We start from the raw sequence: 56,156 nt of genomic DNA, 5'->3' as shown, positions 1-56,156 counted from the left end.
GAACAACGCTTCTGCCAGCGCCTTGGACAGCTCGGTTTTGCCCACGCCCGTAGGTCCTAGGAAGAGGAACGAGCCGATCGGCCGGTTGGGGTCCCCGAGGCCAACGCGGTTTCTGCGCACCGCCCGCGCCACCGAAGCGACCGCCTCATCCTGGCCGATCACACGCTGGTGCAGACGGTCCTCCAGATGGAGCAAACGCTGGGACTGCTCCTCCGTGACCCGCTTGACATCGATCCCTGTCTGAGACGCGACCACTTCAGCCACGTCCGATGCGAGCACACGTTCATCACCGGGCATGCCGCTCTCATTCTGCGGGGGGAGCTTTTCCTGGAGCTGCCGTTCGCTGTCCCGCAGCTTGGCCGCCAATTCAAAGTCCTGCGCGAGGATGGCCTCCTCCTTTTGGCGGGTCAGTTCGCTGAGCCGGTCTTGGAGATCGGCGGTGCGCTCGGGCTGGGTGAATATCTTCAGCTTCACGAGGGATAAAGATTCGTCCAACAGGTCGATCGCCTTGTCAGGCAGAAATTTTTCCGTGAGGTAGCGCACCGAAAAATCCACCGACGCGCGGATCGCTTCCTCGGTGATCCGAATGTGGTGGTGCTCCTCATACTTCGATTTGAGTCCCTCCAGGATCATCACGGTGTCGTCCGCTGTGGGCTCCGCCACCAACACACTCTGAAAACGCCGGGTGAGCGCGCTGTCTTTTTCGATGTGACGCCGGTATTCGTCGATGGTGGTCGCGCCGATCATCTGAAGCTGGCCGCGGGCGAGCTGAGGCTTGAGGATGTTTGCCGCATCAATCGCGCCCTCCGCTGAGCCCGCTCCCACCAGCGTATGCATCTCATCCACAAACAGGATGACGTTCCCTGCATCTCGCACCTCGTTTAGGCAATTGCGCAGCCGTTCCTCAAATTCACCGCGGAACTTTGTCCCCGCTATCATGTTGGAGAGATCGATTGAAACGACCCGCTTCCCAGATAAGTTTTCCGGCACCTCGCCCCGCACGATGCGCTGTGCCAGCCCCTCCACAATCGCGGTTTTGCCCACGCCCGCCTCGCCGATCAGGCAGGGGTTATTTTTGGTGCGGCGGGACAGAATCTGGATAACCCGGAGTACCTCCTTATCACGGCCAATGAGCGGGTCGAGGGAGCCTTCACAGGCCGCGACCGTCAGGTCTTTGCTGAATTTATCGAGGTTCGGCGTCTTGACTGCGGCCGGTTTTCCCGCCTTGGAAGCCGGCTTGCGGGTGGCCTTCCAGTAGATCGTCTCAGCGATTTCGCTGCCGATCCCCTCGATTACCTCGCGGTAAAGGGTGTCGCAGTCGAACCCCAGGCTGGTGAGGAACCGCACCGCATAACATTCGGGTTCCTTGAGCATCGCCATCAAAATATGTTCCGTACCCACCGAGGTCCGCATTAGCCCCTTGGCTTCCTGCGCGGCCGCTTCCAAAATCCGTTTGCAGCGCGGAGTGAAGTCGCTGGGGGTCAGATTGGATTTGATCCCCTTCCCCACCGCCTGGATCAGTTTTGTCTTGACCATATCCTCGGTGATACCGCGCTGTTTGAGCACGGTATATGCGACGCCGTTCCCCTCTTTGAGCAATCCCAACAGCAGATGCTCACTGCCGATGTAGGTGTGTCCCAGCGCCGCCGCCTGCATCATCGCCAGATTAACCGCATTGTTCGCCTTTTGCGTAAAGTTGTTGAATTTAAACCCCATGTTCTTCCCCCTGTATCGCCGCCGTGTTGCATGCGCACATCGGATGGCCGATCGATCGGGAAATCGCTCCCGGATGGCTGCACCTTCCGGGAATCCCCTCCGTCCATTTTATGCCGCGCATTCCTCTTTTAATATTTACCTATTTACCTGGTTTATCCGTTTGGCAAATCAACATTTTCATCCTGGCTGTAACACCTTTTTCGGGCATGGCATAGTATGTGATGAAATCAAATTTAGGAGGTTTCTCTTATGTCAAACTGTTTTTTCGGTTCCGGTAATAGCTGCTGGTGGATCATCATCCTGGTACTTATCCTTTGCTGCTGCTGTGGCAACGATGGCGGCTGTGGCAACAACTGCGGCTGTGGTTGTGGCAATAACGGTTGCGGCTGCGGCAATAACGGCTGTGGCTGCGGTCCTCAGCCCTGCTGCTGCGACTAATCGTCAGAGGATAGCGCCAACAAAAAAACGGAGGGCAAACGCCCTCCGTTTTTACCCTTCGTTTTATCGGACAAACTCTGCCCGCCCCAGTTCTTCTTTACAAACATCGAAATATTCCCGGTATAGCTGATCCCCCAACCTGACCACATCCGGGTCGTCCTCCATATCGCAGCTATCCGCAAACGCGTCCCCGATGCAGGAACGCGACATCCGCTCGTCCCGGCTGCACAACAGATACAGGGAAAATGCGCCGCTCTCTACAATGGTGTCGTAGGTTCTTGGCGAGCGCTCGCGCACCTGCTCATGGAAATAGTTGAGCGCCGTCTGCGCGATAATCGAATCAGGGCAACCGTGCTCCAGGATAGTATCCACGATAAAGGCAAACAACACCTGAGCATTGCTTTCAATCACTGGGTTGCCCAATAACCGTGGGCTTGCGTACTTCACCAGGATCTCATCGATCACAAAAAATCGATCGGAGAGCCGCTGCCCCAAACGATAGGCCCGCTCGATATTGCCGTTTTGTTTTTGATGCTGAAACTCCATGGCGGCTACTTCGCCGTCGTCGGGCTGCTGACGGGGCGCGGAGCCCGCAATCTTCATATCGCTATCTTCCACAAACGCTCTTTTCTCTTCCGACACCGCAAACACCTGCCTACTCCCTTTTATTTTTATTCCGCTTTGTCCTGAATCTCCTTCAATGCGAGCGCCAGTTGATCGGGGCATGAGGTCCGCTTCAATCCGCAACGGATTCCCCGCAAAGTCTCAATCACCTCGTTGACCGGCCGGTCTTTGACCAATGCGGAAATTCCCTTTGCATTTCCGGCGCATCCGCCCAAAAACTCCACCGAACGGATGACGCCGCCCTCCACATCCAACTTGATCAATTTGCTGCAAACATCCTTGGGATAATATGTAACCAACATGAATTATAATCCTTTCTGGGGTTGAGAAACTCTGGCGATTCCCTCGCGCACAGCCTGCTGCGCGACAGCTTCCGCGACGCCCTGTGCAACCTTGGGATCGAGCGGGTTGGGCAGGATCATCTCCGCATTCAACTGCTCAGACGGCACCATGGCCGCGATGGCGTAAGCAGCCGCCACCTTCATCCCCTCGGTGATGTCCCTGGCGCGCACCTGTAGAGCCCCTTTGAAAATGCCAGGGAAGGCGAGCACATTGTTGATCTGGTTGGGAAAATCGGACCGGCCTGTCCCCACCACGGCCGCGCCGCCGCGCTTGGCCTCGTCCGGCATGATCTCCGGCGTGGGGTTGGCCATCGCAAAGACGATCCCACAGTTCATGCTTGCCACCATCTCCGCCGTGAGCAGTCCCGGACGGGATACTCCCACAAAGACATCCGCACCGCGGATGACCTCCTGCAAAGCGCCCTGTCTCCTTTCGGGATTGGTCACCAACGCCATTTCAGCCTGCGCGGGGTTGAGCCAAGGCGCTCCCTCGTAGATTGCGCCTTCCTTGTCGCATAGGATCAACTCGCCGAGCTGCAACTGAAGCAGCAGCTTAGAAATGGCGATGCCGGCCGCGCCCGCGCCGTTGACCACCACCTTGATCTCGCTCGCCTTTTTGCCCGTCACCTTGAGGGCGTTGATCAGCGCGGCGGCCACCACAATTGCAGTGCCGTGCTGGTCGTCGTGGAACACTGGGATGTCGCAGCGCTGCTTTAGCTTGGCCTCGATCTCGAAGCAGCGCGGCGCGGCAATATCTTCCAGATTGATGCCGCCAAAGCTCTTGGAAATATTTGCGATCGTCTCCACGATCGTGTCAGTATCCTTGCTGTCCACACAGATGGGAAACGCGTCCACATCCGCAAACGCCTTGAACAGCGCGCATTTGCCCTCCATCACCGGCATAGCCGCCGAAGGCCCGATATCGCCGAGCCCCAACACCGCCGTGCCGTCGGTGATCACCGCCACCAGGTTGTTTTTGCGGGTGAGCTCATACGCCTTGTTTTCGTCCTGCGCGATCACCAGGCAGGGTTCCGCGACGCCTGGGGTATACGCCAGTGAGAGATCCTCGCGCGTCCTGAGCGGCGCACGGGAGATGACTTCAATTTTCCCATTCCAGTCATAATGCTTTTTGAGTGCCTTTTCTTTTATGTCCATTGCCTTTTTCGCTCCATTATTTTATTTGTCGATGGCGAATCACACGCCCCTTTTCTGCCGAAAGATCTGGTTGAGGGTTTCATGTGGGGTGATGCAGGTCGCAAGCGGACTGTACGACTTGGTGTAAAAACCGTGAAAATCAGTGCCGCCGAACTTGAGCACCCGGTGCTCCCGGGCCAGTTGCTCCAGCCTCTGCACATCCTCCGCAGTGTTGCGTGGGTGATAAACTTCGATGCCGTCGAGAACCTCCCGCTCCAGCATCTCATCGAGCAGGTCGAAGGAATCGTATTCGCGAGGGTGCGCCAGTACCGCAAGGCCGCCCGCCTGATGGATCAGGTCGATGACCTCAAACGGATCGGGATAATCAATTCCTACATAGGCCAGTCCACGTTTGCTGTCGAACAACTGCTGAAAGATCGGCCCAAAGATGCGGTCTGTGTAACCGAGATCCATCAGCGCATTCATGATGTGCTGCTTATAGATCGACTTGCTCCCCGCATAGTAACGCGACACAAAATCCGCGGTGATCGGATAAAACCGCGCAGTGCGCCGTATCATCTCCTGTCCCGCCTTTGTGCGCGCATCGAGAATCTTATTGCACAAGCCCTCCAGCCGATCGGGCTTCTGAGGCAAGTAACAGAGCATATGAACCTTTCGTCCGCGCTTGGCATCGCAACAGGAAAACTCCACGCCCGGTATGACGTTGATGCCGTAGCGCTTGCCCAAAATAACCGCACGCGTCACCCCAGCCATGGTATCATGGTCGGTGATCGATACAAAATCCAATCCTGCGCGCTTGGCAAAATAAATGACGTCCTCCAGCCCCATGGAGCCGTCAGACAGCTTCGTGTGACAGTGCAAATCGCCTATCATCTCGCGTTACCCCCTATTCCCTTTGACTTCTTGTAAAGGGTGTATCCCGACCTTTCTGATGAACCGTCAAGAATTTCCCCTTTATTATACAACGTCCCCCTATCTATATGCAACTAGAAATGTCCGGAGAACCCGTTCAAAGAAACAGGCGCAGAGAAAAAACAGGGGCATGACACACAGGCCATACCCCCGCTTTACCCAATCATCCTCCAAATTGGGGCCAGCAGCACCCGGATGACGCTGCCAAATACTCCGCGCGTGGTTTCTCAGAACGTTTTTTGCATCCATTGCCTTTTGCACCGCTTTTTGATAGGATAAAGGCAGAAGGAGGCGAATCAGTTGGGATTCGACAAGGAAAATATCTACACCGCACAGAAGCTGCAATCCGGGCTGGTCTGCCTGGTGCAGGGCTTCGGCCAATCGATGACCCCGATTTTAAAATCGGGCCAGGTCTGCGAGGTTACGCCGGTCAACGACGCCACCGTACTCAAAAAGAACGATATCGTTTTTGTCAAGGTGAGCGGCCACTTTTATCTGCACAAGATCTCAGCCATCAAGAATAATCAATATCAAATCAGCAACAACCACGGGCACGTCAACGGATGGACCAACCGAAGAAATATCTTCGGCAAGGTGACAAAAATTTTATAATGGAGAAGGTACGCGGGAATCAAACCTACCCATGCCGCTCTGTACGGCCTGCACCGGTTTGGAAAGCCGTGAGGTACACCCATCGTTCTCACTCAATCCTTCAGCAGTTTGTGCAGGGCTTCCACCGCAAAGTCGATCTCCGCCTCGGTGTTGCTGTATCCCACCGAAAATCGCACTGTCCCTTGGGGATAGGTGCCCAAAGTTTTGTGCGCATTGGGTGCGCAGTGGAGCCCGCAGCGCGTCATGATGCCGTATTCGCTATCTAATAGAAAAGAGAGCTCTGCATTGTCTCGTCCCCCAAAATCGAGCGACACGATACCCGCCTTTTGATGTGCGTCATGCGAACCGACCACCCTTACGCCCGGCAATCGCTCCATTCCCGCCGTAAAACGGGCAGCCAACTCCTGCTCCCTGGTGCGAATCGAATCGATTCCGATCCGCTCCAAATATTCCAACGCCGCGTTCAGTCCGTAGATGCCCGGCAGGTTCAGCGTGCCCGCCTCAAAGCGGTCAGGCAGCAGCTCAGGCACCGTCTCCAGATGGGAAAAACTGCCGGTCCCGCCAGAGATCAGCGGGGTTATTTCCCGCGCGAACTCCTCGCGGATAAGCAGCCCGCCGATCCCCTGTGGACCAAGCAACCCTTTGTGGCCGGTGAAGCACAGTGCGTCGATGTACATGCCCTCCATATCAATGGGAAAAACACCTGCAGTCTGTGCGCTGTCCACCACAAACCGCAGGGAATGTTTGTGACAGATTCGCCCCACCTGCTCGACAGGATAGAGGGTGCCGCTGACATTGGAGGCATGCAACATCACAACGGCACGGGTGTTGGGGTGGATCAGGGACTCGATGCACTCCAATTGCAGCTCGCCAGATTCGTCGCAAGGAATGCGGTCGAATGTGACGCCCGCTTCCAACATCTGAGTGAGCGGGCGCATCACCGCATTGTGTTCCATTGCGCTGACCAGCAAGTGATCCCCCGCATGGAATCCACCTTTGATGACCAGGTTCAGCGCGGTCGTGACATTTGAGGTAAAGATCACATTGTGAGGCTCTGGAAAGTTAAAGAGCCGCGCCAAGCGCTCGCGCGCGTTAAACACCACCTCAGCTGCGTCGTAGGCGGTTTCATATTCCCCTCGGCTGACATTACAGCCTACCTGCTCCAAATATTCGCACATCCGCGGGGCTACTCCGGGCGCCTTGGGATAGGAAGTGCTCGCATGATCGAGATAAATTTTATTGGTTGTACCCATCCTCTCACCTCTTCCTGCTTATTATTCTACTATATTTCCACGATTTTTTCCAGAATCTCTTATTTTACTGCTTTTTTACGATATCATTATTTTAAATCTGAAAGAAAAAATCAAAAAAATTGAAATTAGCTCTTGCAATTCGTGTACTAATATGGTATATTAATAACAAGAACAGTTCCTATTATTATTGGTAAAGTAAATTCAATTTGTGGAGGAATTTAATTATGAAAACTTATGTATGCACCATCTGTGGATATGTCCATGTCGGCAACGAACCCCCGGAGTCTTGCCCTCAATGCCACGCTCCTGCTTCTAAGTTTGAAGAGAAAAGCGGCACCGGTATGAGTTGGGCGGATGAGCACCGCATCGGCGTGGCAGCCGGCGTTGATCCCGAGATCGTCGAAGGTCTGAGAATGAACTTCACCGGTGAGTGCACCGAAGTCGGTATGTATCTCGCCATGGCGCGCCAGGCCCATCGTGAAGGGTATCCTGAAGTGGGTCTGTACTACGAAAAGGCCGCTTACGAAGAGGCCGAACATGCCGCGAAATTCGCTGAACTGCTGGGTGAAGTGGTCTTTGCGGACACCAAGAAAAACCTGGAGCTCCGCGTTGCGGCTGAAAACGGCGCCTGCGAGGGTAAAAAACAGCTGGCTACTCGCGCAAAGGAGCTCGGCTTGGATGCCATCCACGACACGGTACATGAGATGTGCAAGGACGAAGCCCGCCACGGCTGCGGCTTTCAGGGTCTGCTCACCCGCTATTTTAGCAAATAAAATTGCTCCGTTATAGAAGGATGGAACAAAGCGGATAACTCTGCTTTGTTCCATCCTTTTTTCTTTCATTGCCCAACCAGTAAAAATTTATTGCCGCCTATTAAAATGTAAAATTTCAAAATATTTGTAGTTCAAATTTCCATGCTGCCTCGCATAAAGCACTGACACTCAACAGATACTATTTGTGAAGCGAGGTGATAAAAATGGCTAAAAATTTTGATAATAAGAAAAACCAGAACAGCAACTACTCGAACAGTCAGAATTCTCAGAACAATAACCAGAACTCCTCTAATAACAATACTAACAACAACACCAACAATTCCTCCAACAAGACTTCCAACCGTAACTCCAACAAAGCTGAAAACTCCAACTACTAAAAGCCCTTTCGCCTTTCATTTGGATTCATTTTTGCCTGCAGTGTCGATGCTGCCGGTAAAAAAGGCCGCCGCAGAAATTCTGCAGCGGCCTTTTTCTACTGTTATTTGGTATTGTCGTGGATCGGTTTGAACCCCTCGCCCATGATCTCGCCCGCCTCCGCCACAATGACAAATGCCTTGGGGTCGGCCTCATGGACCAGCTGTTTCAACCGGTAAAACTGATTCTTTCGTACCGCAGAGAGCACCACAAATCTGTCCTGTCCCGAATATGCCCCGCGTCCTGCCAGCAGCGTCGCCCCGCGATCCAGGTCGCTGATGATAAGTTTGGAAATCTCCTCGCTCTTTTCCGAGATCACCAGCACCATCTTGCCCACATCCAGTCCGTAAAGCAGCGAATCCAGCACACGCGAACAAGCAAAAATCGCAATCAGTCCGTAAAGTGCGGACTCCAACTGGCGGTACACCAACGAGGATGCCGCCAGCACCACGACATCTACAAACAGCATCGCGCGGCCGATCGGCAGGTACGGAAATTTGAGTTGGAGCAGCCGGGCTACGATGTCGGTACCGCCGGTGGTCGCACCGCGCATAAAAATGAGCGCCAGTCCGGCCCCGATGCCGACGCCGCCGAACAGCGCGGCCAACAGTGGATTTTCTGTGTACGGCGGCAAAAAGAACACCATAATATCCAGCACCACCGACATAACCAGGACACTTTTGAGGGTTTTTACTGTGGTGGACCGGCCTAAAAAATAGTAAGACAGGCCAACCAGCGGGATATTGATGAGAAGGGATACTGTGCCGATCGGCGCGCCGCTCAGATAATTGACCAGCGTGGCGATACCGGTGACCCCGCCCGGAGCAATGTGGTTAGGCGCGGTGAACATGTGCACCCCTACCGCATAGACGGCCGACCCCATGAGATCGAACAGCAGGTCGATCAGCAGGACTCTGAACTGGCTGCTCATCCGTTTCTGCACAGCTTCTCCCCCTCTTCCTCTTCTCTATTCCGCTGGAGATAATTCCTTTAAAATCAGTCCCAAAAGCGTGTGAATCCGCTCCAGATCCCCTGCCAGATACAGATATCCGATCAACGCTTCCAATCCGGTCGCCTTGCGGTAATCCTGCACATCGGCATTTTTTGGCGGATGCACGCCGCTGCTGTTGCGCCCGCGCCGCAGGATATCCGCTTCCTCCTCGGAAAGGGTTCCGGCGATGACATCACAGGCCCGTGCCTGAAAGGAAGCGTTGACCAGTTCCACCGTTTTGCGGTGCAGCTTATTTGGCGGCATGCTGCCCGAGGCGACAATGCGCTCTCGCATCAGCAACTCATAGACCGCGTCGCCCAAAAAGGCGAGCGTCAACGGGCTCATCTGTTTGGGGGGACAGGAGGGTTTTGCACATTCCAGCATGTCATCACCTTACATAATCAAATTCAAAGTCGAGGATGCTCACCGTGTCGCCGTCCTGTATCCCCATTTCATCCAGCTTATCGATGATACCGCTGTTGCGCAGCACCCGCTGAAAATATTGCAGGCTCTCGTAGTCATCCATGTTGACCGAACCGAGCACAGGCGCAAGCCAATCGGCATCCACCAGATAGACGCCATCCTGCACCGTCACTGTGAAGGCACGCTTGTCCTTGGGCTCCAACGCGGAGAGCGGAAGCTCCTCTTTCTCATATACCTTGATCGGAGGCAGGGTGTCCAGCAACTGCGCAACCGCATAGATCAGCGCATCTACCCCCTGCCGCGTCGCGGCGGAGATCGGGAAGAAGCGCAGTCCCTTGCCCTCCACATAATCCCGGAAGCGCACGATCTGCTCCTCAGTGGCGAGGTCGCACTTGTTGCCGGCGACAATCTGAGGGCGGCCCGCCAACTCCTCGTTGAAGCTGCTCAGCTCCAGGTTGATCTTTTCAAAGTCCTCAACCGGGTCGCGTCCCTCAATGCCTGAAACGTCCACCACATGCACATTCAGCCGGCAGCGCTCGACATGGCGCAAAAACTCGTGTCCCAACCCGACTCCCTCAGATGCACCTTCGATGAGGCCTGGGATATCGGCCATCACAAAGGATTTGGTCTCATCCACCCGCACCACGCCCAGCACCGGGGTTAACGTGGTAAAATGGTAGTTCGCGATGGCCGGTTTCGCCTCGCTGCACACCGAGATCAGGCTGGACTTGCCCACATTCGGGAAGCCCACCAGCCCCACATCGGCCAACAGCTTGAGTTCCAGCGTGACCTCAAACTCCTCGCCGGGCAGGCCCGGTTTTGCAAAGCGTGGCACCTGTCGGGTCGGAGTGGCGAAGTGGGTGTTTCCCCATCCGCCCTTGCCGCCGCGCGCCACAACTTGGGGCTCGTGGGAAGAAAGATCCGCAAGGATACGGCCGGTCTCCGCCTCCTTGACCAACGTGCCCATCGGCACCTTGATGACGAGATCGGGCGCAGATTTACCCGAACAGCGTTTGCCCGCACCGGGCGCCCCGTTTTGTGCGAAATAACGCTTTTTATAACGAAACTCCACCAATGTGGAGAGATTGGTGTCCACCTGAAACACCACATTGCCGCCGCGTCCTCCGTCGCCTCCGTCCGGGCCGCCCGCCGCAACATATTTTTCCCGATGAAACGACACAGCTCCAGCTCCGCCGTCGCCCGCTTTGATCCTGATTTTTGCGGTATCTACAAATGCTGCCATGACCATTCACCTTCCTGGGAATATCTCCCCCATGCTCTGCCGGACACGCCATGCGCGAGTGAATACTTCTTTAGCATTTCCCGAAAGCTGCGGCTTCATCCACGCAGCTCTCTACCCGGCCCATCAAGTAAAAAATCCCGAGTTTACACTCGGGATTTTTTATTCTGATTCAATTACTGTTCCGCGTAGACGCTGACCTTTTTGCGGTCTTTGCCCCAGCGCTCGAACTTCACCTTGCCGTCCACCGTGGCAAACAGGGTGTCGTCGGAACCGCGGCGGACATTCACACCCGGATGAATGTGGGTACCGCGCTGACGAACGAGAATGTTGCCAGCCAGAACGAACTGACCGTCGGCACGCTTCACACCAAGCCGCTTGGACTCGGAGTCACGGCCGTTCTTGGTGGAACCAACGCCCTTTTTATGAGCGAAAAACTGCATACTGATTCTTAACATATCGTTACACCTCCGAAGTAATCAATTGAATATGATTCGGGTAATCCTCCGCGAGCAATTGCATCTGAAGATAAAAAGCGGACAACATCGGGTCGGCCGCCGGATGCCGCTGCCCGGAAAGGCTGAGAGAAATTTCGTTTTCCGCTACCCAGATATCCGCGGGGAGCTTCAACACCTCGGTGATCCCGTTGACAGTGAGCTGAAGGGCCGATGACACGCTTGCACACACGATATCCTGTCCAAAGTCAGCAAACATCGCGTGACCCGAAACCGCAAATGCGCTACAACGCCCCTTTTCAAAACGAAACTTCGCCGTTATCATGTCGGGTTTGTCCCCTTACAGCGAGATTGCTTCGATCTCAACCTTGGTATAAGGTTGTCTGTGACCGATCTTTCTCTTGGAGTCCTTCTTAGGTTTGTAGGTGAGAACAGTGATCTTCTTGCCTTTGCCGTTCTTTACAACCTTCGCGGCGACTGTGGCGCCCGCGACATAAGGGGAACCGACAACCAGGCCGTCTTCCTTGCCGACGGCGATTACTTTTTCAAAGTTAATCTTTTCTTCGGCTTCGACATTCAGTTTTTCGATGAAAACAACATCGCCCTCTTGGACGCGATACTGCTTGCCACCGGTTTCAATGATTGCGTACATAATGAAACAAGCCTCTTTCTTTCAGTCTCGCTGATAACAGGCGACGCCATCCCCCATCTCTGAAAAAGGGCATACTTCTAGCCTGTGACATGCGGCCTATTTATAATACCACAGAGTTTTTTCCCAGTCAAGTTTATTTTACCAAATTTCCGCGAAAATATCGGCATTAAAACCTCTTTCACTTTCAAACTCCCGTTTTCGTCTCAAGATTTGCGTCTTTCCTCCCCTATCACGTTCCGGTAGATCAGCCAGGAGTCCACAGTCGGCACGAGCGCGATCATCAGGACAGAAGCAATCAACCCGGCGTGGGCAACAACCATCCGCCCTGTAAAATAAGCGGTCAGACAGAGCGCAATCACCGTCACACCGGCTGCGAGCCCCCAATACGCCGCCCGGCGGTGGGTGCGCCGCCACACCTCTTCGTTGGATAACGTCCATTTGGTGCGGACACCCAAAAAGCGGTTCTGCTTGATGACCCCCATAAAGTTACTGATCACAATCATCAAAACGCCCAACGGCAGGCCCACCAGCAGTTCGACTGACAGCCGGTCGTCCGCACCCATCCGCGCCATAACCATCGGGAACCACGAAATCACGAGGAAAAACAGGATGAGGACAGAAAATACGATCTGTTCCACCCTGCGGTTGCGCGCAATCCTGGGATTGTCACGCGTCAGGTGACGGTAAAGCATCGTTCCTCCCAGCAGAAGCACCGGAAGAAAGCCCAGAAGCGGCGTTGTCCAGCGCGGCCCCCAGCCGTCGATCACGCCGGCAGCATTGCCATGAACCGGCACCTGCTCGGGCAGAGTGAACATCACCGCAAATAGGGCCAAAAGGTTGCAGAGCACAACCGGCCAAAAAATCCGGTTAAATTTCATCAAAAACGCCTCCCTCGCCCGGCAAGCGGGCAGCAAAAATAAGAAGTTACGCTCCGGTCGAATCTCCCCCCGGACGGGTTAAGCCGGCCAAAAACCCCATCAAATCTTGAAGGATGGTGGTGTTGATCGAGTAGACGATCCGCTGGCCCTGCTTTTCGGCGTCGACCAGGCCGGCCTGCTTGAGCACATTCAAATGGTGGCTGATCGAAGGCTTTGTCATATCGAAGTGGTCCGCGATCTGCCCCGCCGTGAGGTTCTCACGCCGCAGCAGGGTTAAAATTTGGCGGCGCGTCGGATCGGACAGCGCCCTCCAGATGTCATTCAATGGGACCCCTCCTTCGTATTAGATATTTAGAAAATTTTCTAAATATAGTTTAACATTAAGCTCCTCCGCTGTCAAGCAGGAGAAAGTTCCCTTTTTTCCAAAATTCGCATTTTTTCGCGGGATATGATATAATGACAGGAGAAATTCAGACCGGTGCGACCGGTTACAACAAAATAATGAGGTGTCAACATGGAAGAAATCAGCTACAAGGACAAATTTCTCGCCTACTATAAAGAAAATATCCACCGCGAGGGCAGCGACCGCCTTCTGGAGTGGCTGTTGAAGACAGACTTCTTCACCGCACCCGCCAGCACCAAGTTCCACTGCGCCTGCGAGGGCGGCCTGGTGCAGCACAGCGTCAACGTCTACGAGGTGATGATGGAAAAGCATTTTGACCCGGAGGAGGACAGCGCCGAAAGCTTTGCGCTCTGTGCCCTGCTGCACGATCTGTGCAAGGCGCAGTTTTACAAGGTGTCCAGCCGAAACGTCAAAAATGAAAAGACCGGCCAATGGGAAAAACAGCCCTATTACAGCATCGAGGATGTGTTTCCCTACGGCCACGGCGAAAAGAGCGTCTTTTTGATCGAGCGCTTCGTGCGCCTCTCGACCAGCGAAGCGATGGCTGTCCGCTGGCATATGGGCGGGTTTGACGACACCGCCAAGGCGGGCGGATTTGCGATCAGCCAGGCTTACGACAAATACCCGCTGGCGGTCAAACTCCATCTCTCGGATTTGGAAGCGACCTACCTGCGCGAGCATGGGACCTCCAGTGTGCGCAACCGCTGAAAAGAGCCGCCCCACGGAACAATTCCGTGGGGCGGCTCTTTTGCTCCGCACTCATCCGCGCGGCTTGTGGTATCGCTTTTTGCTCGGCAGCTTGCGGTAATCCTTTTCCGCGGTGCGCGGACTGCGGATATCGCGGCGCTGCTGCGGGGCGCGGTCGCCGCGCCCCCTGTTTTCGTAAGCTGCGGCGGTGATCGGCCGTCCGCAGATCTTGCTGTTATGCATCGCGCTTATCGTCGATTCGAGCGCATCCGTGGGGATGCCCACGATGCTGCGGTCGTCGTAAATTTCGATTTTGCCGATGTCACGCCCCGCAAGTTCGGTGCGCTCGGTGAGGGCGCCCACGATATGGTTGGGGGCGACCCGGCTGGAGCGGCCGATCCCCAGCACAATTTTGGAATAACCCGAAGGGGCACCATCGGTGCGGATGCGCGCCTTGTTCGCCTTGATCTCCCTGAGCTCGAGGTCAGGCCGGCCGAAGTGCAGCTCCATCAGCGCGGCGGCAACCAGTTCAGGCGCAAAGCCCTTCTCGTTGAGCCGTTCCACCAGGTCGCTGTAGGCCAGTTCGCCCTTTTCGTGCAGCAGGTTTTCGATCTGCTGCATCTGCTGTTCGGCCATCTTCTGCCGGATCTGCCCGGCATTGGGGATCTCGCAGCGCACGATCTTCGACTTGGTGACGCGGGCGGTGAACATCAGTTGTTCCACCTGCCGCCGTCCGCTGCACAGGGTGATGGCGGCGCCCGACTTGCCCGCGCGGCCGGTGCGCCCGATGCGGTGAACATAATATTCCGCATTCTGCGGGATGTCGTAGTTGATGACGTAATCGATATCGTTCACATCGATGCCGCGCGCGGCCACATCAGTGGCAACCAAAATGCTGGTCTTTCCATATTTGAAGGATTCCATCACCTTGGTGCGTTGGCTCTGCTTCATGTCGCCGTGCAGCCCTTCCACGTTGAAGCCCTGCTTCGTCAAAAATGCGGCGATCTCATCCACCATCGATTTGGTGTTGCAGAAGATCATAGCGAGGCTGGGGTTGTAATAGCGCAAAATCAGGTTGAGCGCGTCCATCTTGCGCCCCATCGGAACATCGTAAAAATACTGCTCGATGTTTTCAACCGTCACCTGCTTCTTGTCGATCTCCACAAGTTGCGGGTTCTTCTGGTACTCCTTGGTGAGCGCCAGAATCGCGGGCGGCATGGTGGCCGAAAACAGGATGGTCTGCCGGTCGTCCGGCGTGTCCTGCAAAATGGTCTCGATATCCTCGCGAAAGCCCATCGAGAGCATCTCGTCCGCCTCGTCAAGCACGATCATCTTGAGGTGGTCGAGCTTGAGCGTCCGCCGTCTCATGTGATCCATCACACGGCCGGGTGTGCCGACCACAACGTTGGCTCGTTTGAGTTTGAGAATTTGGCGGTCCATCGGCGCGCCGCCGTAGACGTCGGCGGTGCGGATGCCCGGTAAGAACTGTGCGAGTTTTTTGATCTCCTCACATGCTTGCATGGCGAGCTCACGGGTGGGGCACAGGATGAGCACCTGCACCTGGGGCTTCCCTTCCCCGGTCTCGACCTTCTCGATTGCCGGGATGCCGAACGCCAGAGTTTTTCCGGTGCCTGTCTGGGAACGGCCGATCACATCGTAACCGTTTTGAATGAGTGGGATGCTCTGCGCCTGGATGTCGGTCGCGTTCTCAAAGCCCATGGCTTCGATGGCACGCATGATTTCAGGACGAATATGGAGCTGTATAAATGGGGTTGGATTCATTGGGTTCCTCTTTTCACTGATAGATTTGTTTCGTCACCGGCATGCGCATCATCGGCTTTTCTCCGCCGCGCGGCGCTGAGGGCCGCCGGAATACCGATTTGAGACGCGCGCCCCTGCCATCCGGGCGCGACAATCAAGCGCACACTTGAAACAAACCAGTATCTACTGAAAAAACGAGGGACTCACCTCGGCTGAAACATATGATACAGTCTACCACATTCTGTACAATCATTCAATGAACAGTTTGTAAAAAACCTACAATGAGCGGTTTCATTTCACCCGATATTGCCGGTAATTGCTCGTCACGAAGGAAAATTTTTTAAAAATTTATTGACAAACTGGATTCGGAGGTCTATACTCTCTATAAAATAAAACCGCCCAGGAAAGGAGGCACTCGATATGAAGAACTACTTTACGCAGTTGCTGCGCAACAATTTCCGTTGCGGCCGAATGTTCTACTCCCGGACACATCTTTTGTGCGGGACTATTTGTCGTGCCTCCATGCCTTTTCGGCCTGTAGATGCATAACAATTATTATTCTGTCACAATGGTGTCCGGGAGTTGCTGTCGATGCGGCCCCCGGATTTTTTGTTGCCTTTTTTCATACAACTTCGACAAAATGTTCGGGGGCTCCTCCTCTCCCCTGTACCTGAATATAAAAATATGGTATGATAGAAAACGTTCTATGGAACCATTAAGCGAGAAAGCAGGGATGTTATGAGCGTGACTACTCCCCTGATCCAATTGAAGGGGTTGGGGAAAACTTTTCAGAGCAAGGACAGCGCCGTCACAGCTCTGGATCATATCGATCTGGAGATCAACAGCGGCGAAATCTTTGGAATCATCGGTATGAGCGGGGCGGGCAAAAGCACCTTGGTGCGCTGCATCAACCTGTTGGAGCGGCCCACAAGCGGCAAGGTGCTTTTTGCGGGCGTGGATCTCTCCACTCTCAGCGGTGCGGCTCTAAACAAAACCCGCCAACAGATGGGGATGATCTTTCAGCAGTTCAATCTGCTGATGCAGCGCACCGCCGTCGGCAATATCTGTTTCCCCATGGAGCTGTGCGGCGTTCCCAAGGCGCAGGCGCGGCAGCGCGCGCTGGAGCTTTTGGAGCTGGTTGGGCTATCCGACAAGGCCAACGCTTACCCGGCGCAGCTCTCAGGTGGACAAAAACAGCGCGTCGCCATTGCGCGCGCCCTCGCCACCAACCCCAAGGTGCTGCTGTGCGACGAGGCCACCAGTGCGCTTGATCCCACCACCACGCGCTCCATTCTCGCTCTGCTCAAGGATATCAACCAACGGCTGGGCATCACCATTGTGGTGATCACCCACGAGATGGCGGTGATCGAGGAGATCTGCCAGCGGGTGGCAATCATCGCGGACAGCCACGTCGCCGAGGTGGGCAATGTGGAGGATATCTTCACCAATCCCCAGTCGCAGGCGGCGAAAAAGCTGGTCTATCCCGAGGAGGGCAAGCCGATCGACGACTTTGTGGACCATAAGCACTGCTGCCGCATCGTGTTCGACGGCAACTCCTCCTTTGAGCCTGTGGTCGCGAGCATGATTCTGGAGTGTCGGGAGCCGGTCAACATCCTGTTTGCCGATACTAAAAATATCGATGGGCGCGCATTCGGTCAGATCGTCATCCAGCTCCCCGACGACCCTCTTGCCGCCAAACGGATTCTGTCCTATCTGCGCTCACGCGAAAGCATCACTGTAGAGGAGGTGGACAATTATGTTGTTTGAGGCCAGCACCTGGCAGATGATCGGCGTCGGTTTGTTGGAGTCGCTGTATATGATCCTGTGCTCCACCCTGCTCGCCTACATACTCGGCTTGCCCATGGGGGTTGCGCTGGTGGTCACCGATAAGGACGGAATCCATCCCATCCCCGTGTTCAACAGCATCCTCGGTTTTGTCATCAATGTATTTCGTTCGGTTCCCTTTTTGATCCTTTTGGTTTTCGTCATGCCGTTTACACGCGCTGTGGTGGGCACCACAATCGGTTCCACCGCCACCATTGTGCCGCTGGTTATCGGGGCCGCCCCTTTCATCGCGCGCCTGGTCGAGTCCTCCATCAAGGAGGTGGATCGCGGAGTAATCGAGGCCGCGCAGTCGATGGGCGCTTCAACGATGGACATCATCTGGAAGGTGATGCTCCCCGAAGCGAAGCCCACCCTGATTATCAACGGCGCAATCGCCATCACCACCATCCTCAGTTACTCAGCGATGGCCGGCTTTACAGGCGGCGGCGGACTGGGCAGCATTGCGGTCAACTACGGCTACTACCGCTATGAGGACGATATCATGCTTGTTACAGTTGTACTCTTGGTCATCATTGTGCAGCTGTTCCAGGAGGTGGGCATGAAAATTGCCCGCACTACCGATAAACGACTTTAAACTGGGAGCCGGTGGGCAGATCCACTGGTTCCACAAAAAACTGGAGGTTAGAAGACTATGAAAAAGCTCTTATCCATTCTTTTGGTTGCCACACTGTCCCTCTCGCTGCTGGCCGGCTGCGGAAAATCCAAAAATACAATTGTGGTCGGCGCTTCTCCGACACCCCATGCGGAGATTCTCAAGGTCGCCCAGGGCGTTTTGGAAAAGCAAGGCTATAAAATGGAGATCAAAGAATTCTCCGACTACATTCAGCCCAACGTCGCGCTGGCAGACGGAACTTTGGACGCCAACTACTTCCAGCATTTTCCCTATCTGGAGGACTACAACGCGGAGAACGGCACCGATCTGATCTCAATGGCCGCGATCCACTATGAGCCGTTCGGCATCTACCCCGGCAAAACCACCTCGCTCGCCAAGCTGCGCGACGGCGCGACCATCTCGGTGCCCAACGATACCACCAATGAAGCGCGTGCGCTGGCGCTGCTGGAGGACCAAGGCCTCATTACCATCGACCCCGACGCCGGTTTGAAGGCCACGGTTCAGGATATCATCGACAATCCCCACGGCCTGAAGATCCAGGAGATTGAAGCGGCGCAATTGGCCCGCTCCCTTCAGGATGTGGATCTCGCTGTCATCAATGGCAACTATGCGATCCAGGCCGGCCTGAATGCCGCCAGCGACGCGATTGCTATCGAAGGTAAGGACTCGCTCGGCGCGACCTTCGCCAACGTCCTCGCCGTGCGCAACGGGGACGAGAACCGCGAAGATCTCAAAGCGCTGGTTGCAGCGCTGCAGAGCGACGAAGTGCGGGCTTACATAGAGGAGACCTTCCAGGGTGCTGTCGTACCGATGTTCTAAACTTATCTTTGCAAAGAGGCGCTCGCTGCGACGGTGCAGCGGGCGCGTTCTGTTTGCACGACAAATTCCACCTTGCCCAAAGGGGAAGAGCGGTGTATACTAACTTTATTGCTTTGGATGTGAGGTGATCAGGATGAAAAAAGGATTCTCAGTTGCTGGCTTGATCCTTGGAATTGTCGCTGTACTGGCGGGAGCTGCTGCGATCGTATTCAGCGGAATCAGCCTTGGACAACCGAAGAAAATCGAATTCTGATGGAAACAATCTTTCACACCCTACCGCCGGTTTACAACCGGCATTCCCGCGTCCTGATTCTTGGCTCCATGCCTTCTCCGCAGTCCCGACAGGTGGGCTTTTACTACGGACACCCACAAAACCGGTTTTGGCGGGTGCTGGCCGCTGTATTCGGCTCGCCGCTTCCCACCACGACCGAGGAAAAGCGCGCCTTTCTGCTCGAACGGAAAATCGCACTCTGGGATGTGCTCGCACGCTGTGACATCGTGGGTGCGAGCGACAGCAGCATCCGCAATCCGCTGCCCAACGACTTCTCCCCCATCTTTGAAGTCGCAAGGATCGAGCAAGTTTATACCACCGGCGCTGCCGCAACCAAACTTTACACCAAGCTCTCCGCTTTTTCTTCTTCACACCCGCCCATCTACCTGCCCTCTCCAAGTCCAGCCAACTGCCGGATGCCCTTTGAGGAACTGGCGCAGGCCTATCAGGTTATCCTACAACACCTCTAAAAACAACAAGGCGCTGCCGCATACTGCCGCGGACAGCGCCCTTTTCTTTTCTTTTCTGACTCAGCTACACATCGCATGTAAAAAGCATCGGTTGAACGCTTCGAGCTCATCGTACATAATGCCGTGTCCGCTGTTTTCGAGCGTATAAAGTTGAGAATCCGCGATTTCCTCGTGCTGAATCCGCACGAGATCATTGGAAACCACCTCGTCCTTCGCCCCGTGAATGATCGCTGTGGGCACATGGACCGCGCACAAATCCGCTCTGCCGTCCTCGTCACGCAAAGAAATTGCAGCTTGAATCGTCCCGATCCCGGAGGCAGAGAGCGCAATCTGCCGAAACCAGTCGATCGCAGCCTCAGTCTGTGGGCTGGCAAAGAGCTGGCGGCTAAAATTTTCGCATAGCTGCGGCCGGTCGGTGGAGGCCAATTCGATCAATTGATCCACAGATTCCCTGGTCAGCCCGTATGGATACCCCGGCCTTTGTGTCCAACTGGGCGCCGCAGCCGCCAATAGGATCAGCTTTTTCACGCCATAGCCGCGGAAGATCCGCATGTAGCGGAGAGCAATCGCACCGCCCATGGAAAATCCGACCAAAGTGAAGTTCTGTAGCCGCAGCGCGCAGACCACCTGATAAATATCCTCCGCCATCTGGTCATATCCATAGCCAAAAGCGGGGGCATCCGATCGGCCGAAGCCGCGTAAATCGATTGCCACCATGTGATATCCAAAATTCACCAGCAGCTCCACCTGGTACTCGTAAATTTTATGCGATAGCGGCCAGCCGTGCACCAAAAATACCGTTTCTTTCCCCCAGGGATTCCATTCATAGACCGCAATCTTTGTCCCGTCTGTGGATCGAAGATAATTCATATCCAGAAATCCTCCTAATCAGTGATTTATTCCAGTATATGGGATCTTCATCGGTGTGTTTACGACCCGCAACATTGGAATGGTCATGATTGAAGCTAGCTATTTTTTCGTTTTATTGACTCGACATTTTTCTGTATTATTTTCTAATTTTCGCCAAAATACAGATAAATTATATGACAAATACGGCAAAAATGTTTGGTAATATCTTACAACATGAACTATACTTCGTTTTTTCGCCTCTTGTCTTGGTTTAAACGCTATTGAAGAGGTGATATGAATATGTCTATTCCTGGTAAGTTTTCAGATATCATCTATCAAAAACGAATCAGTATTCAAATGACGCAAAAGACAGTCGCTGAGCTGTCAGATATCAGCACCAGGCATTATCAAGATGTAGAAATGGGGCGCGTCAATCCGTCCTTGTCAGTTGCTATTAGAATTGCTGCCGTCTTGGATGTTGGCTTGGATTCTCTAAAAAGCGAGGTATAAGTGCATGTACTACCATTACCTTGCCCGTAAAGAGCAGCTTGTTTCCCCGGAACTTGGAGAATACGAAAGTTTCGGGATTCAGGCGTGGTCAGGCAATCTCGTACCGGAACGACTGCTCTTCTTTGTCTCCGACATCTCCACCGAAGAGGCCACAGTCGTAGATTTGGTGCAGCGCTGCCACAGGCTTCAGCTCTCTCCGGATCACATCTCTGATATCCTGGCGGACTTCCTTGTCGATCTCGAATAATCCTTCTGTGAATTTTTCCAACTGAAAACGGCCGGTGCAGTTTTTGTTGCACCGGCCGTTTTCAGTTTTACGGCTGCGCGGATACAGCCGCGCCGGCCGTTTGTTCCTTTTCCTGTTCCAACTCGCGGATACGTCTTTCCATCTGTTCCATCTGGAAGCGCATTTTGCAGAGCTCCTGCGCCACTGGATCGGGGATATGCACCTGATCCAGGTCGGCGGTGACCTTCTTGTTGCCCCGCCGCACCACACGCGCCGGCACGCCCACAGCGGTGGCGTCCTCAGGGATGGGCTCAAGCACCACCGCGCCCGCAGCGATCTTGGCGTTGTCCCCCACTGTAAACGGCCCCAAAATTTTGGCGCCGCTGCCGACCATCACATTTTTCCCCAACGTCGGGTGTCGCTTTCCCTTGTCCTTGCCTGTACCGCCCAGGGTAACCCCCTGATAAATGGTGCATCCCTCGCCCACCTCGGCAGTCTCTCCGATCACCACGCCCGCGCCGTGATCGATGAGCACACCGCGCGCAATCTTTGCTCCGGGATGGATCTCGATACCAGTGAGAAAACGTGCGAATTGCGAGATCAAGCGCGCAAGAAAAAACAACTTATGGGTATAACACCAATGCGATACGCGGTAGAACATCAAGGCGTGCAGCCCCGAATAGAGAAGAAGCACCTCTATGCTGCTGCGAGCCGCCGGGTCGCGTTCCCGAATCGCTCGGATATCTTTACGTAACCCTCGAAACATGTCAAAATCTCCTCTCTAAAACAATACGCCCCTGCATCCGCGCGACCGGCACGGACACAGAGGCGACAATTTCTGCCACGGTTCCACTCTGATTGGGACTCATTTTTGCCGTTAACGCCGGCCTACGTCCGCGCCTACCGGGCCTTTGCCGTTCGGCGCGGCTGCTCCCAGGTGCACTTCCCCCGCCGCCGCGCCAGGGACACTTTCAGCGGATCATGTCCCCTCTCTGCTGCACCGCATACGGGCTACTCTTCCTGCTCGCCGCAATTTAGCAATCTAACATTTACTTTACCATATAAAACTAAAAAGATCAAGCGTTGTCGGCCTTTGATGTGAACAGCCCGGTGGAGAGATACCGCTCACCGGTGTCCGGCAGCAAGGCCACAATCAATTTCCCGGCGTTCTCCGGACGCTTCGCCAATACAGCGGCCGCATGGAGCGCCGCTCCGGACGAAATCCCCGCCAACAAGCCCTCCTGTTTGGCAACCGCACGCGCAGCAGCAAACGCCTCGTCGCCGGTCACCTGTAAAATCTCATCCACGACGCCGCCGTCATAGATATCCGGCACAAAGCCTGCGCCGATGCCTTGAATCTTGTGCGGACCGGCCTTTCCACCGGACAGTACCGGGGAATCGGACGGCTCAACCGCCACAACATGAACCGCAGGATTGTGCGCTTTGAGCCCCTGGCCGACGCCGCTGACCGTGCCTCCGGTGCCCACGCCCGCCACGAAGATATCCACTTTGCCGTCAGTATCCTGCCAGATTTCCTCCGCTGTGGTTTTGCAGTGGACAGCCGGGTTAGCCGGATTGACAAACTGGCCGGGAATAAAGGAACCCGGAAGCCGGTCTGACAGCTCCTTGGCCTTGGCAATCGCGCCGCTCATCCCCTTGGCGCCCTCGGTGAGCACCAATTCAGCCCCCAGCGCCTGCATCAGCATCCGGCGTTCCACGCTCATGGTGTCGGGCATAACGATGATGACGCGGTACCCCTTTGCCGCACCCACATAGGCCAGCCCGATGCCGGTGTTGCCGCTGGTTGGCTCGATGATCGCGCTGCCCTCCTTGAGGAGGCCGCGCTGCTCCGCATCCTCGATCATCGCGAGGGCGATGCGATCCTTCGCGGAGGAAAGCGGATTGAACGATTCCAGCTTTGCTACAATTTTTGCCCCTGCGTCGCAGGTCTTTTCATAAGCGCTCAACTCCAGCAGCGGGGTATTTCCAATCAGATCATATAGATGTTGTGCAATCTTCATCATTCAATTCTCCTCCAGCTTATTCTATGCCACCGGAATCTGGGGTGATACCGCCGGCGGCGTTTTATTTCCTATTTTAATTGTAGGATTAATTCCATAATACTCAGGAGAACGCATTCTGTCAAATATTCTGAAAAAATTCAGAAAGCAGCGCCATTGATAAGAATTTTGTATCGCGCCCTTCGTTACTGCTTATTGAGTTCCCCCAGGCTGGAGGCTTTGAGGTAGGCGTTGATGAAGCCGTCGAGATCCCCGTCCATGACCGCCTGGATGTTGCCCGTCTCAAAACTGGTGCGGTGATCCTTCACCATGGTGTAGGGCATGAACACATAGGAACGAATCTGGCTGCCCCATGCGATCGCGCTGTGATCCCCGCGGATATCCGAAATTTTCTCGAGGTGTTCGCGCTCCTTGATCTCGACCAGCTTGGCGCGCAGCATTTTCATACACATATCGCGGTTCTGGAATTGGCTGCGTTCGTTCTGGCAGGACACCACGATCCCAGTGGGGATGTGGATCAAGCGCACCGCTGACGAAGTCTTGTTGACCTTCTGGCCGCCCGCGCCGGAGGAACGGTAGACCTCCATGCGGATATCCTCTTCATTAATCTCAACCTCAACGTCGTCCGAAAGCTCAGGCATGACGTCGAGCGAGGAAAAAGAGGTGTGGCGGCGGCCGGCCGCATCGAACGGGGAAACGCGCACCAAGCGATGCACCCCCGCTTCAGATTTCAAAAATCCGTAAGCATTCAAGCCCTCCACCATGATGGAGGCGCTTTTGAGCCCCGCCTCATCCCCTTCCAGGTAATCGAGGATGCGGTATTTGAAGCCATGCCGGTCGCTCCAGCGGGTGTACATGCGGTAAAGCATCTGCGCCCAATCCTGGCTCTCGGTGCCGCCCGCACCCGCGTGGAACGTGAGAATCGCGTTGTTCGCGTCGTACTCGCCGGTGAGCAGCGTGGAGAGCTTTTCATTTTCCAAGTCGGTCTCGATCTTTTCCACCGAAGCCTTGACCTCGTCCAACACCGAGAGGTCCCCCTCTTCGTTTGCGATCTCCACCATAGTCAGCGCATCCTCGCACTGATCTTTGAGCGCAGTATAGGCGCCGATCTTGTTTTCAATCTGGCGGGTCCGCTGTAACACCTTGGAAGAGTTCTCCATATCGTTCCAAAAATTGGGCGCGCTCGCCCGCTGCTGCAGCTCATCCAGCTCCTGCTGCAGGCCCTCCAGGCCAATCGCAGCCGCGAGCTCCTCGATCTGCGGCTGCAAGCCCTCCAGTTTCAAGCGGAGTTCATCATATTCCAGCATGAATGTTCTATCCTCCAGTGGTTTCAAAATTTCAGATGCGGTGCAAAATACCGCATATTTCCACACACAAAGATGTGCGGGCACTTACCTATTTATTCTATCTTATCCGGGAAGATTTGTAAACTGATTTATTTTTGTTATTGGTTTTTTCATGGGAATATACTATAATAGGGATATTGGTATACATGGGAGGTAATCTATTTTGATGGATCAATACAGGGGTGCGCCCTGCCCGGTCTGTGGCAAGCCTCTAACTTCGGACGACGACATTGTCGTCTGCCCCGACTGCGGCGCACCGCACCACCGGGAGTGTTATCTTGCACACGGGAGCTGCGCCTTTGCGGAACAGCACGCCTCAGGCATGGTCTGGCAGCGGCCGGCTGGATCGGATGCGTCGACGGATGTGCGGCCGCAAGTAGCTCCCCCAGTGCAAATGCCGGACACTGGAACCGCCCCGCCCGATTACCGCAAAAACTTTGAGCGCCCCTCCGGCGGTTATCAGCCGGTTGTGGATGCAGAGCACCGCGAGCAGGCGAAGGAATTCGGTATCGCCCCCGACGATGAGCTCGGCGGGGTGACCGTTAAGGAAATCTCCCAGTTTGTCGGGGAGAACTCGATGTATTATCTGCCGCGCTTCAAACTGATCGACATGCAGCAGCCGTTCCTCAACATCAACCTTTCGGCGGTGATCTTCAATTTCCTCTATTTTTTCCACCGCAAAATGTATAAGGTGGGGGCCATCCTGCTTGTGTTCTTCCTGTTGAATATGCTGCCCCGCCTTTTGCTGCTCTATTACATCTTTCCCGATTGGATGCAAAGCTTTTTGTACGGCAGTGTGCCGGTCATCAATTCCGGTTACGACAACCTGTTGATGCTTTCGCAAATTTTCCACTACGTCTATATGGCCCTGTGCCTCGTCGCCGGCGTATTTGCCAACAAATTTTATTTTCGTTTTGTGGTGGATCGCGTCCATGAGATCAAAAAACGTTGTCAGGATCTCCCCGAAAGCGATTACGTGAAGGCCCTCGCCGCGGGCGGACGCACCAACCGCATCGCAGTCATCGCCTTGATCGCCGTCCTGTTCCTGGTGTTTTCTTTTTATGTTCTGTTCCTTATAAACCGTTACGGTTATACCATCTGACGCGTACCCGTTATCGATTCGGCATCAATTAAAGCTGACAGGAGGAACGCAACCGATGAAAATTAAAAAAGCTGTCATCCCGGCAGCCGGTCTGGGCACCCGTGTGCTGCCCGCATCCAAGGCGATGCCCAAAGAGATGCTGCCCATTGTGGACAAGCCTGCGATCCAATACATTGTGGAGGAAGCGGTCAAGTCGGGCATTGAGGACATCCTGATTATCACCAGCCGCGGCAAGACCACGGTGGAGGACCACTTCGACCGCGCCCCGGAGCTGGAACAAAAACTGCTCTCCTCCGGAAAGGAAAAGGTTTACCGGGAGATGGTGGAAATCTCCAATTTGGCCAACATCCAGTATATCCGCCAAAAGGAAACCAAGGGCCTGGGGCACGCGATCTACTGTGCCAAGGCGTTTGTCGGCAGCGATCCCTTCGCGGTGCTCTACGGCGACGACGTCATCATCGGCGAGCGCCCGGCCTGTGGCCAGCTCTGCGAGGCCTACGAAAAATATGGGCTCGGCATCGTGGGGATCAAAGAAGTGCCTACCGACCAAATTTTGAAGTATTGTTCCCTCAAGACCCAACACCTGGACGGGAACTGTTATAGCGTCACCGATATGGTGGAGAAGCCCCGGATCGACCAACTCTTTTCCAACTACGCCATATTGGGCCGCTGCGTGCTTCCGGCAAAAATCTTCCCAATCCTGGAGCAGTTGCGCCCCGGCGCGGGCGGTGAAATCCAACTCACCGACGCCATGCGCGAGCTTGCGGTCATCGAGGGCATGGTCGGTGTGGAATATGAAGGCGTGCGCTACGACATGGGCAACAAGCTGGGCATCTTGCAGGCAATCGTCGAGGTCGGGTTGCAGCATCCCGAGGTCGGAGAGGATTTCCGGCGATATTTGGCGGAAGTTTGCACAAAATATGGCATCTGTAATTGACTTATCCAATAAAATGTGCTATCATTAATCTGTTATTGTCCTGTTCTGCGCTTCGGAACGGGATAACGACGATCCTTGCTCCGTCTTAACGGGGCCTAATGTCCATAAGGAGGTGTATTGAAATGGCAGAGATCAAAAGAAGCTATGAGACCGTTGCAATCTTCAACACGAAGGATGGTGAGGAGGCTGTTGCCGCTCTCATCGAAAAGTTCAAAGCGCTGATCAGCGAAAACGGTACGATCGACAACGAGGCGGATTGGGGCAAGCGCAAACTGGCCTACCCCATCGAGGATGAGACCGAGGGTTATTACTACGTCATCAACTTCACATCCGTCCCTGAGTTCCCCGCTGAGCTCGATCGTGTGTACAAAATCACAGACGGCGTGCTCCGTTCCCTGATTGTAGAGAACGAGCAGTAAGGGAAGGACGGTGTATAACTGGTGAATAAGGTCATTTTGCTGGGTAGATTGACCGCTGATCCCGAACTCCGTCAGACCCCAAACAATATCTCCGTGACCTCCTTTACCGTCGCGGTAAACCGCCCCTTCACCAAGGGTGCGGAACGGCAGGCCGATTTTATCGACTGTGTCGCATGGAGGAACTCCGCTGAGTTTGTTTCGCGCTATTTCACCAAGGGTAAACCCATCCTGGTGGAAGGGCGTTTGCAGGTGCGCAGCTACGAGGACAAGCAAGGCAACAAACGCAGAGCTTATGAAGTGGTCTGCGACAATGTCAGTTTTGTGGAGGGCACGCGTCCCGACGGTCCGTCCGGCACCTATGCCGCTCCCGCTGCGCCTGCCGCACCGGCCCCCGCTGCGGATACCGGCGTGGCCTATTCCAACGGCGATGTCGGAGACTTCCAAGAGGTCGACGGATACGACGATCTCCCCTTTTAATCTGTGATTTTGGCAACTAACCTATTTTAAAGGAGGTTTGTACCGTGGAAAGAAATGAAAGACCGGAAAGACCGAACCGCGTCAGAAAAGGCCGCAAAAAGGTCTGCGCGTTCTGTCAGAGAAAGGCTGAGACCATCAGCTATAAAGATGTCGCCGAGCTGAGAAAATATCTCTCTGAGCGTGCGAAGATCATCCCCCGCCGTGTGACTGGCACCTGCGCCCGCCACCAGCGGATGCTCACCGTGGCCATCAAACGCGCCCGTCATCTGGCGATGCTGCCCTATGTGAGCGACTGATTCTGATCCAGTCCTATCAAAGCGCCCCTCATATGAGGGGCGCTTTTTTTGCTGAATTTTTTAAAGGCAGAAACGCCGCACAGCCGTTTTACACGACTGTGCGGCGTCATCTACCGGTGTCTTTTGGCTAGTTTTCTTCGTCCTCTTCTGAGGAATGCTCCGGCTTCTGTGCAATGTACAGATAGACGACATCCTGTTCCTTGAGCACTTCGGAGCCGGGCTCCAAGCTGGTGCGGTTAATCAACGGCGGATCAACTGCATTCTCGTCCTCCTCAATCACCACATCATAGTAGATATTCATGGAATCCAAAGTACGAGCCGCCAATTCCAGCGTGCTTCCGATCAAATAAGGCATTTTGGTCTTCTGCGAGCCCTTGCTGACATACAAAATAATGGAGCCCTTGTTGAGCATGGGCGTCCCCTTCTTGGGGGACTGATCGTAGACTACGCCGCTCGGCGTCTCGTCGTTGTACTCCTCCTTGAGAATAAATTCATACTTTTGGGTATATTCACCATTGTTGATCACCCGATCTGCAAACTGCCCAGTAAAATCAGGCACGCCGACGTCCTGTGGCGTCGAATCCTGTTCGGACGACGGCTCGCTCGCCGACGAGCTCTCGGACAGGCTGGCGGGTTCGGACGATGAGGACGGATTGAGCGTCGGTTCCACAACCAGAAAGTAGAGAAGCAGCATCACCGCAAGCAGCGGGATCATCGTCAAAATCATCACGCGGAACGGGAACGGCAGCTTAGAAAAAGGGTTGCGGCTGCCCGAACTGCCAGATTCGGTATGCGTTCCCGCTTTTTTGGAATCGAATATGGTGGTGTTGGAAGCGGCAGTTTCCAACAGGCGCGCAATCAACTGATCGACGCTTTGAATCCGTTTCTCAACCGAAACCGTCATAGCGGTATCTAACGCCTCGGAGATGGCCGGCGGAACCGAACTGTTGAGCAGATTGGCCGGGTACAGGGTATCCTTTTCCCGGCGCAGGTCGCCGGATACCGGCATCGTACCGGTGAGAATCCGATAGATCACCGCTGCAATACCATAGACGTCTGTCCAAGTTCCCTGCCATCCGCTGGCTGCATACTGTTCGGGCGCCGCATATCCTTCGAATAATTCGCAATTGAGCTCACTCTCAGCCGTGCGTAAAGCAGGTACCGAGAAGCCCCGCAGCCACAGCTGCCCTTTGGCATCCACCAAAATAGTGTCCGGCGAGATTCCCCCGTGGACTGCGCCGGCCTTATGTACCGCCGACAGCGACTTAAGCAGGGGCATCAGCATCGGTTTAGCCTGCGACCAGCTGAGTTCCCCGCCATTTTCCAGCAGATAAGTCGAAAGGGGGACCGCCTGTATGTACCGATACACCACATAAACCGTGCCGCCCGCTTCTAAGAGGTCTAAAACCGGCACCAAACCGCTGCTGCCGCTCTCGGTAAGTTTCTGTAATAGCTGCGCAATCTCGAGATAATCGTACATCAGCGCCTTGTATTGCGCCTCGCGCCCATATCTGGGCAACACCCGGCCGTCCGACTCGTTGCGGCTGCACAAAGTGCGCGGAAAATACTCCCCAATGAGCAGCTTGCGCTCCTCTTCCAGGTCATATCCGATATAGAGAGCGCCCTCGCCGTTTTGCATGACTAGATTTCCCACCAGATACCGTTCCGCCAGCTCGGTGCGCGGCGGCAGGTACTCCCTGCTGAACGTCTGGCTTCCACGCATATATCCGCAGTGCGGACATTTTTCCGCTTCCCCGTCCAATAACGACATACACCCCATACAAAGTCTTCGCTTTTCGTTGTTGGTCAAACCAGTTCACGCTCCCACTTTTGGAGTTGTATCCGAAACGTTTTCTGACACAATTGGAACGGTAGGCATACCTACCGATTCTATTAGTATACCATTCCTGCGCCACCTTTGCCAATCGCGAATAAACTTAATCGCGGCCGCTTTTGAGGGCAATTACCGTATAATATGCACAAATCTGCGCGAATACAACCGAAGGGCTTCCGCAGTTTTCCAGAAAAATTCCAGAAAATGCGAAAGCCCTTCTCGATTGTGGTAAGGGAACGATCAGCGCGATATTTTATCCACCAGGTCGAGGATTTCATCAATCTTATCTCCGTCATCCCCAGCGCTCACAGCGTCGCGTACACAGCTCTGCATATGCGCCCGCAACACCTCACGGCTGACCTTGTGGAGAATCGATTCGGTCGCCAAGATCTGGTTTGCAATATCGATGCAGTAGCGGTCGTCATCCACCATCTTTAGAATTCCGTCGAGCTGACCGCGCGCCGTCTTTAACAGCCGGGTCACCTTTTCTCTGTCCGCTTTCATCGCCGCCACCTCAGCGCACGCCGGTCACGGTATAGCCCGCGTCGGTCACCGTCTTGGTGAGCTCAGCATCCGAGACCTCCGCATCCATGGTCACCAGCGCATTTTTAGCCTCCAAGCTAACTACCACATCCTCCACGCCGGGCAGGACGCTGAGCGCCTGCTTGACATGGGCGGAGCAGTGGGAACAGGACATACCTTCGATCGAAATGGTCTTTGTCATCTTTGTGTTTCCTCCTTGATTATCATGATCTTTTGAATTGGTTTCTGCTTCTACCAGCTGCATATCGCCGCGCCGCGCGTGATAGCGGGGGCGGAACAGCTTCAGACGCAATGCATTGGACACCACGCAAACCGAAGAGAGGCTCATAGCGGCCGCGCCAAACATGGGATTGAGCTTCCACCCCAGCACGCTGTAAAAGACGCCTGCGGCAAGCGGGATGCCGATGCTGTTGTAGCACAGCGCCCAAAACAGGTTTTGCTTGATGTTGCGGATGGTTGCCTTGGAAAGCTGAATTGCGGACACCGCATCCAACAGGTCGCTCCGCATCAGAACGATATCGGCCGATTCGATCGCCACATCGGTTCCCGCGCCGATCGCCACACCGACATCCGCGCGCGCCAAGGCCGGGGCGTCGTTGACGCCGTCGCCGATCATCGCCACCTTTTTGCCCGCCTCCTGCAAGCGCCGCACCTCGCGCTCCTTATCCTGGGGGAGCACCTCAGCGACCACCCGGCCGATCCCGACCTGCCGTTGGATCGCCTGGGCCGTGCGCGCATTGTCGCCGGTCAACATCACCACATCGATGCCCATGGCTCCGAACTCGGCCACCGCGTCCCGGCTGGTCGGCTTGATGACATCCGCAACCGCGATGATACCCAGCAACCGGTCGCCGCGTGAGAAGTAGAGTGGGGTCTTGCCGTCCTCTGCGAGACGGTCTGATTCGGAGGCAAAGCGGCCAAGCGCCACCTTCTGTTCCTCCATCAGCTTGCGGTTGCCCGCGTAGCAGCACGCACCATCCATCTCGACCTCAAGCCCGCGCCCCTCCAGCGTGGTGAAACTTTCCACTTTGAACAGAGTAAGGTTGCGATGGGCGGCCTCTTCCACAATCGCTTCGGCCAAGGGGTGCTCAGAGGGCTTTTCCAATGACGCGGCCACCTGGATCAGTTCCTCCTCTGTGACCCCGTCCGCGGGGAGCAGATCGGTGACACGGGGCTTGCCCTCGGTAATGGTGCCGGTCTTATCCAGAACCACTGTATCGATGCTGTGCGCTGTCTCCAGGGCCTCTGCGGATTTGATGAGGATGCCGTTTTCCGCCCCCTTGCCGGTTCCCACCATGATGGCGGTTGGGGTAGCAAGGCCGAGTGCACAGGGGCAGGAAATGACCAGCACAGCGATGCCGATGGACATCGCGAATTCAAAGCTCTCCCCCACCAGCAGCCAGACAGCGACTGACAGCAGCGCGATGCCGATCACAATGGGGACAAACACGCCGCTCACCCGGTCTGCGAGCTTGGCGATCGGCGCTTTGGAAGCGCCCGCCTCCTCCACCAGACGGATGATCTGCGCCAATGCGGTGTCGTCGCCCACCTTGGTCGCGCGGAATTTCAGCCATCCCGACTTGTTGACGGAAGCTCCGGTGACTGGGTCGCCCGCCCGTTTCTCCACCGGAATGCTCTCGCCCGTCAGCGCGGATTCGTCCACTGCGCTTGCCCCTTCCAGCACCACGCCGTCCACCGGGATGCTCTGTCCCGGCTTTACGACGACCACGTCCCCGATCACGACCTCTTCCACCGGGATTTCAAGCTCCTGTCCGTCGCGCTCGACCAAGGCTGTCTTGGGCGCGAGGTTAACCAGCTTGGTGATCGCCTCGGAGGTCTTACCCTTGGAACGGGTCTCCAGATATTTGCCCAGCGTGATCAGGGCCAAAATCATGCCGGAGGTTTCAAAGTAGAGATCCATCGAGTACTCATGCACCAGGTGCATATCGCCGTGTCCCAACCCCCACCCGATTTTATAGATGGCATAGATTCCGTAGACGATCGCCGCGGCTGAGCCGATCGCAATGAGTGAATCCATGTTGGGAGAGCGGCGCCAAAGGGTCAAAAACCCGTTTCGGAAATACTTTTGGTTGACATAGACGATCGGCAGAAGGAGCAGGAACTGGGTAAACGCAAAGGTCAGCGCATTTTCCATCCCCAGAAAAACGCTTGGGAGCGGCCAACCCATCATATGCCCCATCGATAGATAAAACAGCGGAATCAAAAATACAAACGAAACGACCAGCCGCCGCTTCATTGCAGCGAGTTCCTTCGCCATCAAATCCGCCGGGCTCTCCGTCTGCTTCGTTTCCCGTTTGAAGCTGTGTACCCGCGCGCCATAGCCCGCCTGTTCCACTGCCTGCTCGATCTCTGCCGTGCCTGTGACTGTGTCGTCGTAATCCACCGACATGTTGTTGGCCAGCAGATTCACCTGAACTGACCGCACGCCCTGCACCTTGGACACAGCTTTCTCCACATGCGCCGAGCAGGCCGAACAGGTCATACCGGTCACATCAAACTTTTGGTTCATGTAATCACCTCGCACACACCCCCCAGGGGGTGTAGTATCTATGTCCATAGCATACTCATTTCGTGCAGTTTTGTCAAGTCTTTTCCATTAAAATTCTCCTCTTAGTTTTCGGCGGCAGGGCCCAAATATACAAAAAGGAGCCTACCTCGCTTCCGAGGCAAGCTCCGTCCTGTCACTCATTTCTATTTTCTTGGCGTGCGGCTGCCGGTTTTTCCGGCTCGCCTTTAAAATACATATAAAGCTGGCACTTGATCATGCCGTTGTACAGCTTGCGCCGGCGATCCGCGCCTGAACCGAACAAGTCTTCAAACTGTTCATCCGGGCTGATGATGTAGTAGCTCAAATACTTGCGCCGCTCAAACACCCGGCCCATCGTGCGGTAAATCTTTTGCGCCTCCTTGACCTCAAGCATCCGTTCCCCGTAGGGCGGGTTGGTTAATATCAGTGCGCGAAGCTCGTCGGTGTGAAAATCCGCGATGTCCCGCTGCGCGATCTGAAACCGGTTGGCGACCCCCGCCTTGCGCGCATTTTCCTGGGTGAGCTCCACCGCGGCGGGATCGATATCATAGCCATAGCCGCGGAAGCTGGCCTTGCGGTCGATCTGTTCCAAGGCCTCCCTGCGCACCCGTTTGAAGGTGTCGTCTGAAAAGATACTCCACCGCTCAGCGGAAAAGCGCCGGTTGATGCCGGGCGCGATGTTCAGCGCATAGAGAGCCGCTTCGATCAGTAGCGTCCCCGAGCCGCAAAACGGGTCGTACACCAAGCTGTCGTTGCGAATCCGTGCCAAATCCACAATGCCAGCCGCGAGGGTCTCCTTGATTGGGGCGATGTTAGCGTTCTGGCGGTAACCGCGCTTGTGCAGCCCAGCGCCGCTGGTATCCAGCATCACCGTCACGATGTTTTTGAGGATGGAAAATTGCACCTGTACCCTGCATCCGGTCTCTTCAAACCAGTTCTGGCCGTATTTCTCCGACAGCCGCTTGACGATCGCCCTTTTGACGATCGACTGGCAATCTGGCACGCTGTGCAGCTTGGAGTTGAGCGACCAGCCCTTTACTGGGAAGGCGTCCTCCTTGCGAATAAAATTTTCAAATTCCAGCGCCTTTACCCCTTGGAACAGCTCCTCAAAAGTCTCCGCGCGGAAGGAGCCCAAAACAATCAGCACGCGTTCGGCGGTACGCAGCCAGATGTTTGCCTTCGCGACATCCTCTAAATCTCCCATAAAGGTGACGCGCCCGTCCGTGACCTCAATGTTTTGAACCCCAAGCTTCTTCACCTCCGCGGAAAGCACACTTTCCAGGCCAAAAATGCAGGGGCATGCAACTTTAATTTTACTCATCTTCTTCTCCATTCAATTCCAGCCGGCCTCCATCCCCACCGGCACTGTTTCTGCTGTTTCATTTGCAACCTACTAGAAAGAGAACGGTTTCCGCCGCATAAGCGACGGAAACCGCATCACCACACTGTTGATTGGGCTTGCGGAATAGATTAATCGTCAATCGGTTCGATCAAACCGTAGTCTCCGTTTTTCCGCTTATATACCACATTGATCGCACTGTTTTCCGCATTGCGGAACATATAAAAGCTATGGCCCAGCATATTCATTTGCAGGATCGCTTCTTCCACCGCCATGGGCTTGATGGGGAATTTCTTGGTCTTGACCACCTGATACTCGGTGGAATCCTGCTCCAACAGCTCCATTTCAGAGGGCAGGAACGCCTCGTCCCGCACGCGCTTGCCCAGCTTTTGCTTATTCTTGACAATCTGGCGGAACAGGTTGTCCACAACCGCATCAAGAGAATCGAGACGGTCAGCGGTAGTCTTTTCAGAGCGATAGAACATACCTTGCGATTGGATCGTTACCTCCACGGTTTCGCGCTCACGCTCGTTGGTCACAACAACGGTGACCTTGGCGTCGTCCGTAAAGAACTTATCCAGCTTGCGAAGCTTTTTTTCGCAGCGTTCCCGGAACGAATCTTTTACGGTGGTCTTTCGGGCAGTGATGGTAATGTTCATAAATTCAACCCCTTCTTGTAAAATAAGACATCACACAAGCGAAATATGGAACTTGCATAAATATCTTGTATTCATTATACCACAATTCACTAAAATGTACAAGTAAAAACTAAAATCTATTTGCACTCACCGTTGACAATCACCAGCTTCGGTTTGGCATATACCGAGAGAGGATCGCCGAAGAAGAAGACGAGATCCGCGTCCTTACCTGGTTCGATGCTGCCCACGCGGTCTGCAATGCCGCACAACTCAGCCGGATAAATGGTGATCGCTTTGAGCGCTTCGTCGTAATCCATGCCGCCGCGCACCGCGATGCCAGCCGAGAGCGCCAAATATTGAATCGGCACCTCGGGGTGATCGGTACAGATAGCGGTTTTGACCCCAGCTTTGGACAGGAGGCCGGGATTCTCCAGCGCCTGGCCGGCGAGCTCCGGCTTGGTACGCGACCCGATCAGCGGACCGGTGACCGCACCCGCACCACGCGCCGCCAGCCGCTCAGTCAGCTTGTAGCCGTCGGTGCAGTGGATCAGCAGGTAATCCAAATCGAACTCCTCGCAGATGCGGACGGCGGTGCAGATGTCGTCCGCCCGATGGGCATGGATATGGGCCTTGACCTCCCGTTTCAGCAGCGGGATCAGCGCCTCACATTTAAAATCCAGCTCCGGCTCGTCGAGCTCCTCATCCTCCGCAGCCGCCTCCTTGTCCTCCAAATAGCGGCGGGTCTTAGCGAGCTGCTCGCGAATCAGGGCCGCAGTGGCCATGCGGGTGGTGGGCGCCTGCCCCTTGGCGTGGTAGGTAATCTTGGGGTTCTCGCCCAGCGCCAGCTTGACGGCGATGTTCTCACGCAGAAGCATGTCGTCCACGCAGCATCCCCTGGTCTTCATCGCGCACACCTGCCCAGCGATGGGATTGGCGCTGCCAGGGGCGACCACCACCGTGGTGACGCCGCCCGCGAGCGCCTCGGAGAAGCAGCGCTCGGTCGGGTTTATCGCATCGAGTGCCCGCAGATGTGGGGTACAGGGGTCGGTATCCTCGTTGCCGTCATCCCCCTCAAAGCCCATAGAATCCTCCCACATGCCGATGTGGCAGTGTGCATCGACAAAACCGGGGTAGACCCCAGCTCCTGCCGCTTCGATTACCTCTTCGCCCTGCGCCGGCTGGTATTCCTCCATCGGGCCGACCTCAGCGATTTTGGTTCCCTGTGTGCGGATATAGCCCTTTTCTATCGTCGGGCCCGCCATCGTGACGATTTTACCGTTGATAATGACCATAGATTTACTCCTTAATAAAAGAAAGCGCCCCTCTGCGGGAGCGCTTCCGTATTTTTCCTTATCCCCGACCGCCGCGGCTGCGGCCGTTGCCGGTGCCGCGCTTGACATCACTGTAACGGCGCAGGTCGGACATCTTGTCGTCGCTGGTCTGCTTGAACTTACTCATCATATCCTCGAACGACATGCCGTCGGTCTTGCGGGAGGAGGACCAATCGAAGCTATCCTGGCGGGGACCTTCGCGTTTGGGCGGAGGCGGCAAGGCGCGTTTGATGGAGAGGCTCACCTTTCCTTCCGGTGTGATCGAAAGGATTTTCACCTTGACCATCTGGCCTTCTTTTACAAAATCGGAGATCTCATTGACATAGGTGGTCGCAACCTCTGAGATATGAACCATACCGGTCTTTCCGCCCGGCAGTTCCACAAAGGCGCCGAATTTTGTAATCCCGGTTACTTTGCCTTCCACGATTTTTCCCACTTCAAGCTGCATAAGAAACTACAGTCCTCCTTAAAATTTCGATGTCCTCTGCGGAGTCAGTTACCGGATGTATCGATGTAAACAGTCTCGTCTGGGTAAGCATAACCGTATTCGTCCTTCGCGAGGCGTTCCACATACTGTTCGTTGTCGCTCTCCAACAGGCGCTCGATCTCCTTGTTTTCCAGGCGTTTATCCTCCACCTGTTGCTGCACGGCGATCAATTCCTGCTCGCGGCTTTTGATGTCAAATTGTTGTTGAACCAGCATGTACACGACGTACACCACAAATACACAGACAGCAAATTTAAGCAACCTGGCCTTGTCGTTTCTTTTTTCTTTTTTTGCCCCGCGCATTGGGTGTACCACCTCTTTTTTCGTTGACGTTTTTGGTGTTTCGGTGATGCCCCTTAACACATAAATTATACACTAAAACGCCGCGTTGTTTCAAGCTATATTTCGCTTTTGCCTGAACTTTTTTTGCCCTGACCGCTATTTTGCCGCTCAACCGCTCAAATTTGTGCGCCAACCAGCAAAAGAGCACCACAAACGGACGTATAAAGATGCGGTAGAGCAACCGGAACAGCGCCTTGACAAACCGGATGATCGCTTTGGACACGCGCATCACCAACGCGCCGAGCGAGAAATAATAGACGGTCGCCCCCAGCAGCTCCCCAATCACCAAGAAGACGCGCACATGTCCATTGATGGCGGAAAGGGAGAATAGGAATGTCACAATGGCGCACACCACAAAATAGGTGATGTCCTCCAGAAAGATGATAGCACTGCTGTGACGGATAGCAAGTCGAAAGATGCGGAACACATCATAAAACAGCCCCAGCGCAAAGCCAAGCGCCAGGGACTGTAAAAAGACGGTGGTTTGGGTGTTTACCTCGATCATTTCCCTGCCCTCCCACGGATGATTCGCTTCGATCAGCGGAACAGGCGCGCAAACAGGCCGCCGCCCCGCCGGGCGTCATCGTTGGTATAAACCAGGGAATGGATCTGCCCCTCCACATTCAGCTCCCCCGTATCCACATTCAGCTTATTGATGTGCAGGCTTTCCCCTTTGATGGTCAGTTCTCCCATATCGGTAAACAACACCACAGTCTCTTCATCGAAGCTGTCGATGTCCTCTACGCCCGAAACCGTGAGGGTATGACGGTCCTCCAGAATCAGGTTGTGCGGCATCTTCACCAGCTTTTTTTCTTCTGCCATATTTTCTGCCTCCCCTCGCAATTCTGCCTCATTGTTAGAGGATATGCGAACCGGCAAAAAGATATGCAGAACCAGCCTCAGTCCTCCAGCACCAGGTAGCCCTGGGACGCAGTCTCCTTGGTGGCGTACTCATCCACCTTAACCACCCGCACCTTGAGCGGGTGTGTGCCGAGATTGATCTCGATGATATCATTCTCCTTGACATCGTAGGAAGCGCGCTGTGGCCGCCCGTTGACCGAAACCCTGCCGGCGTCGCACGCCTCGTTGGCGATGGTACGGCGCTTGATCAGCCGCGTAATTTTAAGATATTTATCCAGCCTCATGCTTTTTTCTCCTTTACATCAAACCAATGCAAAAAGGATGCGCCGGGGAACCGCTCGCCTTTGCCCTGTGCGGCCGCAGCCGCTCCCCCAGCAAAACCAAACGCCTGACGCCGGGCCATCCGGCCGCCAGAATCCCAAACGCATCCCGTTTTTTCGATGCAAAAATTTATTTCGCAACCGCGTCTTTGAGCGCCTTGCCCGCTTTGAACGCAGGCAGTTTGGACGCCGCGATCGGCATTTTCTCCTTGGTTCTGGGGTTGATGCCCATTCTTTCACCGCGCTCTTTGACCTCGAAGGTGCCAAAACCAACCAGCTGTACCTTATCGCCGCTCACCAGTGCCTCTGTAATTGCGTCAATCACCGCAGAAACAGCTTTCTCGCTGTCTTTTTTTGTCAAATCAGCTTTCTGTGCCACCATGCTAATCAGATCGGTCTTTGTCATTTTCCATAGCCTCCATTGTTTTTCTCAATATTTAGAAACAGATCAGTGCTATCTGTTGCTTACCTTCTTAGCCTGCCGCCAAAGCTCGTCCAACTTCTCGATCGGGGCATTCTTCATATCCACGCCCTGCTCTGCCGCGAGCTGCTCCACCTTGGAAAAGCGCGCGATAAACTTCTCACAGGCGCGGCCGAGCGCTTCCTCCGCATCGACATGCACAAAGCGCGATACGTTCACCGCAGCAAACAACAGGTCGCCCAGCTCCTCATCGACGTGTGCGCCGTCGCCCTGCTTCATCGCCTCGTCGAGTTCGTCCACCTCGCTGCGCAAATCGCTCATCGCCCACTTCTCGTCGGGATAATCGAACCCGGCGCGCGCCGCGCGCTGCTGAACCTTTGCGGACCGCATCAAACCAGGCAGCGCCTTGGAGACGCTCTGCAAGGTTTGAGTATCGCTCTGCTGCCCCTTCTCGCGCTTTTTGATGGCATCCCAATTGCGGAGCACCTCACTGGAATTATTCACACAAACATCCGCGAAAATGTGCGGATGCCGGACTACCAGCTTTTTACAAATCTCGGTGCAGACATCCTCAAAATTGAAGGTCCCGCGCTCCTCCTCCATCTGGGTATGAAACACCACTTGAAGGAGTACGTCGCCCAGCTCTTCCCGCAGAAGTGCGGTGTCCTCAGTGTCGATCGCCTCGCACACCTCGTAGGTCTCCTCGATAAAATTTTTCCGGATAGAATGGTGATCCTGCTCCCGATCCCAGGGGCAGCCCTCTTCCGAACGCAGAATCCGCATGATCTGCCGAAGATCCTCGATGGTATAGCGATCTTTTATCGTAAAATCAACCGGCACAGCCTTCACCTGAACTTCCTGCTTTTTTTGGAGAACTCTACTTATATTACCTTATCATCCCTCTTTTTTCAAGAGCTTTTGCAATTTTTTCGCCCCCTGGCAGCATAAAAATATCATCTTTTGTGATGGCTCGTAACAAAAACAGGAAAAGCATGTAAATGATACCTGCAATGGCAATTGCGGCGAATGTCGCGAGGGTTGCTGGCAGCCTGCGGGCCAGCAGGCCCTGCGCCGCCCAGGCGCCCAAACCACAGCCGACAGCGGCCAACAGCGGCTTGCCAAACGTCTGCACCACAGGGATCGAGATGCGCGCGCAGCGGCAAAGGATGGGAACCGAGAATAGAATGATGAAAGCGTAGCAGATCAGGGTGCCATAGGGCGCCACTTGAATATTGATCTGCGGATCCGCGATAAACAGGTAGTTGGTGGCGAGCTTCAACAGCCCTCCTCCCAACATCAGCTTTACAGGAACGTCCACGCGGCCGATGGCCTGCAACATGCTGTTCACCGGTGTGGCCAGCGAGACGAACAGCACCGCGATCCCCAAGGTGCGCAGCATCGGCGCGGCGATCTGCACCGCCGCTGTGTCGCCCGGATAAAGCAACTGTAAAATCGGACCGGACAGCGCACAGAGCCCCAGCCCCGCTGGGAAAGCGACGATCGAGGTGATGCGCAGCACCGAACCGATGCCGCGGGTGAGCTCCCCGCGGTTTTTGGTTCCCCAGGCCGCCGCGATCATCGGTAAAGCACTTACGCCAAAGGTGGTGGTGATGGCGGGCACCAGGTTAAACACCGTGACCGCCATGGTGTAAGCTCCGTATAAAAAGTTGGGGATGTCCTCCAACTCCATCGCGGGCGGCACAGCGTTCTGGTACATGCCGAGAATGGCGGCGGAGTCGCGCGCAATCGCGGTGGACAGGCGGTTGGTGATCGAGCTGATGTCGATGAGGGTGGTGATGTTGAGCACCAGCGATCCCAGGCAGACCGGGATTGCCAACCGCACCAGACGGCGCATCAGCACGCGACGGCCCGCCGGCTGGGGGGCCGCCTGGAGGTCCTCCCGGGTGATCCCATCCCCAGCCAGGCGGTGGCGCAACCACAGATAGAGGGTACCGAGCAGAGTGCTTACGACAATACCCGCAATCGCGCCTGCCGCCGCATAGGGCAGTACATCCAACTGTGCCCGCTCCAAGCTGGGGCTTGGCCGGCCAAATACGGTGCCCAGCCGTTTGTATTCCTCCAGTCCCCTCTCCATCATATCGGTGGCAAACCACATGCCGAAAACCAACTTGGCCAGCGCTTCCACCACCTGGGAAACAGCGGTGGGGTACATGTTGCGCAGACCCTCATAGTAACCGCGGAAGGAGGACGTGAGGCAGACGAATAAAATGGCCGGAGCCATCACGGCGACGGCGTAATAGGCCTCCTCGTTGCGGTTGAACTGCACGTAGGGGCGCGCACCGAAATACATCAGCAGGCTGCCCGCTGTTCCAGTGACCAAAAATGCAAATGTGGATAGCCTGCGGATGCGCCGTACATCCCGATAACGGCAGAGCGCGGCATTTTCCGCCACCATCTTGGATACCGCCACCGGCAGCCCTGCTACAGACAGCGCATACAGGGTGTTAAACAAGCCGTAGGCGATGTTGAAATAACCCATGCCGGCCGCGCCGATAATGTTGGTGAGCGGCATCTTGAAAAAAACGCCGATCACCTTGACGATCAGGGTCGCACCCATCAGAATCATGGCGCTCTGTAAAAAGGTCTGCTTTTTTCTGGTTGTCACGCGGGCACTCCCCCTGCATCATTTTCTCCATCTATGATACTGTTTTACGCAAAAAAATATACCCTTTGCCGCCTGGGAAAAGAAAAAGGGCGCCGAACGGGGATTCACCCATTGACGCCCAGATTATAACGGTTCTGCTGTGCTTATCCCTGTTCGCTTTGCTCCGGCTGCTCCCCCGAAGGCTGCTCCGCGACGATAATTCCGATCGAGGCCGCCTCCGGTTCCTTCGGCTCTGGGGACATCTTCGCCCCGCATTTTGCGCAGTAGATCGCCTCTTCGTCGTTGATCGCGCCGCACTCAGGACAACGGATAGCGCTCTTGAGCTCGTTGATCTTGTCGCTGATCTCATTGAGCTTGGCGATCAGGCTATCGATCTCATCCACACAGATGTCGATCAAATCCTGATTCTCCTCGCCGCTCTTATGAAATTTATACACAAATGCGCCCAATTTTTCATATGTCTTCTGAATTTCACTGTTGATCTGCATGCGGTTCATCTTGAGCTTCGCAAGCTCCACCGCCTGGCCAGTCTTTTTGCCCGCGATATCCACCAAATTTTTGGCTTTGCCGAGGAATTCGTCAAACGTATCCACTTGGTTCTCCTCCATTCATCGTTCAAGGTTGACTCTCGCCCCTATTATATGTCGATGTAACAATTGTTGCAAGCAAATTCCCGAAATATTCCGGAATTATTCACAGATTCTGCTGAATTCCTTCTCTAAAAGGGTGCGATGCATAAAACGCAGGAATCTGCTTCTTGCGCCGCAGCACCTCGTCGAAACGGCTGATGTATTCATAGGGGTATTTGTAGTTGAACACCCGCTGAATCAGCCCTCCGCCCGGCTCGCGCAGCTTGGTGACGCCGCCTGCGCCCAGCGCCACGATCGAGTGGGTCTCATCCATGATGTAGACGTTGTAAAGCCCCTCGTGCCCCCTGCGGCAATACCCCACGTTCTCCATGTTGTCCACCGTGTTCTTCTGGCGATAGAGGTAGTAGGGCAGATATCCCTCTGCCGCAAAGCGTCCGGAGGCGTAATCCAGCATGGCGTGAACCGCCCTGCTCTGTGCGCGATGAACCTGTTCGGCATCCTCCGCCAGAGCGGCCGCGCGCTTGACCGACAGGGTGTGCAGCGTGATATTCTCCGGCCCAAGCCCGATCACCTGGTCGAGGCTGGATGCGAAGCTCTCCGGTGTATCGGTGGGAAGCCCCGCGATCAAATCCATGTTGATGTTGTCGTGCCCCACCCTGCGTGCCAACTCGTAAGCCTCAACCGTCTGCCGCACCGTATGCCGCCGCCCGATCTCCTCGAGTACGCGGTCGTTCATCGTCTGGGGATTGATGCTGATGCGAGTCGCGCCGCAGGCCCTGAGTACCCGAAGCTTCTCTTCGGTGATGGTGTCCGGCCGGCCGGCCTCCACCGTGTACTCCCCCTGACAGGGTGAGCCAAAACAGCGGTTCACCGCGTCCATCACCCGTCGGAGTTGCTCAGCGGAGAGGGTTGTTGGCGTGCCGCCGCCGAAATAGATCGTCTCCAGGCGCAGCCCTCCCACCGAATGAATCCGCTCTGCCGCGTCCTCGATCTCACGAATCAGCAGTTCGACGTATTCCGGCAGCAGTTTATGCGTCTTTTCGATCGAATGCGACACAAACGAGCAATAATGGCAGCGGGTCGGGCAGAACGGGATGGAGAGGTAGAGGCTGTAGGAGTTCGGCTGCGAGCGGGCGAGCACCTTTGCCTCCTGCCGCGCCGTCTCAAGCATCAGGTCGATCTTTTGCGGCGTGACCAAATATTGCCCGGACAGGATGCGCCGGATCTCGCTATCCTCCATCCCCTGCGCGTGGTAACGGTGCACAAATTTGACCGGACGGATGCCGGTGAGCACTCCCCAGCCGGGATGGATACCGGTGAGCGGCGCCAGAATGCGATAGAGCATCACTGCGAACACGCGTTCGCACTCCGCATCCAGATTGGCACGGGCGGCGTCCACCGCCTCCTCGGCAGTTTTACTGTGTCCATCCAGACGCACTGCCACAGAGAGCAGCGCCCGCCGCCCCTCACAGGCCATTCGAGTATAAACCGCGTCCTCCTCAGGGTTTTCCGGCGCGCCTTGCAGCACCTGCAATCTTTTCCCGGGAAAAAACATCCGAACCAGCGACTCCACCTCGTAGTGGCAGTCGTGGCCGTCAATATAAACCTTCATTTTCTAACATCCCAATGTATTCGTTGTGGGCCCGCTCGCGCTCCATGGTGGTGGCAGGGCCGTGGCCGGGATAGACATCGTAGTCGCCGGGCAGCGCCGCCAGGCGGTCCACCGAGCGCAGCATCGCATTGAAATCGCCGCTGTACAGGTCGCAGCGGCCTACAGTGCCTTCAAACAACGTGTCCCCCGAAAAGAGCTTATCGCCGCAGAGGTAACAGGCGCCGCCCGCGGTGTGCCCCGGTGTGATCAGCACACGGAAGGTCAACTCATCCATCACGATCTCGTCGCCGTCCTCCACCAACCGGTCCGCGGTAAACAGCTTATCCTTCACCTTCCAGAGGTATTTGGTACCGTACATGGGCATCGGGTCGAGGATGATCGCATTGTCGATGCGGCTGATGACCACCTGCGCGCCATAATGTGCCTGTAGCTCTTTCACCGCACCGATATGGTCGTGGTGCGGATGGGTGACCAGGATATAGCGCGGTGTGTAACCGCGTTCGTCGATAAACCGGATGATCTCCGGCGCATCCGACGCGGGGTCGATGATGGCACAGCTGTTTTTTTCGCTGGATACGATATAACAGTTGGTCTCCAGCTCGCACAGGACGAGGCTTTCAATTTTCATAGCAGTCCGCTCCTCAATGTAAAGTTTTGCCCGGCATAATCTCGTCGGTGTCCAGCAGGATGGTCACCGGGCCGTCGTTCTCCAGAGATACCAGCATATCCGCGCCGAACCGGCCCTCAGCGGTAGGAATTCCCATCCCGCGCACCTGGGCCAGAAACCGCTCATAGAGCGGGATCGCGCGCTCTGGCCGGGCCGCGTGCACAAACGCGGGGCGCCTCCCCTTTTTGCAGTCGGCGCACAAAGTGAACTGGGATACCACCAGCATCTCCCCGCCGGTGTCCAACAGGCTGCGGTTCATCTTGCCCGCGTCGTCCTCAAAGATGCGCAGGTTCGCAGCTTTCTCAGCCAGATAATCACAGGTGCGCTCGTCGTCCTCCTCGGTCACGCCGAGCAGAACCATCAGGCCCGCGCCGATCGAGCCGACCGTCTCGCCCGCAATTGTGACGGATGCGCGGCGCACCCGCTGCAACACCGCTTTCATTTGTCCACCTCCGGTATGGTTATTGTGTGGCGCGTTCCACCGAGATCACGCCCGGAATCTTGCTGAAGATGTTGATGATATTGCCCAGCTGATCCAAACCGGTGATGCCCAGCGTGATCTGGATAACCACGTGTTTGTCCTTGGCCTCGCGCGCGTTGAGGGAATGCATCTGGATGTGCATATTGGCCAGCGCGATCGAGATATCCGCGATCATGCCCTGGCGGTCAGTCGCGTAGATTTCGATGGTGGATTTAAATGTCTCCTTGACAGACGCAGCCCAGTGGGTGCGCACCCAGCGGTCCCGCTGGGTCTCATCCTGCATGGCCGCGAGCACGTTGACACAGTCGCGCTTGTGGATCGATACCCCGAAGCCGCGCGTCACAAAACCGATGATGTCGTCGCCCGGCAGCGGGTTACAACAGCGCGCAAATTTGACGAGGCAGCTGTCCAGCCCTTCCACAATCACGCCGCTTTGCCCCTTGCGCTCCTTCTTGGGCTTGGGCACCAGCTTGGTCGGATCGGGTTCGGGGGTGCGGTAGGTGCGCTGATAGTCGTCCTTGATGCGCGGCATAATGCGGGAGAGGGAGATACCGCCGTAGCCGATGGCGGCGAGAAAATCCTCGATGCTGGCGAAGTGCTGGCGCTTGGCGATGTTGGTGAGAAACTCCCTCATCTCCGGCTCGGGCAGATTGATGTAGTTGCGTTTAAATTCACGCTCCAGCTCGCTTCGGCCCTCGGCGATGTTTTCCTCGCGCCGCTCCTTTTTAAACCAGGAGCGGATTTTATTGCGCGCCTCGCTGGTCTTAACTATTTTTAGCCAGTCGCGGCTGGGCCCCTGCGTGGGGTTTTTGGTGGTGATGATCTCCACGATGTTTCCAGTCTTCACCTGATAATCGATCGACACCATTCTCCCATCCACCTTGGCCCCCACCATGCGGTTGCCCACAGCCGTGTGGATGGCGTAAGCGAAATCGATGATGGTGGCTCCCACGGGCAGGCTGATGACATCCCCTCTGGGGGTGAATACAAACACCTCTTCGGGCGCGAGGTCGGTCTTGATCGAGCGGACGATGTCCTCCACGTCCTCGCTCTCCTGCTGCACCTCGAGCAACTGGCGCACCCACGCGAGGCGCTCCTCCAGTTTATCCTTGCCCTGGATGCCCGCCTTGTATTTCCAGTGCGCCGCAATACCGTATTCCGCAGTGTAGTGCATATCCCAGGTGCGAATTTGGATCTCGAAGGGGATGCCCTCCTTGTCGATCACCGTGGTGTGCAACGACTGATACATGTTCGGTTTCGGCGTGGAGATATAATCCTTAAAGCGGTTGGGAATCGGCCGGAACATATCGTGGACGATGCCCAAAATGTTGTAGCATTCGATGACGCTGTCCACAATGATGCGCACCGCATAGATGTCGTAGATTTCATCGAAACTTCTGCCGTTCATATACACCTTGCGGTAGATGCCATAGACGCTTTTGACGCGGCCCTCCAGGTGGATTTTCTTGCCGTCCTGCACCACGATCCGTTGGATGATGCGCTCCTTAATGTGGTCGATAAACTGGTTGCGCTCGTCGCGTTTGAGCTCGAGCATGTGCTCGATCTCCTCGTAAGCGACCGGGTCGAGGTAGCGCAGGGCCAGATCCTCCAGCTCCTCCTTGACCGCCCGGATACCGAGCCGGTGCGCCAGGGGGGCATAGACCTCCATCGTCTCCAGCGCCTTATCGCGCTGTTTCTGGGGGCGCATCACCGAGAGGGTTCGCATATTGTGCAGCCGGTCGGCCAGCTTGATGATGATGACGCGCACATCCTTTGCCATCGCCAGCAACATCTTGCGCACATTCTCCGCCTGCTGCTCCTCCCGCGAGGAAAACGGGATTTTACCGAGCTTGGTCACGCCGTCGACCAACAGGGCGACATCCTTGCCAAACTGTTTTTCGACGATGTCGAGCGTCGTGGGGGTATCCTCCACCACGTCGTGCAGCAGCGCCGCTACGATGGTATCGGTATCCATCCCGAGCTGCACCAGGATTTCCGCCACGTGAATGGGGTGCATCACATACGGTTCACCCGAGACGCGCTTCTGTCCCTCATGCGCGGTAAGGGCCGTCTGATAGGCGCGCGTGATGGCGTCCACGTCATATTGTTTTCCCGTGTTTTTTATGGTGGAAAGCAGCCCCTCAAATACCTCTGCCTCCGTTTTATCCCGATCGCTCATCTCTTCTCCCCCAACCTCATCAAACTTTCCGTCAAAGGCTCTGCAAAATCTTGGATTGGCTCAAGTCTACCTTGCCGTCCACTGCGCACAGCGTAACGGCGACACCAGATTTTGCCGGGCGGCAGCTCGCCAACCCCATCTCGTTCATCACATCCAGAGCCAGACGTAGCTTGCAGTAGCCAATTTGTCTGGGCAAGCGGCAGCTCAAAATCTCCAGGTCGCCACAAAATCCGTTGTGGCCGCGCAGCCACCGGTAGATCAGCGCGATATCGTCGCGGCTGGGCGTATGTCTGCGCCGCGTCTCCTCCGTCCAGCCCTCGCCGCGCTGATAGCGGTCGTACTGCTGCACGCCGTCAAACAGGATATCCTCCTCCAGACCGGACGGCCGGATCGACCTGACCTTGACGGAGATGCGCTCCTCGCCGTTATATATATCCACATCGCAATTGGCTGCGACATCGACGGTATCGCCCACCTCATATGGAAAGCGTTCCCGTGCCATACCGAAATAAACCGCAAAAAATGAGCGTCCGTTTTGCACAAGTCGCAGCCTCAGGTGGCCGCCGTCGCTTCCCATCGGATAAATCCCTTCTATTTTGACGCCCAACAGAGCGAAAACCGGCGCTTCATTCCCCGTTCCGAACGGCTCCAGGATGCTCAACTTTTTCAGACGGTCCACACTGAGTTCAGCCGGCGTGATGATCCGGTCGATCCTTACCGCCATCACCGGCATACGGTCGTGGTCGCGCTTTGCATCAGCCAGCAACTGTTCACAAAATGCGGGGAATTGTGCGGCCTCCATCGAAAAGCCCGCCGCCAGCGGATGTCCGCCGTAACGCGTGAGGTGCCCAGCACACTGGGCCACCGCGTCCACCAGGGAGAAACCCTCGACGCTCCGTCCCGAACCGCGCGCCTCCTCACCGTCGATCGAGATCAACAGGCATGGCTTGGCATAGCGCTCCACCAGCTTGGAACAGACAATGCCGATGATACCGTGGTGCCACCCCTCCCCCGCGAGCACCATCAGGCGCTCATAGAGAATCTGCGGCCGTCTTGCCAGCTCCGCGGAAATGTCCTTGAGGATTTTCGCCTCCAGCCCCCGGCGCGCGCGGTTCTGTTCCGTGATCTGTCCGGCGAGGGCCAGCGCCTCCTCCTCGTCTTCAGACAGCAGCAGATCGACCGCCTTCTGAGTAAATCCCAACCGCCCAGCTGCGTTGATACGGGGCGCGAGAATGAAACCTACGTTTTCACAGGTGATACGCGGTTTTTCCAACAAGCCGGAGACCTGTAACAGCGCGCGCAATCCGGTGTTGTCAGTAAAGGGCAGGCGCTCCAGCCCGTACCTCACAATCGTGCGGTTCTCCCCCGTGAGCGGAACGACATCCGCAATGGTGCCGATGCACACCAGGTCGCCGTAATATTCGAGCATTTCAAGGCCGTCCGCCCCTTCGAGGGCGCAAATCAGCTTGAACACCACGCCCACCCCGGCGAGATGCCGGAACGGTGCTTTGGAATCTTCCCGGTGCGGGTCTACCACGGCCACCGCATCCGGCAGGGTCTCGCGGGGCTTGTGGTGGTCGGTGACCACCACCTCCATATCCAGCGAATTGGCGTATGCAATCTCATCCAACGCAGCCACCCCGTTGTCGACGGTTACCAGCAGCCGCACCCCCTGCCCAGCCAGGGAGGCCACCGCCTCTCGGTTGAGGCCGTAGCCTTCGCGGTCACGGTCGGGGATATAATAGGAGACCTGCGCGCCCATCGTTTGCAGGTAGGTGTACAACAGTACCGTGCTGGTGATGCCATCGCAGTCGTAATCCCCATAGACGCAGATCAATTCCTGTTCATCGATCGCGCGCTGTATACGCTCCACCGCGGCATCCATGTCCGGAAGCAGATAGGGGTCGAACATCTGCTCGGCAAAAAAAACATCCGCGCGCTGCGGCGTGTCGATTCCTCGCGCCTGCAAAATGTCGCACACAAAGGCGTCCAGCCCGGTCGCCGCGGCCAGTTCTGCCGATTTCTGCCGGTCTGTTTTTAAGATTTCCCACTTTTTCATACTCAAGCTGACAATCCCCCGAAGCTTCCGTCAAAATTATTTTGGTTCATATCTTAATATTTTATCATTTTATCTGTGCAATTTCAATAGTGAAGGTTGCGACCCAAGCATCAGAAAAGGACAAGCGAACGCCTGTCCTTTTCATCCGGCACTGTTTATCCCTTCCCTGGGCGATATCTTGCGATGACGCTTTCCGCGATGCGCAGCCCGTCGACGGCGGCGCTCATGATGCCGCCCGCATAACCGGCCCCCTCCCCACAGGGATAGACCCCAGGCAGCGAGACCGCCTGTCCGTCCTCCCCGCGCAGGATGCGCACCGGCGACGAGGTCCGCGTCTCCACGCCGGTGAGCACCGCATCTTTGGAGGCAAACCCGCGCAGCTTTCGGTCAAAGGTGAGCAGGCCGGTGCGGAGCATCTCGGTGATTTGCGGCGGGAACAGGGTGTGCAGCCCGGCGGGCTCCACCCCGGCGGCATAGGTGGGCTCCACCCGCCCCAGACGGAGCTCCGCACGGCCATCGATGAACCCTCCCACCGTCTGCGCGGGTGCACGGTAACCGCCGCCACCCATCCGATAGGCTGCCTGTTCCAGCGCTCGTTGAAACGCGATGGCATCCTCTGGATGACCGCCAAAATCGCGGCCATCCACCGAGACCACCAGCGCCGAATTGGCGTTTCTTCCGTCGCGCGCATACTCGCTCATTCCATTGACCACCACCGCGGATTCCTCCGAAGCGGCTGGAACTACCACTCCGCCCGGACACATACAGAAGGTGTAGGCCGCGCGGTCGCCCTGCCGGTGGGAAAGCTGGTATTCCCCCTTGCCCAAGGCGGGATGGCCCGCAAATTCGCCGAATAACCCCCGGTCGATCACGCTCTGCAGATGCTCAATGCGCACCCCGACTGAAAACGGCTTGACCACCAGATCCATCTGTTTTTGCATCAACAGGGCAAAGGTATCGCGCGCGCTGTGTCCGACAGCCAAAACCAGCACTTCCACCGGAATTTCCGCGCCAGCCGCTGAGACGCCACACAGGCGCCCGGTGGAACAGAGGATGTTATCCAGGCGGGTGTCAAAGCGGATTTCCCCGCCGAGCGCCAGAATCTCCTGGCGGATCGACCGGACAATGCCGCGCAGCAGGTCGGTGCCGATGTGCGGCTTCGCCTTATACCGAATCTCATCCGGGGCGCCGAACCGCACGAATTCCCGCAGCACAAATTCGCAGCGCGGGTCGTGGATGCGGGTGGTCAGCTTTCCGTCGGAGAAGGTGCCTGCGCCGCCCTCTCCAAACTGCACGTTGGTGTCGGTATCCAACACCCCCTCGCGCCAAAAGCGTTCCACCGCCACAACCCGGCGCTCCACCGGTCCGCCTCGCTCCAAGATCAGGGGGCGGTAGCCCTCTCGCGCCAAAAGCAAGCCCGCAAACATCCCGGCGGGGCCAAAACCGGCGATCACCGGCCGGTGCTCGAGCGGCTCCGTCCCATGTGGAACGCGGTAGGGCTGCGGATCGCGCAGTGTAACCGTCTGTTTTTTGCAATTTGCAACCGCGGCGGCCTCTTCCTCTCTGCTTCCCAGTTCCAGCCCGACCGACCAAACAAGGCTGATATTACCCCGTCGGCGCGCATCCACCGAGGTTTTGACAATGTGGCTGCCCTTCACTTTTTCCCGGGAAACCCCCAGTTCGGCCGCTGCCCTTTCAACCGCATGCGGAAATCCCTCCATGATTCCTGTCCTAATCCCGCTGATGACGATCATTCGACACCCTCCTTATCCCGATATAGCGGGAAAGAGGGCGCCTCGGACCGAGACACCCTCCCCGCACTGGATTCTATTTCTCTTTGATGTTGACCACCGCCGAATAGTCGCCGGTCGCCCAAACCAACCCCTTGCCCGGCACAATCACATTGACCGGCATCTCCACCTGGCCGGACACAACCTTGCGGTCGGAGAGGTCGATCTCCGCCACGATGTCCTTATTGGAAAGCCGGCTGACCACATCCTTGGGGCCGACAATGGTCACATTGTTGAGCTGTTTGGTAATCAGGCTCACATCGTAACCCGCCGGCGTATTGACCGCCTTGATGTTGTTGACATAGAAGTTCTTTTCGATCATGCCTTCGGTGTTGAATTCCACCGTGACGCTCTCGATGCGCTCTATGTTGCTGAAGTCGGTCGGCAGCTTGACGTCAAAGTTGAAGCTGTTGTTATCCGGGGTGATGGCGGTGATATCCACATACCCCACATTCACACTGGTCATACTGTCAACCTGGTCGGTCGGCCCGGCCACCCAAATTTCGGGGTTGGAAATCTCGTACTCTAGGTCGTCGATGGGGAAGTTGGCTGGCACATTGATGAAATCGATGGTAAGCGGGACCTGCTTATTTTTATATACGGTCAGTTTCACATCCGCCATCTCATATTCCAGCTTAAGTTCGTCCGATTCCACCAATTGGTCGTCCTTATCGAACAATTGGATGGGCAGCGTGAGGGTCTGCGTCTTGCTGATGGGTTCGTTTTCCAGGTCGGTCACCACCTTGACCTTAGCGACCTTGTCCAATTCCGCCTCAGGGCCGGTGATGGTGATCTCACCGGGGGTCACCTGCGGCTCCTCCAGACGGGTGTACCCCTCTGGGACGGTCAGATTCGCGATTTCCGGCTGCACCGTATACTTGCGGCTGAGCAGTTTATCAAATTTGACTCGCACTGTCTGCGGAGAAACACCTGTAATGGTAAACACCTTGCCACCGCTTTTCGCCTCCGCTTGCAGCGGCAGGTCGTAGGTCCCCGCGCCTGAAACGCTGCTCAGCGACGCGGTCAAGGTGATGTCCTTCTCCGAGAGGTTGTTGACGATATAGCTTTCACCCGACACGCTGACATTGGCCACCACAATATCAGAACTGAGAAGATTGAGTTCCTGCTTGACGATGATCTGGCTCTTCAAGTCGATATTGATGGGGACATTCTTAATGGTGACATCCTTGTTGGGGTTGACATACATCGCGATGATGACCCAGGCCACAAACGCGAGTGCAATGGAAATGAGCTTGAGCATTCCGTTTTTCAGAAAAAAATCCTTGATCACATTTTTCTTCATTTGTTATTTTTCCCCTTCCAAAAGCCGGACTTTTTGTCGCCCTTTTCCTCCTTGTCCTCTTTCAAAAGCAGGTCTTCCAGAATCTTACGCAGTTGGTCGATCGAAAGATTGATGTTAAGCGCCCCATTGCGGGCCACGGTGATATAACCCGTCTCCTCCGAAACCACAATCACAAGGGAGTCGGAGTTTTCACTCATGCCAAGCGCCGCGCGGTGGCGGGTGCCGAGCTGTTTGCTGATTTCGTAGTTGGTGGACAACGGAAGGAAGCAGCCTGCCGCATAAAGCCTGCCGTCGCGGATAATCATGGCGCCGTCGTGCAGCGGAGAATTGGGAAAGAAGATATTACCGATCAGCTCCATGCTCGGATCGGAATCGATGATGGTGCCGGTCTTGATGATATCGCCCAGCTTCACCTGCTGCTCAATCACCATCAGCGCGCCGGTCTGAGTCCGGCTGAGGGAGGACGCCGCTTCACAGATGGATGCAATGGCATTCTGCCACTTGAGGCGCATCGCCTCCTCGCTGTCAGGATGACCCGAAAACAGGCCGACCGGCAGCTTGCTGCGGCCGATCTGTTCCAGTGCGCGCCGCAGCTCCGGCTGAAACACAACCACCAACAAAATCAGCGCATTATCCAGCAGGTACTGCATAATGAACTGGACCGTCTGCATCTGTGCGACCGACACAAGCAGGAACGCGCCGAAATAAATTACCAGACCCTTGACCAACTGGGCCGCGCGCGTTTCCTTCAAATGATGGATTAATTTGTAAACGATATATGCCACTACGAGCATATCGATGATGTCTACCGGGCCAATTCCTTTGACTGTACCGGCGAATTTCCCCCAGAAATCATCCAATGTAGAGACTGTATCCATGCTTCAACTTCCTCTATCTTTCAGAATTGCGTCTGACGTTTGCGGTTAAAACGCCCGAAGGCGGCGCAGAATTGATGGAAATAAGAAAGGAACCTTATTGTTATATTCTATCACATCTGCGCTGTATTTCAATCCTTCCTCTTTTGATTTTGCAACATTTTTAAAATTGTTAAAAACTCCCTGACCTCCTCTTCGGTGTTATACATTCCCAGGCTGGCGCGCACAGTGCCCGTCTGTAGGGTGCCCATTTTTTGATGCGGCAGCGGGGCGCAATGATATCCTCCGCGTGTAGCAGCTCCGTACTGGTTGAGCTTTTGCGCAGTGGTTTCGGAGTGCTCCCCCTCGACAGTGAAGGAAATCACCGGGAGATGATGTTGTTCGGTGGGACGCGCCGTATACAACCGCACACCTGGGATTTCGGTCAGGCCGTCGTAAAGTGCCTGCGCCAGCGCCATCTCGTGGGCCTTGATCCGGGCGGTGCTCCGGTTGATCACTTCGGCGACGCCGGCGCGCAGGGCGAGAATTCCTGCGGTGTTGACCGTACCGCTCTCCAGTCTGTCTGGGAGGAAGTCAGGCTGTGCATAATCGAGGGAATTGCTGCCCGTCCCCCCCTCCATCAGAGTATCCAATGGAAACTCGCTGTCGCGCAGCAACAGCACTCCAGTCCCAGTGGGGCCGTATAGACCCTTGTGGCCCGGAGCGGCCAAAAAATCCAAGCCCATCGCCTGAAAATCGATCTCCTCCACACCCGCTGTCTGGGCGCAATCGGCTAGAAATAGCGCATTGTTCTCGTGCGCCAGACGCGCCAGGCGCTCAATCGGCAGTTTAATGCCGAACACATTGGAGCCGTGTGTACAGGCGATCAGCCTGGTATTCCGGTGCAGGCAGCGGCGAAAATTCTCCACCGTCGCATCATCGTCGCCCTCCACCACCTGCGCCACACTGTACTGCACCCCGTGTTCCCGCCACAGCTGATAGACTGGGCGCAGAACAGAATTGTGTTCGAGGGCGGAGATGACCACGTGATCGCCCCATTTGAGCACGCCTTTGAGGACAAGGTTGAGGGAATGGGTACAGTTTTGCGTAAAAAGAATGGCCTCGGGATTCTCCGCATGAAAGAGTGATCCGATCAGCTCCCTGGTCTCATAGACCTGTTTTGCGGTCGCCAGGGACATTTCGTGTCCGCTTCGCCCCGGATTGGCCCCATACATTTTCAAATAATCCGAAAAAGCCCCGATCAACTGCGGCGGCTTGGGATAGGTGGTCGCAGCATTATCAAAATAGATCATGCGGGAGCACCTCCCGCCGGCAGAATATCCACCACCCGGATGCCGTATGCTTTGATGATCTCGGCGGCGCGCTGCGCCTCAGATGTTTTCACCCGGACACTGTAACCGCATCCATATTTACTGGCAGCGCCGATGTCGCGTTCTATATAGGCGCTGATGCCCAAATTGTTGAGTATCTGTTGAGCTCGCATGGCATAAGTGATGGATTTTACAACAATGATGCTTTTTTCCATCGGATTCATGACCTCCTGTCTATTGTCAGGCGCTGTTTGTCCCCGCAATTTCGGGGCGGCGCCGAAATGATACATCTGTTGCCCTATCATTTTATGCCGTGTGCGACCGGGGTGTTATCCCAACGGAGAACTCCATGAATTCCAAAATGCCGATTGACACCCCTTTACTTTCCAGGTAGAATAAAAAAACACCTCTCAATCCATTCACTTGATGCAACCCGTTGAAAAGGAGATTTTTTACGGGGCCAGCGCTGTAGACCACAGCATCCTGGAAAACCATAATAAAAACATGATGCCGGGCGACGGCGCATCTCAGGCCGGCTGCTGCTGTTTTTGTTGTGTAGTTTTACACGGGTCGCTTGGACTCAGCGCTTTTTGTGTCCAAATATCTTACAATATAAATGTGAAGGAGAACGGTATGAAATTAATCCAATCCGACAACTGGCGTATCCCGTTTTTCACCATCTGGATTGGGCAGGCAGTTTCCCTGCTCACCAGCGCAATCATTCAATTCGCTATCATCTGGTATCTCACCGATGTCACCAAATCCGCAGCAGTACTCTCCATCGCATCGCTGATTGGGTTCCTGCCGCAGGGGATTCTCGGCCCCTTTATCGGCGCATTCATCGACCGGCACAACCGCAAACGGATCATGATGGTTTCCGACGGTTGCATTGCCATAGCAAGCCTGGCCATCGTTCTAGCGGGACGGTTTGGAGAAATTCCGCTCTGGCTGGTCATGGGAGTGCTGCTTATTCGTTCGATTGGCACCGCCTTTCACTCCCCTTCCCTGGCAGCCGTCACGCCCTTGCTGGTGCCTGCCGACCAGCTCAACCGCTGCGCTGGTTATTCCCAGACCTTGCAGTCGGTGTCCCTAATCCTCTCCCCGCCGATTGCGGCGGTGCTGTATGCCGCGTGGCGCATCTCCGATATTATCTTTCTGGATGTGATCGGCGCGGCAATCGGCGTTTTGACGCTGGCTTTTGTCTACATCCCGAGCATCAAGCAGGAACGCTCTGAAAAGGTCTCTGTGCGCAGCATGTGGAGCGACACCAAGGACGGCCTGCGAGTTCTCCGGCGCCACCCCGGATTGCTCCCGTTGACCCTGGTGAGCGGCCTTTATTTCTTCGCTTTCATGCCGGTCAACGCATTGTTTCCCCTGGTAACGATGGAGTATTTCGGCCTTGACGCCGCCGCTGCCAGCGTGGTGGAGGTCGCTTTTTCCGTGGGAATGCTGGTGGGGTCCTTGGGGCTCGGCATCTGGGGCGGCTTTCGCAACCGAATCAACACCATCGTGCTCTCCATCTACTTGATGGGTGCGGCGCTGGTGGTCAGCGGTCTGTTGCCCACCACCGCATTTTTGGCCTTTGTAGCGCTTTCCGCGCTTATGGGGGTATCCGCCCCTTCTATTCCGGCCCCGCTATAGCGCTCTTTCAAGCTCATGTAGAACCGGAATATCTCGGCCGGGTGATGTCGATTTCCACAAGCATCATGGTGCTTGCAACCCCGGTGGGCTTGGCTGTTGCAAGCGCATTTGCAGAATTTTCCGGTGTGATGCGCAGCTTTTTCTGGTGTGGCGTCATCATCCTGATTTCGGGGCTGCTTTGCCAGTTCTGGCCGAGCATCCGACATGCGGATCGAAAACTGGAGGAAAGCTGAAGTCTATTCCTTACAAAAAACATCCCGCACGAATTTTCGTGCGGGATGTTTTTCTTTTGGAGGCGCCGACCGGAATCGAACCGGTGAATCAGAGTTTTGCAGACTCGTGCCTTACCGCTTGGCTACGGCGCCACACCCTATATTATTCAAAAGGGCATCTAGTTTATTCCACTAAATGCCCTCTCTTCTCTCTGGAGC

Annotated in this window: 60 protein-coding genes, 1 tRNA gene and 1 pseudogene (1 of these 62 running past the window's edge); 17 read left to right on the top strand and 45 right to left on the bottom strand. The window is 55.6% G+C overall.

Annotated elements, in window-relative coordinates; translation table 11 throughout:
• Positions 1-1,716, bottom strand: partial view of an ATP-dependent Clp protease ATP-binding subunit gene (locus H8711_RS00310; protein WP_249281532.1) — the 5' portion only. 750 nt of this gene lie to the left of the window's left edge; 1,716 of the gene's 2,466 nt are visible here — the first part of the coding sequence; it begins with the start codon at positions 1,714-1,716; its stop codon lies off the left edge, out of view.
• A gap of 249 nt (positions 1,717-1,965) precedes the next feature.
• Between H8711_RS00310 and H8711_RS00305 the strand changes: the two genes are divergently transcribed.
• A complete protein-coding gene (locus H8711_RS00305) occupies positions 1,966-2,154 on the top strand; it encodes a hypothetical protein (RefSeq protein WP_249281531.1) in 189 nt (62 codons plus the stop codon).
• A gap of 63 nt (positions 2,155-2,217) precedes the next feature.
• On the opposite strand, the gene H8711_RS00300 is transcribed toward H8711_RS00305, so the two are convergent.
• Genes H8711_RS00300 through H8711_RS00285 form a run of 4 tightly spaced genes read right to left on the bottom strand, consistent with a single transcriptional unit; the run spans position 2,218 to position 5,147 of the window.
• Positions 2,218-2,796: a hypothetical protein gene (locus H8711_RS00300; RefSeq protein ID WP_249281530.1), complete on the bottom strand. Its 579-nt coding sequence runs from the start codon at positions 2,794-2,796 to the stop codon at positions 2,218-2,220.
• Between the two features lie 29 nt (positions 2,797-2,825).
• The gene (locus H8711_RS00295; protein WP_249281529.1) at positions 2,826-3,080 is read right to left on the bottom strand and encodes a TIGR03905 family TSCPD domain-containing protein; all 255 of its coding nucleotides are present in this window, start codon (positions 3,078-3,080) and stop codon (positions 2,826-2,828) included.
• A gap of 3 nt (positions 3,081-3,083) precedes the next feature.
• Positions 3,084-4,274 carry an NAD(P)-dependent malic enzyme gene (locus tag H8711_RS00290; protein ID WP_249281528.1) on the bottom strand — a complete coding sequence of 397 codons (1,191 nt, stop codon included), beginning with the start codon at positions 4,272-4,274 and terminating at the stop codon, positions 3,084-3,086.
• Positions 4,275-4,313: 39 nt separating this feature from the next.
• Positions 4,314-5,147 carry a PHP domain-containing protein gene (locus H8711_RS00285; RefSeq protein WP_249281527.1) on the bottom strand — a complete coding sequence of 278 codons (834 nt, stop codon included), beginning with the start codon at positions 5,145-5,147 and terminating at the stop codon, positions 4,314-4,316.
• 339 nt (positions 5,148-5,486) lie between these two features.
• Between H8711_RS00285 and H8711_RS00280 the strand changes: the two genes are divergently transcribed.
• Positions 5,487-5,798, top strand: a complete 312-nt coding sequence (locus tag H8711_RS00280; RefSeq protein WP_249281526.1) for a S24 family peptidase — start codon at positions 5,487-5,489, stop codon at positions 5,796-5,798.
• A 92-nt stretch (positions 5,799-5,890) separates the two neighbouring features.
• Here H8711_RS00280 and H8711_RS00275 read toward each other — a convergent pair whose 3' ends face one another.
• Positions 5,891-7,051, bottom strand: a complete 1,161-nt coding sequence (locus H8711_RS00275; protein WP_249281525.1) for an aminotransferase class V-fold PLP-dependent enzyme — start codon at positions 7,049-7,051, stop codon at positions 5,891-5,893.
• A gap of 224 nt (positions 7,052-7,275) precedes the next feature.
• Here H8711_RS00275 and H8711_RS00270 point away from each other — a divergent pair, with 224 nt between their 5' ends.
• The gene (locus H8711_RS00270; protein ID WP_249281524.1) at positions 7,276-7,824 is read left to right on the top strand and encodes an NADH peroxidase; all 549 of its coding nucleotides are present in this window, start codon (positions 7,276-7,278) and stop codon (positions 7,822-7,824) included.
• 203 nt (positions 7,825-8,027) lie between these two features.
• Positions 8,028-8,201: a hypothetical protein gene (locus H8711_RS00265; RefSeq protein WP_249281523.1), complete on the top strand. Its 174-nt coding sequence runs from the start codon at positions 8,028-8,030 to the stop codon at positions 8,199-8,201.
• Between the two features lie 101 nt (positions 8,202-8,302).
• Here the strand turns inward: H8711_RS00265 and H8711_RS00260 are convergent, their stop codons facing one another.
• From H8711_RS00260 to H8711_RS00225, 8 genes are all read right to left on the bottom strand, one after another.
• On the bottom strand, positions 8,303-9,181 hold the full coding sequence (locus H8711_RS00260) for a YitT family protein (protein WP_249281522.1): 879 nt from the start codon (positions 9,179-9,181) through the stop codon (positions 8,303-8,305).
• 24 nt (positions 9,182-9,205) lie between these two features.
• Positions 9,206-9,613, bottom strand: a complete 408-nt coding sequence (locus H8711_RS00255; RefSeq protein ID WP_249281521.1) for a Mini-ribonuclease 3 — start codon at positions 9,611-9,613, stop codon at positions 9,206-9,208.
• Positions 9,614-9,617: 4 nt separating this feature from the next.
• Entirely contained in the window at positions 9,618-10,895 is a 1,278-nt protein-coding gene (obgE, locus tag H8711_RS00250) for a GTPase ObgE (RefSeq protein WP_249281520.1), read from the bottom strand.
• A gap of 173 nt (positions 10,896-11,068) precedes the next feature.
• Entirely contained in the window at positions 11,069-11,350 is a 282-nt protein-coding gene (gene rpmA / locus H8711_RS00245; RefSeq protein WP_249281519.1) for a 50S ribosomal protein L27, read from the bottom strand.
• 4 nt (positions 11,351-11,354) lie between these two features.
• Positions 11,355-11,672 (bottom strand): ribosomal-processing cysteine protease Prp, encoded by a 318-nt coding sequence (locus tag H8711_RS00240; protein ID WP_249281518.1) that lies wholly within the window; start codon positions 11,670-11,672, stop codon positions 11,355-11,357.
• A 15-nt stretch (positions 11,673-11,687) separates the two neighbouring features.
• A complete protein-coding gene (gene rplU, locus H8711_RS00235; protein WP_249281517.1) occupies positions 11,688-11,999 on the bottom strand; it encodes a 50S ribosomal protein L21 in 312 nt (103 codons plus the stop codon).
• 203 nt (positions 12,000-12,202) lie between these two features.
• Positions 12,203-12,877, bottom strand: coding sequence for an SdpI family protein (locus H8711_RS00230; RefSeq protein WP_249281516.1), 675 nt, complete (start codon positions 12,875-12,877; stop codon positions 12,203-12,205).
• 46 nt (positions 12,878-12,923) lie between these two features.
• Positions 12,924-13,202: an autorepressor SdpR family transcription factor gene (locus H8711_RS00225; RefSeq protein WP_249281515.1), complete on the bottom strand. Its 279-nt coding sequence runs from the start codon at positions 13,200-13,202 to the stop codon at positions 12,924-12,926.
• Positions 13,203-13,391: 189 nt separating this feature from the next.
• On the opposite strand from H8711_RS00225, the gene H8711_RS00220 reads away from it, so the two are divergent.
• Positions 13,392-13,988 (top strand): hydrolase, encoded by a 597-nt coding sequence (locus tag H8711_RS00220; protein WP_283245788.1) that lies wholly within the window; start codon positions 13,392-13,394, stop codon positions 13,986-13,988.
• Positions 13,989-14,039: 51 nt separating this feature from the next.
• Here H8711_RS00220 and H8711_RS00215 read toward each other — a convergent pair whose 3' ends face one another.
• Entirely contained in the window at positions 14,040-15,749 is a 1,710-nt protein-coding gene (locus H8711_RS00215) for a DEAD/DEAH box helicase (RefSeq protein WP_249281514.1), read from the bottom strand.
• 717 nt (positions 15,750-16,466) lie between these two features.
• Here H8711_RS00215 and H8711_RS00210 point away from each other — a divergent pair.
• From H8711_RS00210 to H8711_RS00195, 4 genes are all read left to right on the top strand, one after another.
• Entirely contained in the window at positions 16,467-17,495 is a 1,029-nt protein-coding gene (locus H8711_RS00210) for a methionine ABC transporter ATP-binding protein (protein ID WP_249281513.1), read from the top strand.
• Positions 17,488-18,147, top strand: coding sequence for a methionine ABC transporter permease (locus H8711_RS00205; RefSeq protein WP_425515986.1), 660 nt, complete (start codon positions 17,488-17,490; stop codon positions 18,145-18,147). The genes H8711_RS00210 and H8711_RS00205 overlap by 8 nt, the downstream gene beginning before the upstream one ends.
• A 57-nt stretch (positions 18,148-18,204) precedes the next feature.
• The gene (locus H8711_RS00200) at positions 18,205-19,005 is read left to right on the top strand and encodes a MetQ/NlpA family ABC transporter substrate-binding protein (RefSeq protein ID WP_249281511.1); all 801 of its coding nucleotides are present in this window, start codon (positions 18,205-18,207) and stop codon (positions 19,003-19,005) included.
• Positions 19,006-19,257: 252 nt separating this feature from the next.
• Positions 19,258-19,746, top strand: a complete 489-nt coding sequence (locus H8711_RS00195) for a DNA-deoxyinosine glycosylase (RefSeq protein ID WP_249281510.1) — start codon at positions 19,258-19,260, stop codon at positions 19,744-19,746.
• A gap of 60 nt (positions 19,747-19,806) precedes the next feature.
• Here the strand turns inward: H8711_RS00195 and H8711_RS00190 are convergent, their stop codons facing one another.
• Complete coding sequence (locus H8711_RS00190; RefSeq protein ID WP_249281509.1) at positions 19,807-20,616, bottom strand: alpha/beta fold hydrolase; 810 nt, start codon at positions 20,614-20,616, stop codon at positions 19,807-19,809.
• 273 nt (positions 20,617-20,889) lie between these two features.
• On the opposite strand from H8711_RS00190, the gene H8711_RS00185 reads away from it, so the two are divergent.
• Positions 20,890-21,105: a helix-turn-helix transcriptional regulator gene (locus tag H8711_RS00185; RefSeq protein ID WP_249281508.1), complete on the top strand. Its 216-nt coding sequence runs from the start codon at positions 20,890-20,892 to the stop codon at positions 21,103-21,105.
• Positions 21,106-21,109: 4 nt separating this feature from the next.
• Complete coding sequence (locus H8711_RS00180; protein ID WP_249281507.1) at positions 21,110-21,352, top strand: DUF6514 family protein; 243 nt, start codon at positions 21,110-21,112, stop codon at positions 21,350-21,352.
• A 67-nt stretch (positions 21,353-21,419) separates the two neighbouring features.
• Here the strand turns inward: H8711_RS00180 and cysE are convergent, their stop codons facing one another.
• The 3 genes from cysE to prfB all read right to left on the bottom strand — a co-directional run bounded on the left by cysE (position 21,420) and on the right by prfB (position 24,659).
• Complete coding sequence (gene cysE, locus H8711_RS00175) at positions 21,420-22,097, bottom strand: serine O-acetyltransferase (RefSeq protein ID WP_249281506.1); 678 nt, start codon at positions 22,095-22,097, stop codon at positions 21,420-21,422.
• Between the two features lie 310 nt (positions 22,098-22,407).
• Positions 22,408-23,355 carry a cysteine synthase A gene (gene cysK / locus H8711_RS00170; RefSeq protein ID WP_283245787.1) on the bottom strand — a complete coding sequence of 316 codons (948 nt, stop codon included), beginning with the start codon at positions 23,353-23,355 and terminating at the stop codon, positions 22,408-22,410.
• A gap of 182 nt (positions 23,356-23,537) precedes the next feature.
• Complete coding sequence (gene prfB / locus H8711_RS00165) at positions 23,538-24,659, bottom strand: peptide chain release factor 2 (RefSeq protein ID WP_249281505.1); 1,122 nt, start codon at positions 24,657-24,659, stop codon at positions 23,538-23,540.
• 205 nt (positions 24,660-24,864) lie between these two features.
• Here prfB and H8711_RS00160 point away from each other — a divergent pair, with 205 nt between their 5' ends.
• The 5 genes from H8711_RS00160 (at position 24,865) to rpsR (ending at position 27,929) form a co-directional block, all read left to right on the top strand.
• Positions 24,865-25,800 carry an RING finger protein gene (locus H8711_RS00160; RefSeq protein ID WP_249281932.1) on the top strand — a complete coding sequence of 312 codons (936 nt, stop codon included), beginning with the start codon at positions 24,865-24,867 and terminating at the stop codon, positions 25,798-25,800.
• A gap of 55 nt (positions 25,801-25,855) precedes the next feature.
• Positions 25,856-26,737 carry a UTP--glucose-1-phosphate uridylyltransferase GalU gene (gene galU / locus H8711_RS00155; protein ID WP_249281504.1) on the top strand — a complete coding sequence of 294 codons (882 nt, stop codon included), beginning with the start codon at positions 25,856-25,858 and terminating at the stop codon, positions 26,735-26,737.
• Between the two features lie 122 nt (positions 26,738-26,859).
• Entirely contained in the window at positions 26,860-27,156 is a 297-nt protein-coding gene (rpsF, locus tag H8711_RS00150) for a 30S ribosomal protein S6 (protein WP_249281503.1), read from the top strand.
• Between the two features lie 21 nt (positions 27,157-27,177).
• The gene (locus tag H8711_RS00145) at positions 27,178-27,633 is read left to right on the top strand and encodes a single-stranded DNA-binding protein (RefSeq protein ID WP_343253202.1); all 456 of its coding nucleotides are present in this window, start codon (positions 27,178-27,180) and stop codon (positions 27,631-27,633) included.
• Between the two features lie 44 nt (positions 27,634-27,677).
• Positions 27,678-27,929, top strand: a complete 252-nt coding sequence (rpsR, locus tag H8711_RS00140) for a 30S ribosomal protein S18 (RefSeq protein WP_249281502.1) — start codon at positions 27,678-27,680, stop codon at positions 27,927-27,929.
• A 127-nt stretch (positions 27,930-28,056) separates the two neighbouring features.
• Here rpsR and H8711_RS00135 read toward each other — a convergent pair whose 3' ends face one another.
• The 25 genes from H8711_RS00135 to H8711_RS00015 form a co-directional block, all read right to left on the bottom strand.
• Positions 28,057-29,739 carry a PASTA domain-containing protein gene (locus H8711_RS00135; protein ID WP_249281501.1) on the bottom strand — a complete coding sequence of 561 codons (1,683 nt, stop codon included), beginning with the start codon at positions 29,737-29,739 and terminating at the stop codon, positions 28,057-28,059.
• Between the two features lie 264 nt (positions 29,740-30,003).
• The gene (locus H8711_RS00130) at positions 30,004-30,267 is read right to left on the bottom strand and encodes a metal-sensing transcriptional repressor (protein WP_249281500.1); all 264 of its coding nucleotides are present in this window, start codon (positions 30,265-30,267) and stop codon (positions 30,004-30,006) included.
• A 10-nt stretch (positions 30,268-30,277) separates the two neighbouring features.
• A complete protein-coding gene (locus H8711_RS00125; protein ID WP_249281499.1) occupies positions 30,278-32,836 on the bottom strand; it encodes a heavy metal translocating P-type ATPase in 2,559 nt (852 codons plus the stop codon).
• Positions 32,837-33,008: 172 nt separating this feature from the next.
• Positions 33,009-34,175, bottom strand: coding sequence for a THUMP domain-containing class I SAM-dependent RNA methyltransferase (locus tag H8711_RS00120; RefSeq protein WP_249281498.1), 1,167 nt, complete (start codon positions 34,173-34,175; stop codon positions 33,009-33,011).
• A gap of 149 nt (positions 34,176-34,324) precedes the next feature.
• Positions 34,325-34,852 (bottom strand): ribosome hibernation-promoting factor, HPF/YfiA family, encoded by a 528-nt coding sequence (gene hpf / locus H8711_RS00115; protein WP_249281497.1) that lies wholly within the window; start codon positions 34,850-34,852, stop codon positions 34,325-34,327.
• Between the two features lie 116 nt (positions 34,853-34,968).
• On the bottom strand, positions 34,969-36,123 hold the full coding sequence (locus H8711_RS00110) for an amidohydrolase (RefSeq protein WP_249281496.1): 1,155 nt from the start codon (positions 36,121-36,123) through the stop codon (positions 34,969-34,971).
• Between the two features lie 58 nt (positions 36,124-36,181).
• Complete coding sequence (locus H8711_RS00105) at positions 36,182-36,610, bottom strand: S1 RNA-binding domain-containing protein (RefSeq protein ID WP_249281495.1); 429 nt, start codon at positions 36,608-36,610, stop codon at positions 36,182-36,184.
• Positions 36,611-36,654: 44 nt separating this feature from the next.
• Positions 36,655-36,951, bottom strand: coding sequence for an FtsB family cell division protein (locus H8711_RS00100; protein WP_283245786.1), 297 nt, complete (start codon positions 36,949-36,951; stop codon positions 36,655-36,657).
• Positions 36,902-37,495, bottom strand: coding sequence for a spore cortex biosynthesis protein YabQ (gene yabQ, locus H8711_RS00095; RefSeq protein WP_249281493.1), 594 nt, complete (start codon positions 37,493-37,495; stop codon positions 36,902-36,904). The genes H8711_RS00100 and yabQ overlap by 50 nt, the downstream gene beginning before the upstream one ends.
• A 32-nt stretch (positions 37,496-37,527) precedes the next feature.
• A complete protein-coding gene (yabP, locus tag H8711_RS00090; protein WP_249281492.1) occupies positions 37,528-37,812 on the bottom strand; it encodes a sporulation protein YabP in 285 nt (94 codons plus the stop codon).
• A 77-nt stretch (positions 37,813-37,889) separates the two neighbouring features.
• Positions 37,890-38,135: an RNA-binding S4 domain-containing protein gene (locus H8711_RS00085; RefSeq protein WP_249281491.1), complete on the bottom strand. Its 246-nt coding sequence runs from the start codon at positions 38,133-38,135 to the stop codon at positions 37,890-37,892.
• A 166-nt stretch (positions 38,136-38,301) separates the two neighbouring features.
• Complete coding sequence (locus tag H8711_RS00080) at positions 38,302-38,577, bottom strand: HU family DNA-binding protein (RefSeq protein ID WP_249281490.1); 276 nt, start codon at positions 38,575-38,577, stop codon at positions 38,302-38,304.
• 48 nt (positions 38,578-38,625) lie between these two features.
• Positions 38,626-39,432: a nucleoside triphosphate pyrophosphohydrolase gene (gene mazG, locus H8711_RS00075; protein WP_343256270.1), complete on the bottom strand. Its 807-nt coding sequence runs from the start codon at positions 39,430-39,432 to the stop codon at positions 38,626-38,628.
• Positions 39,433-39,478: 46 nt separating this feature from the next.
• Complete coding sequence (locus H8711_RS00070) at positions 39,479-41,218, bottom strand: oligosaccharide flippase family protein (protein WP_249281489.1); 1,740 nt, start codon at positions 41,216-41,218, stop codon at positions 39,479-39,481.
• A 143-nt stretch (positions 41,219-41,361) separates the two neighbouring features.
• Positions 41,362-41,811, bottom strand: a complete 450-nt coding sequence (locus H8711_RS00065; RefSeq protein WP_249281488.1) for a zinc ribbon domain-containing protein — start codon at positions 41,809-41,811, stop codon at positions 41,362-41,364.
• Between the two features lie 100 nt (positions 41,812-41,911).
• Positions 41,912-43,420 carry a coproporphyrinogen dehydrogenase HemZ gene (gene hemZ / locus H8711_RS00060; RefSeq protein WP_249281487.1) on the bottom strand — a complete coding sequence of 503 codons (1,509 nt, stop codon included), beginning with the start codon at positions 43,418-43,420 and terminating at the stop codon, positions 41,912-41,914.
• The gene (locus H8711_RS00055; protein WP_249281486.1) at positions 43,404-44,048 is read right to left on the bottom strand and encodes an MBL fold metallo-hydrolase; all 645 of its coding nucleotides are present in this window, start codon (positions 44,046-44,048) and stop codon (positions 43,404-43,406) included. Before H8711_RS00055 ends, hemZ begins: the two co-directional genes overlap by 17 nt.
• A gap of 13 nt (positions 44,049-44,061) precedes the next feature.
• A complete protein-coding gene (gene dtd, locus H8711_RS00050; RefSeq protein ID WP_249281485.1) occupies positions 44,062-44,529 on the bottom strand; it encodes a D-aminoacyl-tRNA deacylase in 468 nt (155 codons plus the stop codon).
• Between the two features lie 19 nt (positions 44,530-44,548).
• A complete protein-coding gene (locus tag H8711_RS00045) occupies positions 44,549-46,747 on the bottom strand; it encodes a RelA/SpoT family protein (RefSeq protein WP_249281484.1) in 2,199 nt (732 codons plus the stop codon).
• 31 nt (positions 46,748-46,778) lie between these two features.
• Positions 46,779-48,806 carry a single-stranded-DNA-specific exonuclease RecJ gene (recJ, locus tag H8711_RS00040; protein ID WP_249281929.1) on the bottom strand — a complete coding sequence of 676 codons (2,028 nt, stop codon included), beginning with the start codon at positions 48,804-48,806 and terminating at the stop codon, positions 46,779-46,781.
• Positions 48,807-48,961: 155 nt separating this feature from the next.
• On the bottom strand, positions 48,962-50,560 hold the full coding sequence (locus H8711_RS00035) for an NAD(P)/FAD-dependent oxidoreductase (RefSeq protein ID WP_249281483.1): 1,599 nt from the start codon (positions 50,558-50,560) through the stop codon (positions 48,962-48,964).
• Positions 50,561-50,633: 73 nt separating this feature from the next.
• Entirely contained in the window at positions 50,634-51,899 is a 1,266-nt protein-coding gene (locus tag H8711_RS00030) for a CdaR family protein (protein WP_249281482.1), read from the bottom strand.
• A complete protein-coding gene (gene cdaA, locus H8711_RS00025; RefSeq protein WP_249281481.1) occupies positions 51,896-52,777 on the bottom strand; it encodes a diadenylate cyclase CdaA in 882 nt (293 codons plus the stop codon). The genes H8711_RS00030 and cdaA overlap by 4 nt, the downstream gene beginning before the upstream one ends.
• 128 nt (positions 52,778-52,905) lie before the next feature.
• Positions 52,906-54,066: an aminotransferase class V-fold PLP-dependent enzyme gene (locus H8711_RS00020; protein WP_249281480.1), complete on the bottom strand. Its 1,161-nt coding sequence runs from the start codon at positions 54,064-54,066 to the stop codon at positions 52,906-52,908.
• A complete protein-coding gene (locus H8711_RS00015) occupies positions 54,063-54,299 on the bottom strand; it encodes a putative Se/S carrier protein (RefSeq protein ID WP_249281479.1) in 237 nt (78 codons plus the stop codon). The genes H8711_RS00020 and H8711_RS00015 overlap by 4 nt, the downstream gene beginning before the upstream one ends.
• Before the next feature lie 418 nt (positions 54,300-54,717).
• Between H8711_RS00015 and H8711_RS00010 the strand changes: the two are divergent.
• Positions 54,718-55,958 (top strand): annotated as a pseudogene (locus tag H8711_RS00010) (MFS transporter).
• 57 nt (positions 55,959-56,015) lie between these two features.
• Here the strand turns inward: H8711_RS00010 and H8711_RS00005 are convergent.
• Positions 56,016-56,090: transfer RNA gene (locus tag H8711_RS00005), tRNA-Cys, on the bottom strand.
• Positions 56,091-56,156: the final 66 nt, after the last annotated feature.

Origin of the sequence: Ligaoa zhengdingensis (assembly GCF_014384885.1) — a bacterium.
GTDB lineage: Bacteria > Bacillota > Clostridia > Oscillospirales > Ruminococcaceae > Ligaoa > Ligaoa zhengdingensis.
The sequence above is the reverse complement of the archived record's forward strand: the minus strand, read 5'-3'. Positions and strand labels throughout refer to the sequence as shown.

Excerpts from the sequence above, each read along its gene's own strand:
- H8711_RS00185 (WP_249281508.1), top strand. The coding sequence starts at position 20,890 with ATGAATATGTCTATTCCTGGTAAGTTTTCAGATATCATCTATCAAAAA.
- H8711_RS00190 (WP_249281509.1), bottom strand. The coding sequence starts at position 20,616 with ATGAATTATCTTCGATCCACAGACGGGACAAAGATTGCGGTCTATGAA.
- rpmA (WP_249281519.1), bottom strand. The coding sequence starts at position 11,350 with ATGTTAAGAATCAGTATGCAGTTTTTCGCTCATAAAAAGGGCGTTGGT.
- cdaA (WP_249281481.1), bottom strand. The coding sequence starts at position 52,777 with ATGGATACAGTCTCTACATTGGATGATTTCTGGGGGAAATTCGCCGGT.
- cysK (WP_283245787.1), bottom strand. The coding sequence starts at position 23,355 with ATGATGAAGATTGCACAACATCTATATGATCTGATTGGAAATACCCCG.
- H8711_RS00200 (WP_249281511.1), top strand. The coding sequence starts at position 18,205 with ATGAAAAAGCTCTTATCCATTCTTTTGGTTGCCACACTGTCCCTCTCG.
- H8711_RS00230 (WP_249281516.1), bottom strand. The coding sequence starts at position 12,877 with ATGAAATTTAACCGGATTTTTTGGCCGGTTGTGCTCTGCAACCTTTTG.
- H8711_RS00100 (WP_283245786.1), bottom strand. The coding sequence starts at position 36,951 with ATGCGCGGGGCAAAAAAAGAAAAAAGAAACGACAAGGCCAGGTTGCTT.
- H8711_RS00265 (WP_249281523.1), top strand. The coding sequence starts at position 8,028 with ATGGCTAAAAATTTTGATAATAAGAAAAACCAGAACAGCAACTACTCG.
- cysE (WP_249281506.1), bottom strand. The coding sequence starts at position 22,097 with ATGTTTCGAGGGTTACGTAAAGATATCCGAGCGATTCGGGAACGCGAC.
- H8711_RS00055 (WP_249281486.1), bottom strand. The coding sequence starts at position 44,048 with ATGAAAATTGAAAGCCTCGTCCTGTGCGAGCTGGAGACCAACTGTTAT.
- H8711_RS00305 (WP_249281531.1), top strand. The coding sequence starts at position 1,966 with ATGTCAAACTGTTTTTTCGGTTCCGGTAATAGCTGCTGGTGGATCATC.
- galU (WP_249281504.1), top strand. The coding sequence starts at position 25,856 with ATGAAAATTAAAAAAGCTGTCATCCCGGCAGCCGGTCTGGGCACCCGT.
- H8711_RS00285 (WP_249281527.1), bottom strand. The coding sequence starts at position 5,147 with ATGATAGGCGATTTGCACTGTCACACGAAGCTGTCTGACGGCTCCATG.
- yabP (WP_249281492.1), bottom strand. The coding sequence starts at position 37,812 with ATGGCAGAAGAAAAAAAGCTGGTGAAGATGCCGCACAACCTGATTCTG.
- H8711_RS00130 (WP_249281500.1), bottom strand. The coding sequence starts at position 30,267 with ATGAAAGCGGACAGAGAAAAGGTGACCCGGCTGTTAAAGACGGCGCGC.
- rplU (WP_249281517.1), bottom strand. The coding sequence starts at position 11,999 with ATGTACGCAATCATTGAAACCGGTGGCAAGCAGTATCGCGTCCAAGAG.
- yabQ (WP_249281493.1), bottom strand. The coding sequence starts at position 37,495 with ATGATCGAGGTAAACACCCAAACCACCGTCTTTTTACAGTCCCTGGCG.
- hpf (WP_249281497.1), bottom strand. The coding sequence starts at position 34,852 with ATGAACATTACCATCACTGCCCGAAAGACCACCGTAAAAGATTCGTTC.
- H8711_RS00030 (WP_249281482.1), bottom strand. The coding sequence starts at position 51,899 with ATGAAGAAAAATGTGATCAAGGATTTTTTTCTGAAAAACGGAATGCTC.
- H8711_RS00295 (WP_249281529.1), bottom strand. The coding sequence starts at position 3,080 with ATGTTGGTTACATATTATCCCAAGGATGTTTGCAGCAAATTGATCAAG.
- H8711_RS00215 (WP_249281514.1), bottom strand. The coding sequence starts at position 15,749 with ATGAATCCAACCCCATTTATACAGCTCCATATTCGTCCTGAAATCATG.
- H8711_RS00275 (WP_249281525.1), bottom strand. The coding sequence starts at position 7,051 with ATGGGTACAACCAATAAAATTTATCTCGATCATGCGAGCACTTCCTAT.
- H8711_RS00035 (WP_249281483.1), bottom strand. The coding sequence starts at position 50,560 with ATGATCGTCATCAGCGGGATTAGGACAGGAATCATGGAGGGATTTCCG.
- H8711_RS00255 (WP_249281521.1), bottom strand. The coding sequence starts at position 9,613 with ATGCTGGAATGTGCAAAACCCTCCTGTCCCCCCAAACAGATGAGCCCG.
- recJ (WP_249281929.1), bottom strand. The coding sequence starts at position 48,806 with ATGAAAAAGTGGGAAATCTTAAAAACAGACCGGCAGAAATCGGCAGAA.
- obgE (WP_249281520.1), bottom strand. The coding sequence starts at position 10,895 with ATGGCAGCATTTGTAGATACCGCAAAAATCAGGATCAAAGCGGGCGAC.
- H8711_RS00105 (WP_249281495.1), bottom strand. The coding sequence starts at position 36,610 with ATGCAGCTTGAAGTGGGAAAAATCGTGGAAGGCAAAGTAACCGGGATT.
- H8711_RS00195 (WP_249281510.1), top strand. The coding sequence starts at position 19,258 with ATGGAAACAATCTTTCACACCCTACCGCCGGTTTACAACCGGCATTCC.
- H8711_RS00110 (WP_249281496.1), bottom strand. The coding sequence starts at position 36,123 with ATGGTCATTATCAACGGTAAAATCGTCACGATGGCGGGCCCGACGATA.
- H8711_RS00080 (WP_249281490.1), bottom strand. The coding sequence starts at position 38,577 with ATGACAAAGACCGATCTGATTAGCATGGTGGCACAGAAAGCTGATTTG.
- H8711_RS00160 (WP_249281932.1), top strand. The coding sequence starts at position 24,865 with ATGGATCAATACAGGGGTGCGCCCTGCCCGGTCTGTGGCAAGCCTCTA.
- prfB (WP_249281505.1), bottom strand. The coding sequence starts at position 24,659 with ATGCTGGAATATGATGAACTCCGCTTGAAACTGGAGGGCTTGCAGCCG.
- hemZ (WP_249281487.1), bottom strand. The coding sequence starts at position 43,420 with ATGAAGGTTTATATTGACGGCCACGACTGCCACTACGAGGTGGAGTCG.
- H8711_RS00210 (WP_249281513.1), top strand. The coding sequence starts at position 16,467 with ATGAGCGTGACTACTCCCCTGATCCAATTGAAGGGGTTGGGGAAAACT.
- H8711_RS00270 (WP_249281524.1), top strand. The coding sequence starts at position 7,276 with ATGAAAACTTATGTATGCACCATCTGTGGATATGTCCATGTCGGCAAC.
- rpsF (WP_249281503.1), top strand. The coding sequence starts at position 26,860 with ATGGCAGAGATCAAAAGAAGCTATGAGACCGTTGCAATCTTCAACACG.
- H8711_RS00015 (WP_249281479.1), bottom strand. The coding sequence starts at position 54,299 with ATGGAAAAAAGCATCATTGTTGTAAAATCCATCACTTATGCCATGCGA.
- H8711_RS00180 (WP_249281507.1), top strand. The coding sequence starts at position 21,110 with ATGTACTACCATTACCTTGCCCGTAAAGAGCAGCTTGTTTCCCCGGAA.
- H8711_RS00085 (WP_249281491.1), bottom strand. The coding sequence starts at position 38,135 with ATGAGGCTGGATAAATATCTTAAAATTACGCGGCTGATCAAGCGCCGT.
- H8711_RS00220 (WP_283245788.1), top strand. The coding sequence starts at position 13,392 with ATGGAAGAAATCAGCTACAAGGACAAATTTCTCGCCTACTATAAAGAA.
- dtd (WP_249281485.1), bottom strand. The coding sequence starts at position 44,529 with ATGAAAGCGGTGTTGCAGCGGGTGCGCCGCGCATCCGTCACAATTGCG.
- H8711_RS00240 (WP_249281518.1), bottom strand. The coding sequence starts at position 11,672 with ATGATAACGGCGAAGTTTCGTTTTGAAAAGGGGCGTTGTAGCGCATTT.
- H8711_RS00290 (WP_249281528.1), bottom strand. The coding sequence starts at position 4,274 with ATGGACATAAAAGAAAAGGCACTCAAAAAGCATTATGACTGGAATGGG.
- H8711_RS00045 (WP_249281484.1), bottom strand. The coding sequence starts at position 46,747 with ATGAGCGATCGGGATAAAACGGAGGCAGAGGTATTTGAGGGGCTGCTT.
- H8711_RS00125 (WP_249281499.1), bottom strand. The coding sequence starts at position 32,836 with ATGAACCAAAAGTTTGATGTGACCGGTATGACCTGTTCGGCCTGCTCG.
- H8711_RS00120 (WP_249281498.1), bottom strand. The coding sequence starts at position 34,175 with ATGAGTAAAATTAAAGTTGCATGCCCCTGCATTTTTGGCCTGGAAAGT.
- H8711_RS00020 (WP_249281480.1), bottom strand. The coding sequence starts at position 54,066 with ATGATCTATTTTGATAATGCTGCGACCACCTATCCCAAGCCGCCGCAG.